Source organism: Tropicibacter sp. S64 (assembly GCF_049803835.1).
Taxonomy (GTDB): Bacteria; Pseudomonadota; Alphaproteobacteria; order Rhodobacterales; family Rhodobacteraceae; genus Pacificoceanicola.
Genome location: NZ_JBNAGK010000001.1, coordinates 625,879 through 682,484 on the forward strand (window position 1 = coordinate 625,879; position 56,606 = coordinate 682,484).

43 protein-coding genes and 1 tRNA gene are annotated in these 56,606 nt (G+C 64.4%); 24 read left to right on the plus strand and 20 right to left on the minus strand.

Going from position 1 to position 56,606, the window contains the following annotated elements; translation table 11 throughout:
* Positions 1-204: 204 nt before the first annotated feature.
* On the plus strand, positions 205-486 hold the full coding sequence (locus ACP159_RS02995) for a YrhK family protein (RefSeq protein WP_425098135.1): 282 nt from the start codon (positions 205-207) through the stop codon (positions 484-486).
* A 3-nt stretch (positions 487-489) separates the two neighbouring features.
* On the opposite strand, the gene ACP159_RS03000 is transcribed toward ACP159_RS02995, so the two are convergent.
* Positions 490-2,103 carry a tryptophan halogenase family protein gene (locus ACP159_RS03000; RefSeq protein WP_425098136.1) on the minus strand — a complete coding sequence of 538 codons (1,614 nt, stop codon included), beginning with the start codon at positions 2,101-2,103 and terminating at the stop codon, positions 490-492.
* Positions 2,104-2,251: 148 nt separating this feature from the next.
* On the opposite strand from ACP159_RS03000, the gene pheT reads away from it, so the two are divergent.
* On the plus strand, positions 2,252-4,654 hold the full coding sequence (gene pheT / locus ACP159_RS03005; protein WP_425098138.1) for a phenylalanine--tRNA ligase subunit beta: 2,403 nt from the start codon (positions 2,252-2,254) through the stop codon (positions 4,652-4,654).
* 75 nt (positions 4,655-4,729) lie between these two features.
* Here pheT and ACP159_RS03010 read toward each other — a convergent pair whose 3' ends face one another.
* Positions 4,730-5,203, minus strand: coding sequence for an EF-hand domain-containing protein (locus ACP159_RS03010; protein ID WP_425098139.1), 474 nt, complete (start codon positions 5,201-5,203; stop codon positions 4,730-4,732).
* A 107-nt stretch (positions 5,204-5,310) separates the two neighbouring features.
* A complete protein-coding gene (locus ACP159_RS03015; protein ID WP_425098140.1) occupies positions 5,311-5,652 on the minus strand; it encodes a carboxymuconolactone decarboxylase family protein in 342 nt (113 codons plus the stop codon).
* 298 nt (positions 5,653-5,950) lie between these two features.
* Here ACP159_RS03015 and ACP159_RS03020 point away from each other — a divergent pair, with 298 nt between their 5' ends.
* A complete protein-coding gene (locus ACP159_RS03020; RefSeq protein WP_425098142.1) occupies positions 5,951-7,054 on the plus strand; it encodes a hypothetical protein in 1,104 nt (367 codons plus the stop codon).
* Positions 7,055-7,084: 30 nt separating this feature from the next.
* On the opposite strand, the gene ACP159_RS03025 is transcribed toward ACP159_RS03020, so the two are convergent.
* Together ACP159_RS03025 and ACP159_RS03030 are read right to left on the minus strand one after the other, a co-directional pair.
* The gene (locus ACP159_RS03025; protein ID WP_425098143.1) at positions 7,085-8,200 is read right to left on the minus strand and encodes an AAA family ATPase; all 1,116 of its coding nucleotides are present in this window, start codon (positions 8,198-8,200) and stop codon (positions 7,085-7,087) included.
* 187 nt (positions 8,201-8,387) lie between these two features.
* Positions 8,388-10,073, minus strand: coding sequence for an acyl-CoA dehydrogenase family protein (locus tag ACP159_RS03030; RefSeq protein WP_425098144.1), 1,686 nt, complete (start codon positions 10,071-10,073; stop codon positions 8,388-8,390).
* A gap of 149 nt (positions 10,074-10,222) precedes the next feature.
* Here ACP159_RS03030 and ACP159_RS03035 point away from each other — a divergent pair, with 149 nt between their 5' ends.
* The 4 genes from ACP159_RS03035 to ACP159_RS03050 all read left to right on the plus strand — a co-directional run bounded on the left by ACP159_RS03035 (position 10,223) and on the right by ACP159_RS03050 (position 15,905).
* The gene (locus tag ACP159_RS03035) at positions 10,223-10,990 is read left to right on the plus strand and encodes a sulfite exporter TauE/SafE family protein (RefSeq protein WP_425098145.1); all 768 of its coding nucleotides are present in this window, start codon (positions 10,223-10,225) and stop codon (positions 10,988-10,990) included.
* 90 nt (positions 10,991-11,080) lie between these two features.
* Positions 11,081-11,533 (plus strand): GbsR/MarR family transcriptional regulator, encoded by a 453-nt coding sequence (locus ACP159_RS03040; RefSeq protein WP_425098146.1) that lies wholly within the window; start codon positions 11,081-11,083, stop codon positions 11,531-11,533.
* 131 nt (positions 11,534-11,664) lie between these two features.
* Entirely contained in the window at positions 11,665-12,858 is a 1,194-nt protein-coding gene (locus tag ACP159_RS03045; protein ID WP_425098147.1) for an efflux RND transporter periplasmic adaptor subunit, read from the plus strand.
* Positions 12,855-15,905 (plus strand): efflux RND transporter permease subunit, encoded by a 3,051-nt coding sequence (locus tag ACP159_RS03050; RefSeq protein ID WP_425098148.1) that lies wholly within the window; start codon positions 12,855-12,857, stop codon positions 15,903-15,905. Before ACP159_RS03045 ends, ACP159_RS03050 begins: the two co-directional genes overlap by 4 nt.
* A 15-nt stretch (positions 15,906-15,920) precedes the next feature.
* On the opposite strand, the gene ACP159_RS03055 is transcribed toward ACP159_RS03050, so the two are convergent.
* The 6 genes from ACP159_RS03055 to ACP159_RS03080 all read right to left on the minus strand — a co-directional run bounded on the left by ACP159_RS03055 (position 15,921) and on the right by ACP159_RS03080 (position 23,703).
* Positions 15,921-17,126: a hypothetical protein gene (locus ACP159_RS03055; protein WP_425098149.1), complete on the minus strand. Its 1,206-nt coding sequence runs from the start codon at positions 17,124-17,126 to the stop codon at positions 15,921-15,923.
* 41 nt (positions 17,127-17,167) lie between these two features.
* Positions 17,168-18,391, minus strand: a complete 1,224-nt coding sequence (locus tag ACP159_RS03060) for a hypothetical protein (protein ID WP_425098150.1) — start codon at positions 18,389-18,391, stop codon at positions 17,168-17,170.
* Positions 18,392-18,460: 69 nt separating this feature from the next.
* On the minus strand, positions 18,461-19,708 hold the full coding sequence (locus tag ACP159_RS03065; RefSeq protein ID WP_425098151.1) for a hypothetical protein: 1,248 nt from the start codon (positions 19,706-19,708) through the stop codon (positions 18,461-18,463).
* 135 nt (positions 19,709-19,843) lie between these two features.
* Entirely contained in the window at positions 19,844-21,019 is a 1,176-nt protein-coding gene (locus ACP159_RS03070; RefSeq protein WP_425098152.1) for a hypothetical protein, read from the minus strand.
* Positions 21,020-21,118: 99 nt separating this feature from the next.
* Positions 21,119-22,393: a hypothetical protein gene (locus ACP159_RS03075; protein WP_425098153.1), complete on the minus strand. Its 1,275-nt coding sequence runs from the start codon at positions 22,391-22,393 to the stop codon at positions 21,119-21,121.
* An 86-nt stretch (positions 22,394-22,479) separates the two neighbouring features.
* On the minus strand, positions 22,480-23,703 hold the full coding sequence (locus ACP159_RS03080) for a hypothetical protein (RefSeq protein WP_425098154.1): 1,224 nt from the start codon (positions 23,701-23,703) through the stop codon (positions 22,480-22,482).
* Positions 23,704-24,207: 504 nt separating this feature from the next.
* Between ACP159_RS03080 and ACP159_RS03085 the strand changes: the two genes are divergently transcribed.
* Positions 24,208-25,944 carry an autotransporter assembly complex protein TamA gene (locus tag ACP159_RS03085; RefSeq protein ID WP_425098155.1) on the plus strand — a complete coding sequence of 579 codons (1,737 nt, stop codon included), beginning with the start codon at positions 24,208-24,210 and terminating at the stop codon, positions 25,942-25,944.
* Positions 25,944-30,659, plus strand: a complete 4,716-nt coding sequence (locus tag ACP159_RS03090) for a translocation/assembly module TamB domain-containing protein (protein WP_425098156.1) — start codon at positions 25,944-25,946, stop codon at positions 30,657-30,659. Before ACP159_RS03085 ends, ACP159_RS03090 begins: the two co-directional genes overlap by 1 nt.
* A 4-nt stretch (positions 30,660-30,663) precedes the next feature.
* Here the strand turns inward: ACP159_RS03090 and ACP159_RS03095 are convergent, their stop codons facing one another.
* On the minus strand, positions 30,664-33,213 hold the full coding sequence (locus ACP159_RS03095) for a putative bifunctional diguanylate cyclase/phosphodiesterase (RefSeq protein WP_425098157.1): 2,550 nt from the start codon (positions 33,211-33,213) through the stop codon (positions 30,664-30,666).
* A 178-nt stretch (positions 33,214-33,391) separates the two neighbouring features.
* On the opposite strand from ACP159_RS03095, the gene ACP159_RS03100 reads away from it, so the two are divergent.
* The 9 genes from ACP159_RS03100 to ACP159_RS03140 all read left to right on the plus strand — a co-directional run bounded on the left by ACP159_RS03100 (position 33,392) and on the right by ACP159_RS03140 (position 43,013).
* Positions 33,392-34,300, plus strand: coding sequence for a 2-dehydro-3-deoxygalactonokinase (locus ACP159_RS03100; protein WP_425098158.1), 909 nt, complete (start codon positions 33,392-33,394; stop codon positions 34,298-34,300).
* Positions 34,297-34,899, plus strand: coding sequence for a 2-dehydro-3-deoxy-6-phosphogalactonate aldolase (locus ACP159_RS03105; RefSeq protein ID WP_425098159.1), 603 nt, complete (start codon positions 34,297-34,299; stop codon positions 34,897-34,899). The genes ACP159_RS03100 and ACP159_RS03105 overlap by 4 nt, the downstream gene beginning before the upstream one ends.
* A 111-nt stretch (positions 34,900-35,010) precedes the next feature.
* The gene (locus ACP159_RS03110; protein ID WP_425098160.1) at positions 35,011-35,514 is read left to right on the plus strand and encodes a sulfopyruvate decarboxylase subunit alpha; all 504 of its coding nucleotides are present in this window, start codon (positions 35,011-35,013) and stop codon (positions 35,512-35,514) included.
* A complete protein-coding gene (gene comE / locus ACP159_RS03115) occupies positions 35,511-36,065 on the plus strand; it encodes a sulfopyruvate decarboxylase subunit beta (protein WP_425098161.1) in 555 nt (184 codons plus the stop codon). The genes ACP159_RS03110 and comE overlap by 4 nt, the downstream gene beginning before the upstream one ends.
* Before the next feature lie 44 nt (positions 36,066-36,109).
* Entirely contained in the window at positions 36,110-36,901 is a 792-nt protein-coding gene (locus tag ACP159_RS03120; RefSeq protein ID WP_425098162.1) for a uracil-DNA glycosylase, read from the plus strand.
* A complete protein-coding gene (locus ACP159_RS03125; protein WP_425098163.1) occupies positions 36,898-37,506 on the plus strand; it encodes a LysE family translocator in 609 nt (202 codons plus the stop codon). Before ACP159_RS03120 ends, ACP159_RS03125 begins: the two co-directional genes overlap by 4 nt.
* Positions 37,507-37,516: 10 nt before the next feature.
* Positions 37,517-38,059 carry a molybdenum cofactor biosynthesis protein B gene (moaB, locus tag ACP159_RS03130; RefSeq protein ID WP_425098164.1) on the plus strand — a complete coding sequence of 181 codons (543 nt, stop codon included), beginning with the start codon at positions 37,517-37,519 and terminating at the stop codon, positions 38,057-38,059.
* A 99-nt stretch (positions 38,060-38,158) separates the two neighbouring features.
* Positions 38,159-39,619, plus strand: a complete 1,461-nt coding sequence (locus tag ACP159_RS03135; protein ID WP_425098165.1) for an efflux RND transporter periplasmic adaptor subunit — start codon at positions 38,159-38,161, stop codon at positions 39,617-39,619.
* 1 nt (position 39,620) lies between these two features.
* Positions 39,621-43,013: an efflux RND transporter permease subunit gene (locus ACP159_RS03140; RefSeq protein ID WP_425098166.1), complete on the plus strand. Its 3,393-nt coding sequence runs from the start codon at positions 39,621-39,623 to the stop codon at positions 43,011-43,013.
* A gap of 95 nt (positions 43,014-43,108) precedes the next feature.
* Here ACP159_RS03140 and ACP159_RS03145 read toward each other — a convergent pair whose 3' ends face one another.
* The gene (locus tag ACP159_RS03145; RefSeq protein ID WP_425098168.1) at positions 43,109-43,909 is read right to left on the minus strand and encodes a protein-disulfide reductase DsbD domain-containing protein; all 801 of its coding nucleotides are present in this window, start codon (positions 43,907-43,909) and stop codon (positions 43,109-43,111) included.
* A 147-nt stretch (positions 43,910-44,056) separates the two neighbouring features.
* Here ACP159_RS03145 and ACP159_RS03150 point away from each other — a divergent pair, with 147 nt between their 5' ends.
* Both ACP159_RS03150 and ACP159_RS03155 read left to right on the plus strand, forming a co-directional pair.
* Entirely contained in the window at positions 44,057-44,638 is a 582-nt protein-coding gene (locus tag ACP159_RS03150; RefSeq protein ID WP_425098169.1) for a YqgE/AlgH family protein, read from the plus strand.
* A complete protein-coding gene (locus ACP159_RS03155) occupies positions 44,635-44,970 on the plus strand; it encodes a hypothetical protein (RefSeq protein ID WP_425098170.1) in 336 nt (111 codons plus the stop codon). Before ACP159_RS03150 ends, ACP159_RS03155 begins: the two co-directional genes overlap by 4 nt.
* Here the strand turns inward: ACP159_RS03155 and ACP159_RS03160 are convergent, their stop codons facing one another.
* Positions 44,971-45,918 (minus strand): L-threonylcarbamoyladenylate synthase, encoded by a 948-nt coding sequence (locus tag ACP159_RS03160; protein WP_425098171.1) that lies wholly within the window; start codon positions 45,916-45,918, stop codon positions 44,971-44,973. It abuts the gene before it with no gap.
* 125 nt (positions 45,919-46,043) lie between these two features.
* Between ACP159_RS03160 and ACP159_RS03165 the strand changes: the two genes are divergently transcribed.
* Together ACP159_RS03165 and ACP159_RS03170 are read left to right on the plus strand one after the other, a co-directional pair.
* Positions 46,044-47,744 carry an acyl-CoA dehydrogenase gene (locus ACP159_RS03165; protein ID WP_425098172.1) on the plus strand — a complete coding sequence of 567 codons (1,701 nt, stop codon included), beginning with the start codon at positions 46,044-46,046 and terminating at the stop codon, positions 47,742-47,744.
* The gene (locus ACP159_RS03170; RefSeq protein WP_425098173.1) at positions 47,744-48,784 is read left to right on the plus strand and encodes an MBL fold metallo-hydrolase; all 1,041 of its coding nucleotides are present in this window, start codon (positions 47,744-47,746) and stop codon (positions 48,782-48,784) included. The genes ACP159_RS03165 and ACP159_RS03170 overlap by 1 nt, the downstream gene beginning before the upstream one ends.
* Positions 48,785-48,788: 4 nt before the next feature.
* On the opposite strand, the gene ACP159_RS03175 is transcribed toward ACP159_RS03170, so the two are convergent.
* From ACP159_RS03175 to dapF, 4 genes are all read right to left on the minus strand, one after another.
* Positions 48,789-49,484 (minus strand): CDP-alcohol phosphatidyltransferase family protein, encoded by a 696-nt coding sequence (locus ACP159_RS03175; protein WP_425098174.1) that lies wholly within the window; start codon positions 49,482-49,484, stop codon positions 48,789-48,791.
* 94 nt (positions 49,485-49,578) lie between these two features.
* Positions 49,579-50,211 (minus strand): FMN-binding negative transcriptional regulator, encoded by a 633-nt coding sequence (locus tag ACP159_RS03180; RefSeq protein ID WP_425098175.1) that lies wholly within the window; start codon positions 50,209-50,211, stop codon positions 49,579-49,581.
* A 56-nt stretch (positions 50,212-50,267) separates the two neighbouring features.
* Positions 50,268-51,524 (minus strand): tRNA (N(6)-L-threonylcarbamoyladenosine(37)-C(2))-methylthiotransferase MtaB, encoded by a 1,257-nt coding sequence (mtaB, locus tag ACP159_RS03185; protein ID WP_425098176.1) that lies wholly within the window; start codon positions 51,522-51,524, stop codon positions 50,268-50,270.
* On the minus strand, positions 51,521-52,363 hold the full coding sequence (gene dapF, locus ACP159_RS03190; protein ID WP_425098177.1) for a diaminopimelate epimerase: 843 nt from the start codon (positions 52,361-52,363) through the stop codon (positions 51,521-51,523). The genes mtaB and dapF overlap by 4 nt, the downstream gene beginning before the upstream one ends.
* Before the next feature lie 176 nt (positions 52,364-52,539).
* Here dapF and ACP159_RS03195 point away from each other — a divergent pair.
* Together ACP159_RS03195 and ACP159_RS03200 are read left to right on the plus strand one after the other, a co-directional pair.
* Positions 52,540-52,615 (plus strand) — tRNA-Lys (locus ACP159_RS03195).
* A gap of 562 nt (positions 52,616-53,177) precedes the next feature.
* Complete coding sequence (locus tag ACP159_RS03200; protein WP_425098178.1) at positions 53,178-54,695, plus strand: hypothetical protein; 1,518 nt, start codon at positions 53,178-53,180, stop codon at positions 54,693-54,695.
* A gap of 34 nt (positions 54,696-54,729) precedes the next feature.
* Here the strand turns inward: ACP159_RS03200 and ACP159_RS03205 are convergent, their stop codons facing one another.
* Both ACP159_RS03205 and ACP159_RS03210 read right to left on the minus strand, forming a co-directional pair.
* Entirely contained in the window at positions 54,730-55,212 is a 483-nt protein-coding gene (locus ACP159_RS03205; protein WP_425098179.1) for a hypothetical protein, read from the minus strand.
* 132 nt (positions 55,213-55,344) lie between these two features.
* Positions 55,345-56,525, minus strand: a protein-coding gene (locus ACP159_RS03210; RefSeq protein WP_425098180.1) for an IS3 family transposase whose coding sequence is annotated in 2 segments (ribosomal slippage) — positions 55,345-56,228 and positions 56,228-56,525 — 1,182 coding nt in all. Because the reading frame shifts where the segments join, the coding sequence is not laid out codon by codon here.
* Positions 56,526-56,606: the final 81 nt, after the last annotated feature.

Below are 56,606 nucleotides of genomic sequence, written 5' to 3' on the forward strand. Positions count from 1 at the left end.
CGCGCTCCCACCAGCCGTGGTTTTTGGCGGTGGTGGCGCCGGCCGCCCGGCGCGCCGCCTGCGGCGGCGCGTCAAAATTCTTTGGAAGAATTTTGGACGGGGGCTTTGCCCCCGTTGTTCAGGTATTTGAAGACCAAAGAAGCCAGGCGTTGTCCTCTACTCCAGGCGGGCTAGCTTTGCGGCAGACGTGCAGGAGGATCGCCGATGTCGTTGTTCAGCCATGAGAATCGTCAGAAGACCACAGAGACACGGCGACTCTTCGCGGCATTCGAGATTGCGCACACCATCGTGGATTTCCTTGCCGCGTTCTGTTTCCTGATTGGCTCCATCCTGTTCTTCTGGCCTGTCTACGAGACACCGGCGATTTGGCTGTTTGTCATTGGTTCGTTCTTCTTTGCCATGAAGCCGACGCTCAAGCTGATCCGGGAGGTCAAGCTTGCGGCGATGGGCGATGCGGACGATCTGGCGCAGCGGTATGAACCGTGAGGCTCAGAACAGCATCGGCTCGCCTGCCATGTCTTCTTTGCCAGGAGCAACCCCCGGCAACGTCGCGGCCTTCTGCCCGGGTTTGAGCTCGCCGCGCAGGGCGAGGAGCATCATGCGGTGGTCGGCCTTGTGTTTGACCGTGGCGAGGTTGCGGGCGGCGGTTTGCTTGAGGAACTCTTTCCACGGCTTTTCGGACAGGCCCTGCGGCGGGAAGAATTCCGGCGCACCGAAGCCCTGTTCGTAGACGCGCTTGCCGAGCAGGACGGCGGTAAAGGTCTGGTGCCCGAAGAGGTGCACGGTTTGCAGGTCCAGCGGTCCGGGCAAGCGGCGTTTCCAGATGTCGAGGTTTTCCGCGAGGCGGTCCGGCACCTTGAGTTGGGTTCGGGCGTCGATCCAGTAGGGATCGTCCGTGCGATTGCCCATCAGGTAATGCAGGCAGATGAAATCGCGCACCTCGTTGAACATGCTGTCCGAGACGGCGTTATAGCGGCGGATCGTGGCCTCGTCGTAGTCGCTGTCGGGGAAGTAACTCAGGAGCCAGCGCAGGCCCATGTCGATCATGTGGATGGCGGTGGATTCCAGCGGTTCGATGAACCCGCCGGACAGGCCGAGCGCGATGCAGTTCTTCACCCAGGCGCGGCGGGAGCGACCGACGCGGATCGGGATGACGCGGGGTTCTGCATCCTCCGGCGCACGGGGACCAAGGTGGGCGAGGAATTCGTCGCGGGCCTGATCGTCGGTGCGGTGGGCGGAGGAGAAGACGTAGCCGGTGCCGACGCGGTTGAACAGCGGCACGTTCCAGACCCAGCCCGCGCCGAGGGCGGTGGAAGAGGTGGCGGCGGGGAGTTTCATCGGGTCCTGATGGGGGATCGGCAGGGCCATGGCGCGGTCGTTGGCGAGGTAGTCGGAGTAGTCCTCGAACGGCTCACCGAGCGCCCCCCGGATGACCAGCCCCTTGAAGCCGGTGCAGTCGATCACGAGGTCGACGGGATGCCGTCCGTGGTCGTGCAGGTGCAGCGCCGCGACAAACCCGCGCTCGTCCAGTTCGACGTCATCGACATCGGCGAGGATGTGCTCCACGCCCCGCGCCCGCCCGGTTTCGGCCAGAAGCCCGGCGAACTTGCCCGCGTCGAGGTGGTAGGCGTAGCCCGCCTTCGGCATGGGATCGTCCTTGCCGTTGAAGGCGATGGGGCATTTGCAGGCGTCCAGGAGGTCGATAAGAGGCGAGAAGGACTGGATGTAATCCCGTTTGCCCGCGCCATAGGCCCGGAAGTGGTAGCCGATGTCGAGGCCGTTCAACTGCGGCGCGGTGGCGAAGGGGTTCATGTAGTCGATGGGGCGGCCCTTGTGGTCGACGTTCCAGCCCCGGAACATCACGCCCATCTTGAAGGAGGCGTTGCAGCGGCGGAAGAATTCCTGCTCGTCGATGCCCATGTCCCGGACCGTCACCGGCATGTGCGGCACCGTCGCCTCGCCCACGCCGACGGTGGGCACATTGGGGCTTTCGATCAGCGTGATCTTCACCCGGCTGCCGACCTTGCTGCGCAGGAGCGTGGCGGCGAGCCAGCCTGCCGTGCCGCCGCCGACGATGGTGATGGATGTGATCGGTCTTGCCATGGTCTCCGCGCCCCCTGTGTTTCCCCTGCGTCAAGCCTACGGGCAGGCCCCGCGTTTTCCAACCCTTGCAGGCGTGGCTTGGTCTTTTCCTTGGGTCGCGGTTCCGGTATGGACTGCGCCAAACCATACGAACCTCGGGATTTTTGGCATGAAGTTCACCCTGTCCTGGCTGAAAGAGCACCTCGACACCACCGCCTCGGTCGACGCCATCGCCGAGGCGCTGACCGACCTTGGCCTTGAGGTCGAAGGTGTTGAAAATCCGGGGGAAAAGCTGAAGGCCTTCACGCTGGCCAAGGTTGTCCATGCGGAGCAGCATCCGGATGCGGACCGGCTGCGCGTTTGCCGCGTGATGACCGACGAGGGCGAGAAGCAGATCGTCTGCGGTGCGCCGAACGCGCGGGCCGGGATCACGGTTGTGCTGGCCAAGCCCGGGGACTACGTGCCCGGCATCGACGTGACGCTGTCCGTGGGCAACATCCGAGGCGTGGAGTCGCACGGGATGATGGCGTCCGAGCGCGAGCTTGAACTGTCCGATGAGCATACCGGCATCATCGAATTGCCCTCCGGCGAGGTGGGCGAGCGGTTCATCGACTGGCTGGCAGCGCACGACCCGGCGAAGGTCGATCCGGTGATCGAGATCGCCATCACGCCGAACCGGCCCGATGCGCTCGGTGTGCATGGCGTGGCGCGGGATCTGGCGGCGCGCGGGCTCGGCACGCTCAAGCCCTTGAAGGTCGAGGCGATTTCCGGCGCGTTTCCCTGTCCGGTCAGCGTCACGATCGACGCGGATACGGCGGGCGAGGGCGGCTGTCATGTCTTTGCCGGGCGGCTGATCCGGGGTGTGCAGAACGGTCCGAGCCCGAAGTGGCTGCAGGATCGGCTGCGGGCGATCGGCCTTCGTCCGATTTCCAAGCTGGTCGACGTGACGAACTTCTTCACCTACGACCGCAACCGCCCGTTGCATGTGTTCGATGCGCAGAAAGTGCAGGGTGGCCTGCGCATCCACCGGGCCGCGGATGGCGAGACACTGGTTGGTCTCGATGAGAAGACCTACACCTTCAGCGCCGGGCAGGTGGTGATTTCCGACGACAAGGGTATTGAATCCATTGGCGGAATCATGGGCGGGCTTGAGACCGGCTGCACCGAGGACACGGTTGACGTGTTCCTTGAGGCGGCATTCTGGGACAACATCCAGATTGCAACGACGGGGCGGGCGCTCAAGATCAACTCCGATGCGCGGTATCGCAACGAGCGTGGGATCGACCCGGCCTACAACTGCCAGGCGCTGGACGATGCGACGCGGATGATCCTCGATCTGTGCGGCGGGGAGCCGTCGGAGGCTGTCGTCGCGGGGCAGGTGCCGGACGTGAGCCGCGCCTATCGGCTTGATGCCAAGCGGGTTATCTCCCTCGTGGGGATGGAAATTCCCGAGAGCGAGCAGCGACAGACGCTGACCGCGCTGGGTTTCCGCATGGATGGCACCATGGCGCATGTGCCGAGCTGGCGCCCGGACGTGATGGGTGAGGCGGACCTTGTGGAGGAGGTGGCGCGGATCGCGTCGCTGACGAAGCTGAAGGGCAAGCCCTTGCCGCGCGTGACTTCCGGCGTGCCGCGCCCGATCCTGTCGCCGCTTCAGAAGCGCGAACAAGTGGCGCGGCGGACCAGTGCCGCTCTGGGATACAACGAATGCGTGACCTATTCGTTCATCGACCGGGCAGCCGCCACGCTGTTCGGCGGTGGCGAGGATGCGGCGATGCTGGCCAACCCGATCAGCAGCGAGATGAGCCATCTGCGCCCGTCGCTGCTGCCGGGGCTGTTGCAGGCGGCTGCAAGGAACCAGGCACGGGGCTTCCATGACCTCGCGCTGTTCGAAGTCGGTGCAGCGTTTTCCGGCGGGGAACCCGGGGAGCAGGCGCTGCAAGTGGCTGGACTCCTTGTTGGAAACACGGGTCCGAAGGACGTGCATGGCGCGTCGCGGCCAGTCGATCTCTTCGATGCAAAGGCGGATGCGGAGGCGGTGCTGTCGGCCATGGGTGCGCCGGCGAAGATGCAGGTGATGCGCAACGGCCCGGCGTGGTGGCACCCGGGGCGGCACGGGGTGATGTGCCTCGGGCCAAAGAAAGTGCTGGGAATCTATGGGGAAATCCACCCCAAGGTGCTGAATGAACTGGACGTGAAAGGGCCTGCCGTGGGTTTTGTCCTGTTCCCGGCGGAGATCCCGCTGCCGCGCAGGACCGGCGCGACGCGCGGGGCGCTGGTGATCAGCGACCTGCAGCCGGTGGAAAGGGATTTCGCTTTCGTTGTGGGCACTTCGGTTCAGGCGCTGGACCTTGTGAATGCGGCGGCAGGGGCGGACAAAGGGCTGATCGAGAGCGTTCGTGTGTTCGACGAATTCGTGGGCGGCAGCTTGGGCGAGGGCAAGAAGTCGCTGGCCATCACCGTACGCCTGCAGCCAACCGACAAGACCTTGAACGAAAAGGACATCGAGGCGGTTGGCGCGAAGATCGTCGAGAAGGTCTCGAAGGCCACGGGCGGCACGCTGCGCGGCTGAGAGTTGCCGGTTCTGATGTGAAACGGGCGCGTTGTGGACCAGCGCGCCCGTCTTGTTTCCGGCTTCGGAGCGGGCTCAGTTGCTCTGCTTCTTGCCCTGACCCATGCCCATGCCGCCACCGCGCCGCATGGCGAAGTCCTCGGTGGTGATGACGCCGTCGCCGTTCAGGTCCATGGTTCCGATCCAGACAGCCGCTTGGGAGACGAATTCGTCGCGGCTCACCGTCCCGTCCTTGTCCAGATCGTTGAGCGCCATTTCCATGCCCTCGGCGGCATTTTGCATGTTGCCCTGACCGTGGCCGCTTTGACCGGCCATGTCATTCGCCCGCGCCTCGTCGAAGAGGGTGTATTCCTCTGCGTCAAGGAAGCCATCCTCGTTGGCGTCAAAGGTCAGGAAGACGTCGCCGCGGCGCTCCGTCGCCTCTTCAACCGACACGGCACCATCGCCGTTCAGGTCCCAGTTTTCCACGAAGTGCAGTCCGGGCACGCCCTGCGCCAAGGCAAGCACGGGCGTAGCGGCGAGAAAGGCGGCAAGAGCGAGGGTTTTCATCGAGGTGTCTCCTTATATAACGTATTCGATATACGTTATACCTTTGGTGCGAGCAGGTCCGTCGTGCCAGACTGTCGCAGGGTCATTGGCCCGTAACCCTTTACGCATCAGGCATTTTCCGAGAATTCGTCGAAGGCGGCCAATGCCTTGCCCGCATACATCAGACCCGGCCCGCCGGACATCTGTATGGCGGTTCCCAGCGCCTCGGCCACTTCGTCGCGCGTGCTGCCCGCCTTGATGCAGGCTTGCACATGGCTTGTGATGCAGTCTTCGCAGCGCAGGGCTACGGCGATGGCCAGCGCGATCAACTCCTTTTGCTTGTGCGACAACGCCCCGTCGGGACTGGCGGCCTGCTCCATGGCGACAAATCCGCCGAAGGTGTCCGGGATCGCCTTGCGCAGGTTGCGGAGGTTGTTGCGGGTTTCGCCGAATTTTTCCTTGTAGGACATATTGCGCTCCTGTGATGTGTTTCACGCCTTCCTGATCACGGAAGCGGCGGGGCGGCCTTGAGATGGATCAAGGGTGGCGGGGAGGAGCGTTAACGAATTTTGTGGTCGAAACCGGAATGTGTGGCATGATTTCTTGTCACCCGTCCGGGCGACTGCGCCATGGACATATTTGAGTGGAGGATTTCGGAAGATGCATAAGAAAAGCGAGGGATTCCGGGTCTTGTTGCCCGGAGCGGTTGGAAGTCTGATTCTGGCTTTGCAGGCGTTGCCTGCTGCGGCTCAGGTCAAGGAATTGTCCGTGGATGACTCCTACATCAGTGACGAATTGTGCGTCGGGACCAGTTGCGATGGCAGCGAGAACTACGGCGGCGATACGCTGACACTCAAGGCTACGGGTATCAAGATTTTCCTGAATGACACGTCGACCGCGTCCTTGCCGGACCGGGACTGGTCCATCCGGACCAATGTTTCGGCATTGGAAGAGTTCGTCATAAAGGACGATACGGCGAACAGGACGCCTTTCCAGATCGCCGGCGGCACCCCGGATTCCGCATTCTATATCGCTGCCAGCGGGAACCTCGGGTTTGGAACGATTTTTCCACAGACTGCGCTTCATGTGATGGACCAGACCGGATTCAACGCGGCTCTGCGCCTGCAGACGAGCATGGGCAACGCCTCGACAGACCGTGCCATCGACCTCCGGGTCGCGGGTACGGAGTTTCTGGTCCAAAACGTTACACAGGGGAAAAACCCGTTCCGCATCCGGGTCGACGCACCGAGCAATTCATTTTCGTTGGCAGCCAACGGGTCTGTCGGGATCGGGACGACTTCCCCGGCGACGCCGCTGCATGTGCTGCGCACCGACGGCACTGCCGGTATCACCGTCGAGAACACCGCGGACAGCGGCCAAGCGCCGCGCGAGATGTTCCGGATGGTCAATTTTGGCGGGAGCTACTTCACGCTGGCCAATTCTCAGAGCAACAAGGATTGGTACTTCGTGCATGAGAACAACGCCTCGGGGCGGTTCTTCATCAACCATTCGGACGGCGGGCGGCAGATGGCGCTGACCCCGGCAGGGGATATGACGCTGGAGGGGCAATTGTTCACGGTCGGGTCCTGCGCCGCAGGTTGTGACCGGGTGTTCGACGAGGATTACCCGTTGCCGACGATTGCCGAGCAGGGCGAGATGATGCGGGCGTTGAAGCACCTGCCGAATGTCGGGCCGACGCCGGAGGACGGGCCTTTCAACATCACGCAGATGACCGGCGGGATGCTCAATGAGCTGGAAAAGGCGCATCTCTATATCGGGCAGTTGAGTGCGCTGAACGCGGCGCTGGAGGCGAAAAACGCCGAGATGGAAGCGCGGCTGGCGGCACTGGAGGCGGTGATCCTCGGGAAGTGATGATTATGGTTTGCGCCATAATCGACCATATCAGCGGGCGAAGTCCGCCTCCGGCCGGGCCAGAATCCAGTCGCGGAAGACGGGATCGGCGATGTCGCGGTCCTGCTCCCAGGCGAGGGCAAGGTTGCGTCCGGAGAGCTTGTTGAGCGCGGTTTGCAGGCTGGAAGAGCCGGGCACGGTGGACGCGCCCAGCGCGGTCATGCGCGATGCGGCAGCCTCGCTGTAGATCTCGTCCAGCCCTTCGGCGATCAGGCGCAACACGAGGCGGTCGGTGTCGTTGAGGTCGAGCCAGGTTTGTTCGAAGTCGAGTTCCTCGTGCAGGTCCGCTTCGATCAGCCGGATCACATCCGCATGCGGCAGGTCGGGGGTGACTGCCCGCATCCGCATCCAGCGCTGGAAATATTCGGGGTTGTCGCCAAAGTGGCGGAAGACCATGCGCGCATCATCAAGGGTGATCGTCGGGGCCTGTTTCGGGTAGAAGCCAAGTTGGTGGCGCAGGAAATCCTCGCCCAGATCGGGCAGGGTGAGCGGCGAGGCGAAACGGTAGAACGGCGCCTTGCGGCTGGAGAACACCCGTTTTAGCGCGTCGGGCGAAGAGCCGGTGAAGACCACGGCGAGGCCCGCGCCGTAGCGGTTCATCGAGGCCCGGAGCGCGGCGAAGAGGGCAGGGCCACCCTTCGATTTTCCGATCTCCTGAAATTCGTCGAAGAAGAGGAAGGCGGGACGCGGGCCGGAGGCAAGCGCATTCAGGTATTGGTCGAGCAGGAGAACCTGATCCTCCGGCAGAGCCTTGGGCTTTTGCGTCAGGTCGATCTCGACCTCCTGCCCGAGGGCAGAGAGTTTGACGCGCGGGGCCAGTTGACCGGCGCGCGAGAGCACCGTGCCGACGGCTGACTTGCGCTGCAATGCCTTGTCCAGTTCGTAGAGCAGCAGGGCGAGCGGGGCGGGGCCGCGTTCCCAGAAGTCGACGTAGACGGTGCGGTGGCCATAGTCGATGGCCTTGGGGCCGAGATCGTGCAGCAGCCACCAGGTCTTGCCGATGCGGCGCGGGCCGAAGAGGCTGCGGTGCGGGGCAAAACCGCTGGCCATTTCGGTGTAGGTATCGTGGGTAAAGGGTTTGCGCGGGAAGAAAAGCGGCGGGATCATGGGATATGGCCCTTTATGCTGCCTGCCATAAATTATGGTCTAGAGCATAAAGGGCCATAAGAGAAGGTGTCAAAGACAAGTTCAGGTTGTGCGATGCCGTCAGCCGAGCAAGCGTCTTGCAATCATCTGCGCCTGAGTCGCACCGTGCAGGCGAGGGAAACCGTCCATTGGACGGTTTCCGCCCGGTTCAGCCAAGGAGCCTGCGTGCGATGACCTGCGCCTGGATCTCGCCTGCACCCTCGAAGATGTTGAGGATGCGGGCGTCGCAGAGGATGCGGCTCACGGTGTATTCCAGCGCAAAGCCGTTACCGCCGTGGATCTGCAGCGCGTTGTCCGCCGCCGCCCAGGCGACGCGGGCGCCGAGCAGCTTGGCCATACCCGCTTCGAGGTCGCAGCGCACGCCGTGGTCCTTCTCCCAGGCGGAGAAATAGGTCAGCTGGCGGGCGATCATGATCTCCACCGCCATCATGGCGAGCTTGCCCGACACACGCGGGAAAGCGATCAGCGATTTGCCGAACTGCTTGCGGTCCTGCGCGTACTTCATGCCGACGTCCAATGCGGCCTGCGCCACGCCGATGGCGCGGGCGGCGGTCTGGATGCGGGCGGATTCGAAGGTCTCCATGAGTTGCTTGAAGCCCTTGCCTTCCTCGCCGCCGAGCAGGTTCTCGCCCTTGACGTGGAAGCCGTCGAAGCCGAGTTCGTACTCCTTCATGCCGCGATAGCCGAGCACCTCGATCTCGCCGCCGGTCATGCCTTCGGTCGGAAAGGGGTGTTCATCCGTCCCGGGGGTCTTCTCCGCAAGGAACATGCTGAGGCCCTTGTAATCCGAGGTGTTCGGATCGGTCCGGGCGAGAAGGGTCATGACATGGGCGCGGGCGGCGTGGGTGATCCAGGTCTTGTTGCCGGTGATGGTGTAATCGCCGTTCTCGTCCTTGACGGCGCGGGTGCGCAGCGAGCCGAGGTCGGAGCCGGTGTTCGGTTCGGTGAACACGGCGGTCGGGAGTTTCTCGCCGGAGGCGAAGGCAGGCAGCCACTTCTGTTTCTGCTCCTCCGTACCGCCCGCGAGGATCAGCTCGGCGGCGATCTCCGAGCGGGTGCCGAGTGAGCCGACGCCGATGTAACCCCGCGAGAGTTCCTCGGAGACAACGCACATGGAGGCCTTCGACAGGCCGAGGCCGCCATATTCCTCCGGGATGGTCAGGCCAAAGACACCCATTTCGGACAGCTCTTCGATGATCTCCATCGGGATCAGCTGGTCCTTCAGGTGCCATTCATGGGCGAAGGGCTCGACCTTTTCCACGGCATAGCGGCGGAATTGCTCGCGGATCATCTCCAGCTCTTCGTCGAGGCCGGTCTTGCCCACGGTGATCTCGGCGGATTGCTCTTCCATCAGCTCCACGAGCCGGGTGCGGGCCGGGATCGAGTTCGCCTCATACATCAGCGTGCTGATTTCGGGGGTGTTCATCACCGCAATTTCGCTCTCGGTGAGGCCAAGATCGCGCAGGCGGATGAATTCGCCCTGGTTCATCGGGATGCCGCCACGGATCTGCGCGAGGTATTCGCCAAAGCCGATCTGCAGGATCAATTGCTCGATTTCACCAAACGCGCCGTTTGCGGTCTGCCGCTCCGCCCATTTCTGCATTTGCCGCAGGGCTTCGAGGTAGGTGGCGAGCCAGGCGAGGCCGTGGGCGACGGTCTGGTTCGCCTCCAGCAGACTGCCGGAGACGCGGCCATCGAGGCTGACCAGATCGCGCACATGGGCGCGGGCGCTTTCGAACACCTGTTCGACCGGGGCAATTGCCGCGCCGGTCAGGGTCAGCAGGTCGGGAAGAAGGGCGCCCGCCCGAGGCGGGGTCTGTCCATCATGTGCCATGAATCACGTCCTCTTTTATCGGTTCGGGGTTGCTTAGCCAGTTTGCAGTTGCAGCGCAACAAAAATACCCATGAATGCGGTTTATTGTTCAAAAGTTGCGCGTGCGATTTTTGCGGTGCAGCGGAAACCGCCGTGTTATGGGGCGTGGCATGAACGCGCTTCTTCCGGAACTCACCCCCGGCCTGTGGCTCGCGGCCATAGGCATCGCCTTTGTTGCAGGCATTGTCAAAGGCATGGTCGGTTTTGCCATGCCGATGATTCTCGTCTCCGGCCTCTCCTCCTTCCTGCCGCCGCAGCTGGCGCTGGCCGGGCTGATCCTGCCGACTGTGGTGACCAACGGCATGCAGGCGCTGCGGCAGGGCCCGAAGGCGGCGGTGCAGTCGGTGAAACGCTTCCGGCGGTTCCTGCTGGTCGGGCTGGTGTTCCTGCTGGCGTCGTCGATGCTGGTCTCGGTGCTGCCAACGCGGGTGTTCCTGCTGGCGATCGGGGTGCCGGTGGTGGGTTTCGTGATCCTGCAACTCTCCGGCTGGACGCCGAAACTGGCGGCGGAGAACCCGCGGCTGGAGATGGGCATCGGCGCCTTTGCGGGGTTCATCGGCGGCGTGTCGGGGGTCTGGGGGCCGCCGACGGTGGCCTACCTGACCGCGCTGGGCACCGAAAAACGCGAACAGATGCGCGTACAGGGCGTGATCTACGGCCTTGGTGCGGTGGCGCTGTTCGTGGCGCATATCGGCTCCGGCATCCTGAACACGCGCACGGTCTGGCTGTCTCTGGCGCTTCTGCCGCCTGCGGTGATCGGCATGTGGCTGGGCGGGATGGTGCAGGACCGGATTGACCAGAAAGCCTTCCGCAAGGCGACCCTCGTGGTGCTGCTGGTGGCAGGGCTGAACCTGCTGCGGCGCGCGATGATGGGCTGAAAAAGATTCAGCCTGGACCGAACGGATTGAACAAACCCGTGACTTCCGCGATTCCGGGGCCATATTGGGCCGGGAAACCGGAGGATTGGCATGGCGGATCAGGCGCGGGTCAGGGCAGAGTTCATCGAGAAGGTCGGGTTGATCGTGCAGAACGACAAGCTGCCGCGCATCGCGGGGCGGGTGCTCGGGCTGTTGATTCACGACGGCGGGCCGGTGTCTTTCGGTGCGCTGGCGGAGGAGTTGCAGGTCAGCCGGGGCAGCGTGAGCACCGCGACTCGGGCGCTGGAGGAGCGCGGTCTGATCCGGCGGGTCGGCGTGCCCGGCGAGCGGCAGGATTTCTTCCAGCTTTCGGACAGCCCTTACGTGAACCTGATGCGCCATGTGCATACGACTTTGGCGCGCAATTGCGCCGAAGTGCGCGGGACTTTGACGGAGCTCGACGACGGACCGGCGCGGGAGCGGGTACAGGCCTTTGCCGAGTTTTACCAGACATTGAGCACCTGGGCGGCGGAGTGCGTCGACCGGCTCGAATCCCGGAAATGATCCGGTCCGGCGGCCATTGTGCGGTTTTGCTGCCACAATTGTTCATTTTGTACTGAACAAAATGGTTGAAACGCTGCCTGCGCAGCGTATCTAAGCCCGAGACCCGCCATTCCCAGTCCGAGACTCGCCCAATGACCCAGACCCGCCTTGCCGCGCTTGCCGCGTTGATCTTCTCGCTTGCAGTGCCCGCAGTCGCCCAGGAGGACGCAGTGCCCCTGCCGCATGTCACGGTCGCGCGGGCGGTGTCCGCCGAGCTGGTCGACGCGGTGACTGTCTCGGGCAGCACGACGCCCCGGCAGGAGGTGCTGATCTTCCCGCGCATCAGCGGTTACGCCTATGTCAGCCTCGATGCCGAGGCCGGTGACGTGGTCAAGGCGGGCGATGTTCTGGCGCGGATGGAGACCCGGGTGCTGGAACAGCAGCTGGCTCAGGCGAAGGCCGAGGCGAGCAGCGCGGCGGCCTCCGTCCGGCAGGCGCAGAGCCAGATCGATTCATCGAACGCAACGCTGGTCAACGAAGAGGCCAAGCTGAAGCGGGCGCAGCAGCTCTCGCAGCGCGGCAACCTCGCCAACGCCGATCTCGACGCGGCACAGGCCAGCGCGGAGGCGGCGCGGGCTGCGGCGGCATCGGCGCAGGACGGGCTTGCGGCAGCGGAGGCCTCTGAGGAGCGGGCGCGGGCGGCGGTGGATATCGCGCAGTCGAACCTCGACAATGCGACCGTGACCGCGCCGGTGGACGGGCTGGTGCTCGCCCGGAGTGGCAATATCGGCATGATTGCCGGGACCGGGGGCGATCCGCTGTACCGCATGGCCGCCGATGGTGTGATCGAGGTCGAAGCCGAGGTGATCGAGACCGCGCTGGGCCGGATTGCCGTGGGTGATCCGGTCAAGTTGCAGATTGCCGGTGTCGGCCCGGCGGAGGGGCGCGTGCGCCTGATCTCGCCATCCGTGGACCGGGCAACGCGGCTGGGCGAGGTGCTGATCGAGGTACTGGACCTGGGCGCGATCCCCTCCGGTGCCTTTGCTAGCGGCGACGTCATCGTGGACCGGCACGACGGGCTGACCGTTCCGGCCTCCGCCGTGCTGAGCGACGGTGCGGAGACCTATGTTCTGCTTATCGGCGATGACGGAGTTGTCGCGCGGGTGCCCGTGCAGGCGGGTCTGCTGACCGGCGAAAGGCGCGAGGTGCTGAGCGGACTGGACGAGGGGGATGTCGTGATGCTGCGCGCCGGGACGTTCTTCGCCGATGGTGACAAGGTCGAGCCGGTGTTCCCGACAGACTCGGCGCAGGGCCAGACTGCCAAAGCCGGGGAGGCCGCGCAATGAACATGTCGACCTGGGCGATCCGCTCGCCGATCATGCCGGTTGCGCTCTTCCTCGTGCTCTGCGTCGCGGGGCTGTTCGGGTTCAAGTCCCTGCCGGTGACCGACATGCCGAACGTCGACATCCCGGTGGTGTCTGTGACGGTGACCCAGCCGGGGGCGGCGCCCTCGGAGATCGTCAACCAGATCATCAAGCCGATCGAGGATTCGATCCGGGACGTCAACGGCGTGGACGAGATCAACGCCACGGCCTCGGATTCTCTGGCGTCGATCACGGTGAACTTCGACCTCGGGATCGAGATCGCAACGGCGGTCGCCGACATCAAGGACGCGGTGGACAGCGTGCGCGGCGACCTGCCGGACGGCATCGACGAGCCGCAGGTGACGCGGGTGGACGTGATCGGCCAGCCAATCCTGTCCTACGCGGTCTCGGACCCGACTCGCAGCATAGAGGAACTGAGCTACTTCGTGGACGACGTGGTGTCGCGCGAGGTGGGCACCGCGACTGGCGTGGGCGAGGTGTCCCGAAAGGGCGGCGCGGACCGGGCCATCGAGGTGGAACTCGATCCGAACCGCCTGCTGGCGCTCGGCCTGACCGCGACCAGCGTGAACGACCAGGTGCGCGCGGCGAACGTCAACCTCGGCGGTGGCTCCGGCTCGCTCGCGGGGCAGGAATACGCCATCCGGGCGCTGGGCTCGGCGGATACGCTGGAGGCCCTGGCGGAGACGGCCATCCTGACGCCGGCGGGCTCGACGGTGAAACTTTCCGATCTCGGGCGGGTCAAGGACGGCTCGGAGGAGACCAAGAGCTTTGCCCTGCTCGACGGCAACCCGGTGGTCTCCATCGGTGTGTTCCGCGCCAGCGGCGCCAGCGACCTGATCGCGGGCGACGCGGCGAAGGAGAAGATCGCGGACCTGGCGAAGGCCTACCCGGACGTGACCTTCACCCTGATCGACGATGCGACGGTCTACACCGAAGGCAGCTACCACGCGGCCATGGACACGCTGTACGAGGGCGCGTTCCTCGCGGTGTTCGTGGTGTTCCTGTTCCTGCGCAACTGGCGGGCGACGCTGATTACCGCGCTGGCCCTGCCGCTGTCGATCATTCCGACCTTCATCGTGATGAACATGCTGGGGTTTTCGCTGAACACCGTCTCGCTGCTCGGGATCACGCTGGTGACCGGCATCCTCGTCGACGATGCCATCGTCGAGATCGAGAACATCGTGCGGCACATCCACATGGGCAAACCGGCCTATGAGGCGTCCGAGGAGGCGGCGGACGAGATCGGGATGACGGTGATCGCCATCAGCTTCACCATCGTTGCGGTCTTTGCCCCGGTCAGCTTCATGTCCGGGATCGGCGGTCAGTTCTTCGAGCAATTCGGCCTGACCGTAGCCGTCGCGGTGCTGTTTTCGCTCCTCGTGGCGCGGCTGATCACGCCGATGCTGGCGGCCTATTTCCTCAAGGATGGCGGCCCGGCGGAGGAGGAGAAAGACGGCTTCCTGATGCGCGCCTACATGCGGCTTCTCAACTGGACGCTGCACCACAGGCTCATCACGCTTGTCGCGGGTCTGGGGATCTTTGCCGGGTCGATCTATTCGGCGACGCTGCTGCCGTCGGAATTTGTCCCGGCCTCCGACACGGGTCGGAGCATCATCTCCGTCGAACTGCCTCCGGGCGTGAAGATCGGCGACATGCGCGAGACGGCGCTGGCGATCACCAGCCGGGTGGAGGACGTGCCGGAGGTGACCTCCGTCTACGTGAATGCGACCAGCGAGACTGACGCGCGGGTGACGGTAAACTTCGGGCAGAAGGATTCGCGGGACCGCGGGTTCCGGGAGATCGAGGCCGATATTTCCGCGGCGATTGCCGATGTGCCCGACGCAAGGGTGATCGTCTCCGAGACCGGGCAGCGGGACGTGCAGCTGAACATCCTCGGCGACAGCCAGGAGTCCGTGGCCGCGGCGGCGGGTGCCCTGGCCAAGCAGATCAACGCCCTGCCGGACCTGGTGGACGCGCAGACCGACGCGGCGCTGGTGCGGCCCGAGATCCGCATCACCCCGCGTCCCGAGCAGGCGGCGGAGCTGGGTGTCAGCGCCTCTGCCCTGGCCTCCACCATCCGTATCGCGACCCTGGGCGAGAGCGGGGCGAACGTGGCCAAATTCAACGCCGGTGATCGGCAGGTGCCCATCGTGGTGCGGATGAAGGAGGAGGTCCGCGACGACCTTTCGCAGATGCGCGGGCTGCGCGTGACGTCAAGCCTTGGCGGTCAGGTGCCTCTGGAAGCCGTCGCCGAGTTCTCGCTCTCGGCGGGGGCCAGCACCATCAGCCGCGTCGACGGGCGCTTCAGCACGACCGTGTCCGCGAACCTTGCCCCCGGCGCGGTGCTTGGACCGGCGACACAGGCGGTCTATGCGCTCCCTGCCGCCACGGACATGCCGGACGGCACGGAAATAGCCGCCTCCGGCGACGCCAAGGTCATGGCGGATATCTTCGGGCAGTTCGCGCTGGCCATGTTGGCGGGTATCCTGCTGGTCTATGTCGTCCTTGTCGTGCTGTTCGAGAGCTTCGTGACGCCGGTGACGATCCTGCTGTCGCTGCCGTTGGCCATCGGGGGGGCGATCTTTGCCCTGTACCTGACGGACAATGCCATCGGCCTGTCTGTGATCATCGGCTTCCTGATGCTCATGGGGATCGTGACGAAGAACGCCATCATGCTGGTGGAGTTCGCCCTCGACGCCATGGCGGAAGGGGTCGGCAAGGCGGAGGCCATGCTGGATGCCTGCCACAAGCGCGCCCGGCCGATCATCATGACGACGATTGCCATGACGGCGGGCATGGTGCCTTCGGCATTGGCCTTCGGCACCGGCGGCGAGTTCCGCTCGCCCATGGCCATCGCGGTGATCGGCGGCCTGCTGCTGTCGACGATGCTGAGCCTCGTGTTCGTGCCGTCTCTGTTCAGCCTGATCGACGGCGGACGCCGCCGGGGCACCGCGCTGCTGGTGCGCCTGCTCGGCATCAACGCGCCCGGCAAGGCGGAAGCGGCGTGATCGAACGCCGCCCGCCTACCGCGCCCTGATCAGCGCCTCCAGCGCGTCGAGGCGGGCATCCTGCTCGGCGAGACGCGCCCGGAGTGCGGCGTTCTCGTCCTTGCGGGCGCTCAGTTCGGCCTCCTGCTCCAGCGTGTAGAGCGTCAGTTCCTCGACCTTCTTGAGGAGTGTCAACTGCATGGTGGTCATGTCGAGCCCCTCCGCCCTGATCTGCGCCGCCGACGGCACCTCGGGCAGGTGGCTGTTGGCGGCGATGAAGTCTTTGACCTCCGACAGGGGCCGCAGGGCGTAATTCTCGCCGAAGACGTAATCCGGCACGTTCAGCAGTGTGCCCCCGACCGTAAACCCGCCCTGTACCGTCAGCAGACCCTCCGCCGTCAACGTCATCTCTGGCCCGTCTGCCACGCCATCGGTGATGATGAAGCGGTTGGGGGAGGCCTGTTCGTGGGAGAAAAACCAGGTGGTGCCGGCGTTGGTGTTGTCCAGCGTGAAGTAGGACCCACCATTGTTCGTCATCTTGAACATCTCGCGGACGGCGGGCGTTGTAGTCGAGTTCCTGACGTGAATACGGGCGTCGTCCAGGCGAACGACATTCAAGGCGGCATCCGGGGTGGATGTTCCCACGCCGACATCGCCGCTTTCCCCTATTGCCAACGCTGCGCTGGGCGCACCGGACCGCACTATGAACGGACTCCGGATGGATGGATGCTCTTGCAGCTTGAAGCCGAGCGAGTCGACGTTCAGCCCCCAGGAGAAATAAGCATTTCCCTGCTGAATCCGGATCGCAGGGGTGTCCGACACAACGTGCAGGGTCGCCTGTGGTATCAAGGTGCCAACTCCGACACTGCCGATGCGATTGACGACCAGGCTGTTCTCCGGCGCGGTTTCCAGAATGCGGAAGATCTGATTGCCGCTGTCCACGTCTCGAACGGCGAAATAGGAGTCCGAACCACTTGTTCTCCCATTGGTTTCGATCGCCCAGTCCCGGGTGGGAAAATCTATGCCGTCCGAGGTATCCTCGAACAACAGAACCGGGTTGGAATTCTTGATCTTCAGGTCGACGCCGTCCAGAAAGCTCTCGCTACCCGTGCAGGCGGTGCCGACGCAGAGGTTGCCATCGACGCTGTGGTCCCCGCTCAGAACCGTCTGGGCCAAGGATGGCATGGGCGCGAGGGCAATGGTAACGGACAAACTGGCAATCAGGGCGCGAGCGAACGTCATCGTGTCTACCTTCTTCAATACATGACGGGACGGCGCGTGGTTCATCTGGTCTCGACCGCCGCCAGCCGCGCCTCGATGCGCGCGAGTTGCTCCGACAGACTGGCGATGGTGGCGGTCTGGTCGTGGATCACCGCGGTCTGATCCGCGATCTGCGTCTCCTGCTCCAGCGTGTAGAGCGTCAGTTCCTCCACCTTCTTGAGGAGTGTCAGCTGCATGGTGGTCATGTCGAGCCCCTCCGCCCTGATCTGCGCCGCCGACGGCACCTCGGGCAGATGGCTGTTGGCGTCGATGAAGGCCTTGACCTCCGACAGGGGCCGCAGCGCGTAATCCTCGCCAAAGACGTAGTCCGGCACATTCAGCTGTGTGCCTCCGGCAGTGATCGTGCCAGGCACCGCGAGATCGCCCATCCGGGTGAGGGACAGCTGCAACCCGCCGTCGGAATGGTTGATGAAGAACCGCCCCTGCGCGTTGTTCTCGTGCACGAAGTACCAAGAGCGGCCGGTGTCGGTATTTGTCATGGTGAAATAGCTGCCGCCGTTGTTGCGCATCTCGATCATCTCGCGGGCGGCGGTGGTGGCGCTGGTCTCTTCGATCTTGATGCTTGCCGTGCCGTTGTCCCGCAGGATGTGCAGCGAGGCATCGACGCCGGACGTACCGTTGCCGATGTTGCCTTCGTGCGTGATCCGCAGGGAGTTGGTTGGGGCGTTCTTGAACACCGAAAAGGGCGTCGTATCGGTGTTGATGTCGCGCAGGAAGACGTTGCCATGGTTGGCCAGCAGGTCCCAGGTCTGCGCCGGCAGGCCGCCTGCGGAGGTCTGTTGAAACCGGATAGTCGGACTCGCGGTGTCGACGAGGTGCAGTTTGGTCTGCGGCAAAAGGGTGCCGAGGCCGATGTCGCCGTCGTCGTTGACGAAGATGCTGTTTGACCCGGCACCGCCCCGGATGGTGAACGGCCGGGCGCCCGTCGAGAGGTTTTCGATGGCAAAGAGGTTGGGGCCATTGATGTAGTCCTCGTTCGCGCGCAGCCGCCAGTTGTAGTAGGGATAGCTGCCTGTCGAGTTGGAGGTGTCGATGAATTCGATCCGCGGATAGACGTCCTTCAACCGGAAGACACCTTCTCCGGCATCGTAGCTCTCCGGATTGGTACAGCCGCCACCGACGCACAGGCTGTCCCGGACGATGCCGTTGTTCGTGGCAAGGATGGTGTCGGCAAGCGCCGGGGCGGCGCCAAGGGCTGCAACCGCGAGAATGGACCGAAAGCGCATTTGAATTCTCCTGTTTGAATAGTCAAAGGTTAACGTGCCGCCGCATGAATCCAGAAGAGAAAATGCTGATCAGGGTTGCACAATGTCGAGACGGGCGCGCAGGTCCGTGAGGGCCTGGCGCAGAGCGGCGACATCCGCCTCCTGGGCTTCGAGCCGGGCGAGACGGTCCGCCTGGTCGCGGATGATGCTCTCCTGCTCCAGCGTATACAGCGTCAGTTCCTCCACCTTTTTCAGGAGCGTCATCTGCATCCCGGTCATGTCGAGGCCGTTTTCCGCGATCTGCGCCGCCGATGGCACCTCCGGCAGGTGGCTGTTGGCCTCGATGAAGGCTTTCACCTCGGACAGCGGGCGCAGGGTGTACTCCGGACCAAAGACATAATCCGGCACATTGAGCGCCGTGCCCCCGACGGCAAAGCCGCCCTGTACGGTCAGCAGGCCGGCGGCGGTCAGGGTCATCTCCGGCCCGTCGGCCACGCCGTCAGCGATGATGAAACGGTTGGGGCTGTTGTTTTCGTGGGAGAAATACCACGTGGTGCCAGCGGCGGTGTTGTCCAGCGTGAAGTAGCTGCCGCCGTTGTTGGTCATGTTGAACATCTCGCGCACGCCGGGGGTGCTGAAAACCGTGTTTTCGACCTTGAGACCGGCAGCCCCGTTGAAGCTGTACAGGTGCAGCAACGTCTCCGGCAGGTCCGTTCCAATTCCGACTTTCCCGCCCGAGGACAGGACAAGTGTTTTCGACAAAGCGCCTCTTTGGATTGTGAAAATGTCACGTCCTGTGATGCTGGCGTCGCTGATGCGAAACCCTGCGGTATGTGCCGACATGAGCCAATGAGAGTCCGGCTGGCCAGCCGAAGTATCCCGGTGCAGACGGATTGCAGCAAAAAAGGGGTCCGACACGTGCAGTCTCGCTGTCGGTAGACCCGTCCCCACACCGACCGCGCCGTTGCCGAGAATGACAAGCGAGTCTTCCGGTGCCCCGGCTTCGGTGCGGAACACCTGGTTTCCGGTGGCGCGGTCGACGATGGCGAAGTATTCCGCGCCGTTCTCGAAGAAGTCGTTGGCCTGAAGCGCCCAGTCCCGTGACGGAAAGGTGCTGCCGGTCGATGTGTCCTCGAACAGCATCACCGGGCTGCTGTCCTTCATCATGATGTCGGAGTTGTAGACGAAGGACTCCGACGAGGCGCAGGCGAAGCCGACGCACAGGCGTCCCTGGATCGTGTGATCTCCGGAGAGCAGGGTCTGGGCCTGCGCCGTGGGTGAGAGAAGCGCAAGGCAGGATGCCAAGATCGGGGAAAAGCGGAACGGGAGCCGTCTCATGGAAATCTCCTGGGTGCAATGGCGACTCGGGCAAAGAGCCGCGGAGCACGCGGCACCCGGTCGGTTGAAAGGAAAGTGGCGCTGACCGGATAATGTTCCGGCCAGCGCCACTCTACCACAGGATGAGCGATTTGTTTAGCGGGTCTGTTCCGCCGGGGCCATGCGGGATTCGATCTGGCCAAGCCGCTTTTCCAGGGCCGCGATGGTCTCCTGCTGGTGGGCAATGAGGTCGTCCTGCTCCAGCGTGTAGAGCGTCAACTCCTCGACCTTCTTCAGAAGCGTCATCTGCATCTGCGTCATGTCGAGACCATCGGCCTTGATTTGGGCCGCGGAGGGCACCTCGGGCAGGTGGCTGTTCTCGTCGATGAAGGCTTTCACCTCCGAGAGTGGGCGAAGATCGTACCCAGGACCGAAGACATAGTCCGGCACGTTGAGTTGCGTGCCGCCGGAGCGGATGGTGCCGGGCACGGCCAGATCGCCCGTCCGAGTCAGGGACAGTTGCAGGCCGCCGTCCGAATGGTTGATGAAAAAGCGGCCCTCCGCGTTGTTTTCATGCACGAAATACCACTCGCGGCCAGTGCCGCTGTCGGCGAAGGTGAAATAGCTGCCGCCGTTGTTCGTCAGCTTGAACATCTCGCGGGCCGCGCGGGTGCCGGAGGTATCCTCGACGAGAAGCCGGGCGTCTCCAAGGCCGCGGACATGCAGTTTCGCGTCCGGAGCGCCGGTGAAGATCCCGACCCGATTGTCCGAACTGACATACAGCATGTTCGAGGCGGCACCGGGACGGATCTGGAGCGGGAGTGTATTCGGCAGCGGATCGTAGATGTAGAAGCCTGAACTGTTGCCGCGAATATCCCAAGTATAGGGGCTGACGTCCGTATCGTTCAGGCGAATGCCTGCCTCGCCGGGATGGGCCAGATGCAGCGGCTGGCCCGGAATCGTGGTGCCGCTGCCGATATAGCCGGAATTGTCGAAGAAGAGCGCATTGTTCGGCGCGTTCTCCATGATCTTCACCGGAAAGCGGTTCCCGGTTTCGTTCTTGATTGTGAAACCGTTGACGATCCCCGAGGCGGGATCGTCCACCGAAAGGGTCCAACTGCTGTCCCCGGTGGTCGTGTCGTTGAACTGGATCTCGGGCAGGAAGCTCTTTACCTTGATGTCGTTGTCACCAAAGCTTTCGTTGTTCACGCAATCGACCGCGCCGACACAGATGTTGCCGGTGACGATCAGGTCGTCGCCGATGACCTGATCGGCGATGGCCGCAGCGGGGAGAAGGGCGATTGTGGCACCTAGGGCGAGGCGTCGGATCATGGAAAGCTCCTGAGGATTGGATCGGGAAAAAGGGGAGCCGACCGGCAGAGCCGACTCCGGGTCTCGGGGTATCGGGTCCGGGGCGATGGGTTGTCGCGGTCAGTCCTCGCGTTTCTCGAGGCGTTCGAGCCGGTCGAGCAGCGCCGCGTTCAGGGCCTTCTGCTCGGCGTAGCGGGCGTCCTGCTGCGCGATGCGGGCTTCCTGTTCCAGCGTATAAAGCGTCAGTTCCTCGACCTTTTTCAGCAGCGTCATCTGCATCTCCGTCACGTCGAGCCCCTCGGCTCTGATCTGCGCCGCCGATGGCACCTCCGGCAGGTGGCTGTTGGCGTCGATGAAAGCCTGCACCTCCGTCAGGGGGCGCAGGGGGTAGTCCGGACCGAAGACGTAATCCGGCACGTTGAGCTGTGTCGCGCCGGAGATGAACTTGCCCGGAACCGTCAGGTCGCCGTCATGGGTCAGGGTGAACTCCGGTCCATCCGCCACCTGGTCGGAGATGATGAAGCGGTTGGCCGTGGCATGTTCGTGCACGAAGTACCATTCGGACCCGGTGACCGTGTTGGCCAGCGTGAAGTAGGAGCCGCCGTTGTTGCGCATGGAGAACATCTCGCGCGAGGCGGAGGGGCTGGGCGCGATATTCTCGACGCGGATCTGCGCGTCGCCGTTGTTGCGCAGGACATGCAATGCGGTACTGGCGGGGCTGGCCCCAACGCCGAGATTGCCATTGGGGAAGAGCGTCAACGCGGCACTGGGCACGCCGGGCAATACGGTGAGGAAATTGTTTCCGGTATTGCCATCCTGCATGAAGAAACCGCCTTCACTGCCGAACATGGACCATTTCTGGTCTCCGAACGCGCCGGACTGTTCGAGCAGCAGCGAAGGGCTGTCATTCGTGACCACATGCAGGTCCGCCTGCGGCAGGCTGGTGCCGATGCCGACCTGCCCGGTGCTGTCGAGCCAGAGCGTGTTCGTCGGGGCGCCGCCCATGATACTGAACGGGATCTTGGGGGTCGAGTTCAGGTCGTTGGCCGCGTCGTATACGCTGAAGGTCTCGATGGCAGGGTTGCCGCCCGGACCCATGACCCAGTCCCGATCCGCGAAGGTGCTGGTGCTTGTGTCCTCGAAGGCAATGCGCGGGTCGTTGCCCTTGAGTTTGAGCGGGATGTTCCCGAAGGCAGTATCGGCTTGCGTGCAGGCATTGCCGGCGCAGACCATGCCGTTGAAGGCATTGACGTTGCCATTGAAGAAGTTCGTTCCGGAACCGGATTGGGTGATCACCCCTGTCAGGGAGAGATTGTCGCCTGAGATATTCTGGGCCAGGACTGGCGCCGACAGCAACAGGAATACGGGCAAAGCCGTGCGCATGAGGGGAAGCATTCGGGAAAACTCCATGAAAATCCCGGTGATGCTACCCCGCCTTTTTCGCTTTGCCTATAGACCAGTTAACGCCTGTCCGGCATCGCTCAGCGGTCGGCCAGCACGGCCTGCAACTGCTCAACGGTCGCCAGCATCTGCACGAGGTCCCGGCGGAGCGCCGCGGTCTCCGCGGCTTGCCTTTCGGTCAGCGCGGCGGCCTCCTTGAGCTGCGTCTCCTGCTTCAGCGTATACAGCGTCAGTTCTTCGACCTTCTTCAGGAGCGTCATCTGCATCTCCGTCATGTCGAGCCCCTCCGCCTCGATCTCCGCTGCCGAAGGTACCTCTGGCAGGTGTCTGTTGGCGTCGATGAAGGCTTTCACCTCGGACAGAGGGCGCAGGGTGTACTCCGGGCCGAAGACGTAATCGGGCACGTTCAAAGTCGTGCCGCCGACGGCAAAGCCGCCCTGCACGGTCAGCAGACCCTCGGCGCTGAGTGTCATTTCCGGCCCGTCGGCCACGCCGTCGGTGATGATGAAACGGTTGGGGCTGTTCTGTTCGTGGGTGAAATACCACGTTGTTCCGCTCGCGGTGTTGTCGAGCGTGAAGTAGGACCCACCGTTGTTGCTCATCTTGAACATTTCGCGGACGGCGGGGGTGAGCGAGGTGTCCTGAACATGAATGCGCGTGTTGCCGGAAGCGGATCTGACGTGAAGTTGCGAGTCCGGGCTGCCGGTCCCCACGCCCACATTGCCATCGGAGGCGATTTCGAAGGCGAAGTCGGGAGCACCGGGGCGGATCTGGAAAGGAATCTCGCCCGCATCAACGTCGTAGACGTAGAACCCGGCATTATTGCCCCGCAGGTCCCACGAATAGGATGTGCCGGCAGTGTCTTCCAGACGGATCGCGGCCTCCAGCAATGCGCCCTTGTCGACGACATGCAGGCTCGCCTGCGGAATGGTCGTCTGCAGGCCGATCATCCCGCTGTCGCTGATGAAGAGGGCCTTCGTCGGCGCGTCCTCCTCGATCACGACCGGATAGCGGAAGGTTGTCTCGTTCTTGATTGAAAAGCCGTTGAAGACACCCGAAGAGGTATCGTCGACGGAGACGGTCCAGGTGCTGTCGCCTGCGCTTGTGTCGTTGAACTGAAGTTCGGGGATGGTGCCCTTGATCTTGATGTCGGTCGCGCCGAAAGGCTCTCCGTCGATGCATTCGGCGCCACCCGCGCAGATGTTTCCGGTGGTGATGATGTCGTCCGTGAAAAGCTGGTCGGCTTGCGCCGTCGCGGAAAGGGTCAGGGCAAAGGTGGTGCCGGTGACAAGATGTCGGATCATCGCGAACTCCTTCGGGAAATGTACTTGATGGACGTGGCACGGCGCCTGTGCGCGGCGGCAGGTCCGGAAAATGGCTTTGGCCCCGAGGTCCATCGGGGCGACGAACAGGGCGTACGCCCGCACTGTATCGCGCAGGGTCAACAACCCTGCGGCAAAGGTTAACGACTTGAGACTGTGTGTCAATTCCTGTGGTCGTGACGCCTTCCCGAAGACTGAAGAGCCGGGCCAGTGGTGTCCTGCCTTGCGAAATGGATGGGCGGGTTGTCGGAAGGGTCGTTGGCGACGGTGCATGTGGTCCCTGAAACGGTGAACTGGCGCGACGTCTTGAAAAGAACCGGGACTTATCCCCTTGTCCTTTTCGCAGGGTGCATCAGTATGTACCCGAACCGAAAACAATGGCTGCGAGCGCGGATCAACCGGGCCCGGCCCGTTCGAGCTGGATAGATGACACCAAAACGCGGCGCCGGAACACTTGCAAACCTGTTGGCAATATTCACCTTTTCGGTGACGGGTTTTCCGGCGGGAGCGTTTGACGCCAAGCTGAAGGTTGCCGGCGGGGATGACACGATCGAGGGGTTCCTGACCCAGGCCTCGCTTGTGATCGCTGCCGAAACCGACGGCCAGACCAACCCGCAAGATATTCTGGCCGCAGCACAGGCGGATTATGGCCGATTGGTCGGCGCATTGTATGACGCCGGGTACTTTGGTCCGGTGGTGCGCATCCTGATCGACGGGCAGGAGGCGGCGACGCTACCGCCGCTCACCCGGCTGCCCTCCGTCCGGCAGGTGCGGATCGAGGTCGATCCGGGCCGCCGCTTCGAATTCGGCCGCGCCGAAGTCGCGCCGCTGGCACCGGGCACCGAACTTCCGGAGCAATTCGCCCGGGGCAAGGCGGCGGGCACGGCGACCATCCGCGAGGCCGCTGCGGCGGGTGTGGATGGCTGGCGCGGCGTCGGCCATGCCAAGGCGGAGGTGACCCGGCAGGAGATCACCGCCCGCCACGAGGTTGCCAAGCTCGACGTGCTGCTCGGCATCACGCCGGGGCCGCTGGTCCGGTTCGGGCGCACGGTGGTCAGCGGCGAGTCCGCGGTGGACGAGGGCCGAATCCGCGAGATCGCGGGCATCCCGAAGAACGAGGTTTTCGACCAGGAGATCCTGGAAGACGCCGCGACCCGTCTGCGTCGGACCGGGACGTTTTCGTCGGTGACGCTGCGCGAGGGCGAGCTGAACCCGGACAACTCCATGGACATCGCGCTGGCCGTGGTCGACGCCAAACCGCGCCGCTTCGGCTTCGGGGCGGAGGTCGAATCCACCGACGGGCTGACGCTTTCCGCCTTCTGGCTGCACCGCAACTTCCTCGGCGGTGCGGAGCGGTTCCGCGTCGATGGCGAGATTTCCGGCATCAGCGGCAGCACTGACACGCTCGACTACAAGTTCTCCGTCAGTCTCACGCGCCCGGCGACGCTCACGCCGGAGACGGACATGATCCTGCGGGCCAATGTCGAGCAATTGTCCGAGCCGACCTATTTCTCGCAGCAGGCCAGCGTCTCGCTCGGCTTCACCCGGCAGGTATCGCGCCAGCTGACCACCGAGGTGGCGCTAGGGTACCGCTATTCGGACGTGGAGGACGACCTCGGCAAGCGGACATTCCAGCATCTGACCCTGCCACTCGGCCTGACCTGGGATCGGCGCAGCGACACGCTCAATCCGAAGGACGGAACCTACCTGCGGTTCGAGGCGATGCCCTACGCCGGTCTCGGCGGCAGCGCCTCGGGCGGGCGCGTCTACGCCGATGCCCGGGCCTACCGGGCGTTCGGCGAGGAGGAAGGCGTCGTGCTCGCGGGCCGCATGCAGATCGGCTCGGTCATGGGCTCATCCATCGCCGAAACCCCGCCGGACCTGCTGTTCTACTCCGGCGGCAGCGGCACGGTCCGCGGGCACAGCTACCAGTCGCTCGGCATCACGTCCGGCGGCAACGAGACTGGCGGGCGGTCGTTCCTCGGTCTCTCCACCGAAGTGCGCGTGGACTTCACGGACAGCCTCGGCGGTGTGGTGTTCTACGACATGGGATACATCGGGGCGAACAGCTTCATGGACGACACCGGCGGCTGGCACAGCGGCGCTGGGCTTGGCCTGCGCTATCAGACCGGGCTCGGTCCGATCCGTCTCGACGTGGCCACGCCGGTGAGCGGGAGTGGCAACGGGGTGCAACTCTATCTCGGAATTGGACAGGCCTTCTGATGCGCTGGTTACTCGCCGCATTCCTCATTTTCCTTTCGACCCTCGCTGCCGTCGCGCAGGAGGAAGACAAGGATCGCCTGACCCGCTTCCTCGAAGACACGCTTTCGGGGGCGGGGCGGCAGGTCACCGTCGAAGGCTTCCGCGGCGCGTTGAGCAGCCGCGCCACGATGGACCGGCTGGCGATTTCCGACGACCAGGGTGTCTGGCTGGAACTGACGGACGCGGTGCTGGACTGGAACCGGGCCGCCATTCTCGCAGGCCGCATCGAGATCAATGAACTCTCCGCCGGGGTCATCCGCCTTCCGCGCCTGCCCGCGTCAGAGGCAGCGCCCGCCAGTCCTGAAGCCACGCCCTTTGCGCTGCCGGACCTGCCGGTGAGCGTGAACATCGAGAAGATCGAGGCCGGGCGGGTCGAGCTTGGGGCACCTGTGGCCGGGGTTGCGCTGACGGCCTCTCTCGAAGGCAATATGCGGCTGAACGACGGGGAGGGCGAGGCCAACCTCGACATAACCCGGCTCGACGGGCCGCGCGGGGAATTCGACATCGCTGCGCGCTATTCCAACGGCTCCGGAGTCCTGTCGGTGGATGTCACCATTGCCGAAGAAAAAGGCGGCATCGTCGCCACGCAGCTTGGCCTGCCAGGCGCACCGGCGCTCGACCTCACCGCCAAGGGCGAAGGCCCCATCGACGATTTCACTGCCGATGTGGCCCTGAAAAGCGACGGCGAGGACCGGCTGACTGGACAGGTCGCCACCGTCGCGGGGGGTGAGGGGGAGGCGCGGGTGATCCGCGTCGATCTCACCGGCGACCTCGCGCCACTGTTCATCCCGCAATACCGCGATTTCTTCGGGCCCGAAGTCGGCCTGAAAAGCCGGGTCAGCCTGTTCCCCGATGGCCGCGTCGAGATGGACGAACTCAGCGCCACCGCCGCCGCGTTGAACCTGAACGGCACGTTCGCCATCGGCGCGGATGGCTTGCCAGAACGGTTCCGTCTGGACGCGGTGCTGCGGGATCCCTCCGGTGCGCCGGTCCTGCTGCCGATCGCCGGGACGGAAACGCGGGTGCAGATGGCCCTGCTCAACGCCAGTTTCGACGCCGCCAGCGGCCGGCGGTGGACGCTTCAGGGCGACCTGAACGGGCTGCTGCGGGACGGCTTGACGCTGGAAACGGCCAGGCTGACCGGTGGCGGCGAGATCGTGGCGGGGGCCACGCCGCGTGTCACGGCGAGGCTCGACGCGGAGGCGGATGGCATCGCGCTGGACGACCCGGCGCTGCAACAGGCCCTTGGCGAGAGCGCGCAGTTCGGTGCCGACATCCAATGGCAAAGCGGCGCGCCGGTGTTGTTCGACAATCTCGCCCTGACCGCCGAGGGGCTCTCGCTCACCGGCTCCGGCGTGCTCGATTCTTCCGGCGACGAGCCAGTCATAGACGGCGGGTTGATGGCGAAGATCGCCGACACCGGGCGGCTGTCGCTGCTTGCCGGGCAGGACCTTGGCGGTGCCATCGACGCGCAGGTGGACGGTCAGGCGATGCCGCTGAGCGGCGGGTTCGATCTCGACCTGACGGTAACCGCCACGGATCTGTCGGCGGGCATGGACGGAATCGACAACCTCCTGCGCGGTCAGAGCACCATCCAGCTGTCGGCTGTCCGCGATACCTCGGGCCTGACGATCCGGCAGGCGGACATCAGCGCCAACGGGGCGTCCCTGACTGCGAATGGCACGTTGAAATCGCTGGAGGAAACGCAGGTCTTCGATGGTCTTGCCTCCCTCTCGTTCCAGGACTTGTCGCGGCTGTCGGAACTGGTCGGGCGCGATCTTGCCGGGGATGTGAACGCCGATCTGAACGGCACTGCCCGCTTCGACGCCTCGCGGTTCGATGCGGAACTCGCGGTGATCGGGCAGGGCCTGGCGGTGGGGATCGACGGGGTGGACGACATCCTGTCGGAGGCCTCGACCCTCGATATTTCGGCCCTGCGCGATGACGAGGGCATCCGCATCCGCCGTGCCGAATTGACCGGCAAGGGGGCGAAGGCGACGATCACCGGCCTCTATACGCCTTACGCCGACAGTCCGGGTTTCGACGGGATCATCGAGGCGCAACTCGATGACCTCGGCGTGCTTTCTGGCCTTGCCGGGCGCGATCTTGGCGGCAGCCTCGACGCCCGGCTGAACGGATTTGCCCTGTTGAACGGCCAGCAGTTCGACCTCGATCTCCTGGCCAATGGCCAGAACCTGAGGACCGGCCTTGCCGATGCGGACCGGCTGCTGACCGGCCCGTCGCGCGTGGTGCTCTCCGCGGCGAGGGACGGAGAGACGATTACTCTCAAACAGGCGCAGCTTACCGCCACGGGCGCAAACCTCGACGCCTCCGGGACCGTCATCCCCACGGGTGAGAACGCCGGGTTCGACGGGTCGATAAAGGCGCGCCTGGACGATCTGGGGGCGCTGTCGGAGCTGGCGAAGCGGGACCTGGGTGGCAGTCTGAACGCGTCCCTGACGGGTCAGGCGAGATTCGACGGCTCGGCCTTCGATCTGTCCGTGACCGGCGAGGGGCAGGACATCCGGACCGGGATGCCGGATGTGGACGGGCTGCTTCGCGGGGCGTCCCGACTGAATTTGTCGGCGCTGCGCGAGGACGAGACCATCACCATTCGTCAAGCGACACTGACGGCGACCGGCGCCAGCCTCGATGCCGCAGGCACCGTGGTCCCGACCGGGCCGGAGGCGGGGTTCAACGGCGCCGCCAATGCCCGGCTCGACGATCTGGGCGCCCTGTCGACCCTCGCCGGACGCGACCTTGGCGGCAGCCTGAACGCGGCGGTCAACGGACAGGTCCTCTTCGATGCCTCCCGGTTCGATGTGACCCTGTCCGGGGAGGGGCGCAACATTCGTGTCGGCATTCCCGACGTCGACGCGCTGTTCACCGGGACCTCTACCCTGGACCTTTCGGCCAAGCGCGAAGATGGCACCATCACCCTGCGGCAGGGCAACCTGACCGCGACCGGCCTCACCGCCAGCGGAAATGGCGAATTGCGCGACACCGACGGCACGCTGACCTTCGACGCCCGCCTCGCCGACCTTGGCCGTTTCGTCCCCGATCTGGCGGGCCCGGCAACGGTCCGCGGTCGCGCGGTCAAGACCGCCAGCGGGCTGACCGTCAGCCTCGACGGCGAAGCCCCTCGCGCCATCCGCCTCAACGCGGATGTGAGCCTGCCGGACGGCGGCGCACCAAGCGCGCGGTTCGATGCATCCATCGGCTCGCTGGCGTGGATCGCACCGGAACTGGCGGGACCCGCCAGCATCCGGGGTACCGCCCGGCAGAACGGCGACCAATGGGTCATCGACACCAACGCCAGCGGTGCCGGAGGGGTGACGGCCAATGTCGCGGGCAGCGTCGTCGCCGATGCAAGCCGCGCCAACATCGACGCGACCGGCACGCTGCCGCTCGGGCTGATCAATGCGCGGCTCAGCCCGAATTCGATCCAGGGCCTCGCGCGGTTCGATCTCGCCCTGAACGGGCCGCTGGCGCTGTCGTCGGTCAGCGGCACGATCACCACCGCGGACACCCGTCTCGCCATCCCGAGCCTGCGCAACGCGCTGACCGGGATCACGGCGACGGTCAATCTGTCAGGCGGCAACGCGACCTTCGAGACGCGGGGTACCCTCGAAACCGGCGGTGGAGTCGGCGTGCAGGGCCGGGTCCGGCTGGAGGCCCCGATGGTGACCGAGGCAGTGGTTTCGCTGAACGACCTGCGCATCACCGATCCACAGCTCTACGAGACCCGCGCCAATGGCCAGCTGCGGCTGAGCGGGACCGCGCCGTCGAGCCTGGCGCTGACCGGCCAGCTGGACCTCGGGCAGACCGAGTTGCGCGTGCCGAACACCGGCATCGGCTCCTTCGGTGAAATCCCGGACATCACGCACATCAACGAGACCGCCGCGCAGCGCCGCACGCGCAGCTACGCGGGTCTGCTGGACGTGACCGGGGCGGGGAATGGCGGAGGCGGTGGCGGCACGGCGATTGCGCTCGACGTGCAGATCAACGCGCTGAACCAGATCTTCGTACGCGGACGCGGGCTTGATGCGGAGCTTGGCGGCTCGTTGCGGGTAACCGGAACCACGGCCGATGTGATCCCGCAAGGCCGGTTCGACCTGATCCGCGGCAGGCTCGACGTTCTGGGCAAGCGGCTGACGCTGGAGGAGGGATCGGCCCGGTTGCAAGGCGACCTCGTCCCCATGCTGCGCCTCGTGGCCAAGACTACCGCCGAAGACACGACAGTGTTCGTCACCATCGAAGGACCGGCGGACAGCCCGGAAATCAAGTTCACCTCCGATCCGAGCCTGCCCGAGGACGAGGTGCTGGCACGGCTGCTGTTCGGCAAGGACATCAGCTCGATCTCGGCGCTTCAGGCGGTGCAACTGGCCTCTGCCGTCGCGACGTTGGCCGGGAAGGGCGGTGTCGGCATCATCGAAAAGCTGCGGCAAAACACCGGGTTCGACGATCTCGATGTGACATCCGACGGCAATGGCGGCGCGACGGTGCGGGCCGGCAAGTACATATCCGAGAATGCCTATACAAACGTGGAAATCGACAGCAGCGGCCAGACGTCGATCAACCTCAACCTCGACCTGACGCCGAGCACCACCGTGCGCGGGCGCGTCGGGTCGGACGGCAGCACCGGAATCGGCCTGTTCTTCGAGCGCGATTATTGAGGGATCACGCGCTGGCGCTGCGGTCCGGCATCTGCCTGCGCAGGTAGTCGACAATCCCGTCCGCGGTCAGCGGGCGGGCGAAATAGTAGCCCTGAAGGACATCGCATCCCAGGTCATTCAGCAGCGCCGCCTGCGCGGCGTTTTCCACGCCCTCCGCGACGGTGCGGATGCCGAAACTTTCCGCGATTTCGACGATGGCCCGGATCAGCCTGCGATTGCGGGTCCTGTCATCCAGCGGCATCACCAGTCGCCGGTCGATTTTCAGCGCGTCGGGCGAAATGGCCAAGAGAGCGATGATGGATGCATGACCGGAGCCGAAATCGTCGATTTCGATCTCCACGCCGGATTCCCGCAGGGAGTCGAGGTTGAAGCGGAAGACGTCGTCCTCCTCTTCCATCAGAATGGTTTCCAGCAATTCGAACGCAACCCGTGTCCCGTCGCCGAGGATGCCGTCCGCGGCGTGCAGGATGGAGGGGTCGCGCATGCGTCCGGAGCTGACGTTGAAGCTGATTTTCGGCACTTGTACCCCGGCGTCGCGCCAGTCCCGCAGGACGGCGCGGGATTTCCCGATCATCGCGGCGTCCAGATCCGGCACGATGCGCAATTGCTCGGCCACCTTGAGAAAGCGGTCCGGTGTCAGAAGGCCGCGATCCGGGTGCTGCCAGCGCAGCAGCGTCTCGACGCCGTGGACCTTGCCGGTCCGCGCACAGATCTGCGGTTGGAAGACCGGGATGAATTCGTCGCGGGCAAGGGCGTTCTGAAGCTCGGAGGCGATCTGACGGTCCTGCACGATCGCCTCGCGAAGCGCAGGTGTGAAGAGCTCCGTACGGTTGCGTCCGAGGGCCTTCGCCCGGAAGAGCGCGGCGTCGGCGTAACAGAGGATGTCGCCGCCCTCCGCGGCGAGGTCATCCAGGTGCGCGATTCCGTGGCTGGCCTCAATCTGGCAGCGGCGGCCGTTGTGTGTGAACGGCTCCGCCAGTGCGATGCGCACCCGGGCGCAGACCGCGCTGGCGGTGGCCTCCGTCGCGCCCGGGGCCAGCAAGACGGTGAACTCGTCGCCGCCGATCCGGGCGGCGAGGTCGTCCGGGCCGATTTCCCGCAACAGGACCTGCCCGATCCGGCGCAGGACGGCATCGCCGGTTTCGTGCCCCAGCGTGTCATTGACATGCTTGAACCGATCACCGTCGATCCGGATCAGGGTGCAGGGTCGCGGCGTGTCCGCCCGGCGTGCCTCGTCCACGCGCTGTCCGAGCATCCTGTCGAAGAATCGTCGGTTCGCGAGTCCGGTCAGCGGATCGTGGAACGCCTGCCATTCGCTGCGCGCACGCATTGCCTCCGCCAGGCGATTGGCGCGGCGCAGATCCTCCTCGCGCTCGGCGTCGGGGGTAACGTCATGGATCGTTCCGACCCAGACGGCGGAACCGTCTGCCTCCCGGTGCGGCGTGGCGGATCCGGATAGCCAGAGGATGCCGCGATTCGGGTGCTTGTAGCAGAACCGATGGCTCCACTGGGTTTCATCGACGCGCGAGCGTTCCATGGAAGCATGCAACTCGGCAAAGTCGCGGGGGCGCATGTGTGCGCGAAGCCGCAGGAAGAAACCCTGCGGTGCACTGTCCTCGAAGCCAAGCAGCGCCATCATGCGCGCGCTGCAATATCGCAGCGACCCGTTTCCCTGCGGATCGCGGTACAGCTCGAAGATGCCGGCCGGGGCATTGTCCGCGATCGTCGTCAGGCGCCGATGTGCCGCGGCCAGAGCGGCGGTGGCCTCCTGCGCGGCCAGGCGCGTCTTCACCCGTTCGGTGACGTCGATCAGGTTGCCGAACCAGGTCACGGAGCCGTCCGCTTCCGGTGCCGGGATGGCCGAGCACATCAGCCAGCGTTCGCCATGCTGTGGATGCAGGATCCGGAGCTGGCGGTTGACGTCGAGCAGGTCGCGCATCGATTCCGCGAGGGTTGCAGCGAAGTCTTTGGCGTCTTCGGGCAGGAGGGTATCGAGGACCGCCGAGCCGTCCCGGCGCAGGGCGCTGGCGTCGACGCCGAGGATCAGGGGCAGCTTCGCGCTGAAATACGGCAGGCTGCACGCGCCGTCGCGGCCCTGCCGGAACTCGAACAGCGCTCCGGGCGCATTGTCCACCAGTTGCCGAAGCCGAGCATGGGCCCGGCGGTTGTCCCCGGCGTTCGTCGGGGCATCGCGCGGCACCGGCGCGGCGCTGCGCTTCTGTTCCTGGCCCAGCAGGACCGGGCAATCATCGCCATGCTGGACAAGGCGGATGGTGTAATTGGACAGGCATGTGCCGAAGGTGAGGACCGCCGAAGTCCCGTCCGCTTCGCCCGTCGTGAGGTCCCGCCCGATGCGGGCAAGCGTTGCCTGCTCGGCCCCGGTTACCAGGGTGCCGGCGTCGTGCACGGCCAGGGGCGGCTGATCCAGACCGTGGCGCCACGCAAACGCGGCGTTGAAGGCCATGGACTCGCCGTCGGTGCAGGCAATCCAGGCGGATGCATCCGTTTCCGCGAAAAATCTCCTGAACGCCTCGAGGGCGCCTTTGTCCAGCATGTCGCAGCTCATTCCATGTCTTGTTCGGGGTCTACCGTCAAAGTCTGAAGGACCTGCTAAGATACGCGTCCGGTCGGGTCCGCTCCGGCGGGCGCATTGACCGCAAATGCCCAGGGTGCCATGACTGGCAGGCGCCGAAGCGGCGCAGCAGCGCTTTAGACGACGGGAAGACCGTGCCATGCCAATCTCCACCCTTGCCTGGATCGCCGCCGACTGGGGCACGACTCACCTGCGGCTTTGGCTGATGGATGCGGCGGGCACCGTGCTGGATCGTCGCATGTCGGACAAGGGCATGGGCCGCCTCGCGCCGCATCAGTACGAGGCTGTCCTGCTGGACTTGCTCGGCGAGGACCTCCCGGGGCAACCGACGCCGGTGGTGATTTGCGGGATGGCCGGGGCGCGGCAGGGCTGGATCGAGGCGCCCTATGCCGCCGTGCCATGCACAGTGCCGGGCATCGACCGGGCGACGCGGGCGCCAACGTCGGACCCGCGGCTCGCCGTGTACATCCTGCCGGGTCTCTCGCAGGCGCAGCCCGCCGACGTGATGCGCGGCGAGGAGACGCAGATCGGCGGTTTCCTGGCCGGGGAACCGTCTTTCGACGGTGTGCTGTGCCTGCCCGGAACCCATTGCAAATGGGCGCATATTTCCGCCTCGGAGGTGGTGTCCTTCCGGACCTTCATGACCGGCGAGCTGTTTTCGCTGCTTGGGCAGCAGTCCGTCCTGCGCCATTCCATCGGCACCGGCTGGGACGAGGCGGCCTTTGCCGACGCGGTCACGGACACGCTTTCGCGTCCCGCCGGGCTCGGGGCGGAGCTGTTCTCGATCCGCGCCGCGCAGCTGTTGCACGGGCAGTCGACCGATGTTGCCCGCGCACGGCTGTCCGGCTTGCTGATCGGTCTCGAAATGGCGGCGGCCCGGCCTTACTGGCTGGGGCAGGAGGTGGTCATCCTCGGAGAGGACGGGCTTGCGAAGGCCTATGAGACCGCCATGAAGACCCAATCCGCATGGTGCCGCCGTGTGCCCGCCGAAGACACGACCCTGCAGGGGCTCAAGGCCGCCTTTGCCCAATTGAAAGCCACTCAATGACCCGAGAACTCATCGCCATCCTGCGCGGGATCACCCCGCTTGAGGCCGCCCCCATGGCCGCCGCCCTGATCGACGGGGGCATCACGAAGATCGAAGTGCCGCTGAACTCGCCCTCGCCGTTCGACAGCATCAAGGCCATGCTTGATGTGGCCGGCGGGCAAGCTGAGATCGGCGCGGGCACGGTGCTTGACCCGGCGGACGTGCTGCGGCTGGCGCAGATGGGCGCGCATCTGGTGGTCTCGCCGGACTGCAACCCGCGCGTGATCGTGGCGACGAAACAGGCGGGGCTGAAGTCCTTCCCCGGCGTCTTCACCGCGACGGAAGCCTTCACGGCGCTTCGCAATGGCGCGGATGGCTTGAAGTTCTTCCCGGCCTTCAAGCTCGGGACCGACGGCGTTGCGGCGCTGAAGGCGGTTCTGCCGACGGAGGCGAGGACCTACGCGGTGGGCGGTGTCGGGCCGGAGAACTTCGCCGACTGGCTGAGTGTCGGGATCACCGGCTTCGGCATCGGCTCGAACCTGTACAAGCCGGGCCGCACCGTCGAGGATGTGGCAAGCCGGGCGCGGGACATGGTCGCGGCCTACGACGCCGCGCTCTGACCCTTTCCACCTCCCGAAAACCGGGCTTCGGTTTTTCCGAAAGCCGCCGAAAGCCCTTGCAAGCCTCCGCCGCTCTGCCCCTGATGGCCGGGACCAAGGGGAGGGCAAGGCTTGGACATCGACAAGAGGATCGTGGACGATCTGATCGCCAACGATATCCGGTTCATCACGACGGTGCCGTGCAAGCAACTGGCAGGCGTGATTGCCGAGATCGAGACGCGGGACGCCATCCGGCATGTGCCGTCCAACAAGGAGGACGAGGGCATGGGGCTTTGCGCCGGGGCATACCTTGGCGGGATGCGCAGCGCGATCATCATGCAGAACACGGCGATCGGCGTGACGATAAACGCGCTTGCAACCTTGATCCAGTTCTACCGGATGCCCCTGCCGATGCTGATTTCCTATCGCGGCGAGGTGGGCGAGCCGGTGGCCTGCCAGGTGGAGATGGCGGTGCACACCAAGGCCTTGCTCGCGCAATTGCATATCCCGACGTATCACTTCCACCGCCGGTCGGACGTCGCGGAACTGGACGGTATCCTCAAGCACACGTTCATGGCGTCAAAGCCCGTGGCGATCCTGATGGATGCGACCTTCTGGAAGGGAGATCTGCAATGATCCGCGCCGAGATCCTGCGCGACATCGCGCCCCTGATCCGCGACCATCTGGTGGTCTGCAACATCGGCATTCCAAGCCAGGAACTGCACGCCATCGACGACCAGCCGACGAATTTCTACATGCTGGGGACCATGGGGCTGGCATCGTCCATCGGGCTTGGGCTGGCCCTCGTGCAACCGAAGCCGGTGATCGCCATCGACGGCGACGGCTCGGTGCTCACCAACCTCGGCACCCTGCCGACCATCGGCAACAACCAAGGCGGGCACCTGATCCTGCTGATCATCGACAACGGCAGTTACGGCTCCACCGGCGATCAGCCGACCTATACCGGCAAACGCACGTCCCTGGCTGGAATGGCGCGGGCGGCGGGCTGTGAGCGGGTGGTCGAGATCGACGGTAGGGATGCGAAGGCGGCGTTGAAGGACGCGCTCGGGACCAAAGCCACCACGGTCATCGTCTGCAAATGCGACAGCGGCAACGAGAAGATGCCGGTGATCACCATGGACCCGGTGACGATCCGGGACCGCTTCATGGCGGCGGTGCGCGGCTGACAGGACGCATTTCCATTGCCCGCAGGCGCAAGTAGTCTGCGGCCATGGAATCGGCTTTGGACTGGCATACGGCCCACGCGCTTCTGGCGTGGCAGATGGAACTGGGCGTGGACGAGGCAATCTCGGACCGGCCCGTGGACCGTTTTGCCGTGGAACAGGCCGCGAAGGAGCAGGCGGAGGCGAAAAAGGCGCAGGTTGCCGTGGCGCGCGCTGCACCCGCTCCACCGCCTGAGCCGCAAATCGACGCCGTGGCGGAGGCAGAGAAGGCAGCGCGGGGCGCGGCCTCGCTCGATGCCTTGCAGGCGGCGATGGGGGCTTTCGAGCATTGCGAGTTGAAGCGCGGGGCACGGAGCCTCGTGTTCTGTGACGGCGTGCCGGGGGCGAAGGTGATGATCGTCGGCGAAGCACCGGGGCGCGATGAGGACCGGCAAGGCAAGCCGTTTGTCGGCAAGGCCGGGCAACTGCTCGACAAGATGCTTGCCGCCATCGGGCTCAGCCGTGCGGAGAGCGTCTACATCACCAATGTCGTGCCCTGGCGGCCACCGCAGAACCGCGATCCGCGGCCCGAGGAAATCGCCACGATGCTGCCGTTCCTGCGCAAGCACATCGCGCTGGCGAAACCGGAGATGCTCATCGTCATGGGCAACATCAGCTGCCAGGCGCTGCTGGGCAAACGCGGGATCACCCGGCTGCGGGGCACCTGGACCAAGGCCGAAGACCGGCCCGCGATGCCGATGGTGCACCCGGCCTACCTTCTGCGCACCCCTGCCGCCAAGCGCGAGGCCTGGGCGGATCTTCTGGCCGTGAAGGCCCGTCTGGAGTCCCTGACATCATGATCGTCGATCCCATCGTCCTTCTGGGGTTCGTCCCCGCCGCGCTGGCGCTGAATGTCACGCCGGGGCCAGACATGCTGTTCTGCATGGCGCAGGGACTGCGCGGCGGGCCGCGCTCCGGCTGGGCGGCCTCGGCGGGAATCACGGCGAGCGGCATGCTGCACGCGCTGCTTGCCGGGCTCGGGCTCAGCGCGCTGCTGGCCGCGGTGCCGGGGGCCTTCGATGCCATCCGCTGGGCGGGGGTCTGCTACCTGCTTTACATCGCGGTCAAGACGCTGCGGACGCCCTTCGGCGGGCGGGACGCTCCGGCGATCAGCCCGAAACGGGCGATGCGCGAGGGGTTCATCGTCAACCTGACCAACCCGAAGTTCATCCTGTTCATCCTCGCCTTCGTCCCGCAATTCGTCGACCCGTCCAGGCCTGTCCTGCCGCAGTTCCTGATTTTCGGAACGGTCATCGGCATCGGCGGCTTCTTCGTCAACGGCATGGTCGGCCAGTTCGCCGGGAAGCTGAAGCGGCACCTCGGGCAAGGCAGCGGCACGGAGCGGGTGATGCGCTGGCTGACGGCGACGCTGTTCGGTGGGCTGGCGGTGCGATTGGCCATTTGAGGGAGCAGGCATGAGCCGGATAGACGAGAGCAAGGATTTCATCCCCGTCCGTATTGCCATTCTGACGGTGAGCGACACGCGGGGCCTGTCCGAGGATCGCAGCGGCGATACGCTGGTGCAGCGGCTGACAGAGGCCGGGCACACGCTCGCGGATCGCCGGATCATCCGCGACGAGCGGGCGGAGATTGCAGAGCAACTGCGCGCATGGATCGCCAATCCGGAGGTCGACGTGGTGATTTCCACCGGCGGCACCGGCCTGACGGGGCGTGACGTGACGGTGGAGGCGCACCGCGATGTCTATGAAAAGGAAATCGACGCTTTCGGCACCGTCTTCACCATGGTCAGCTTTCAGAAAATCGGCACCAGCGCCGTCCAGAGCCGTGCAACCGGAGGTGTTGCCGGGGGGACGTACCTCTTCGCGCTGCCGGGCAGCACCGGCGCCTGCAAGGACGCCTGGGATGAAATTCTGCGCTGGCAGCTCGATTTCCGGCACCGTCCTTGTAACTTTGTCGAGATTTTCCCGCGACTGGACGAACATTTGCGACGGAAGTGATCCGGCTTGCCGTATAACAGCGTAAAGTTTGGTAAGCGCGGCAGGCTGTTTTTGGTCGAGAGTTGATATGTCTGCGTCCGCCGCAATGGAGACCCCTTGATGCGCTTTCTACGCAAGAGCCTGACCGGGCTGTTCCTGATGGCCGTGACGCTGGCGCTTCTGGTCTATGCCGGGGCGACCGTGCGCGATGCCGTGCAGGCGCGCCTTGCCGAGGAGCCGAGGGTGCCGCAGGCCCGCGAGCGGGTGTTCGCCGTCAACGTCGTGCCGATCACCTTCGAGACAGTGGTGCCGGTCCTGAGCGCCTTTGGCGAGGTGCAATCGCAGCGGACACTTGAATTGCGGACGGCGGTCGGCGGTGCGCTGATCGACCTTGATCCGGCGTTTGTCGAAGGGGGCCGCGTCGAGACCGGGCAGCTTCTGGCCCGGGTCGATCCGGCCGAGGCGCAGGCGGCGCTGGAGCGGGCGGAAAGCGACCTGCTCGATGCGCAGGCCGAGCACCGCGAAGCCGAGCGTGCCATCGTGCTGGCGAAGGACGAGCTGACCGCGGCGCAAGACCAGGTGGCCCTGCGCGAGAAGGCGCTGAAACGGCAGATGGACCTGGTGGACCGCAACGTCGGCACGGCGGCGGCGGTGGAGACGGCGGAACTGGCGCTGTCCTCCGCCAAACAGGCAGTTCTGTCCCAGCGGCAGGCGGTGGCCACGGCGGAGGCGCGGATCGACTCCGCCGCAACGCAGGTCAAACGCGCCGAGATTGCCCTTGCGGAGGCACAGCGCGGGCTGCGCGACACGGAAATCCGCGCCGAATTTGCCGGCACCCTGTCGGAGGTGACGGTTGTGGCCGGGCGTCTGGTCTCCGGCAACGAAAAGCTCGCCATGATCGTCGATCCCGACGCGCTGGAAGTGGTCTTCCGCGTCTCGACGCAGGAATATGCCCGTCTGCTCGACGACGCGGGCCAGCTGCGCCACGCGGACGTGACCGTGACGCTCGATGTCTTCGGCACCAACATCCAGGCGCAGGGCCGGATCAGCCGGGAGAGCGCGGCGGTGGGCGATGGCCAGACCGGGCGACGCCTGTTTGCCACGCTCGATGCGCCGCGCGGCTTCAAGCCGGGGGATTTCGTCACTGTCTCCGTTCTGGAGGCACCGCTGGAGCGCGTGGCGCGGGTGCCGGCCACCGCCGTCAGCGCCGGTAACGAGGTCCTTGTGATCGGCGACGAGAACCGCCTGTCCGTGGAGCAGGTCAGCCTGTTGCGCCGTCAGGGAGACGACGTGCTGATCCGGGCCAACGCGCTGGAGGGCCGGGACATCGTCGCCGAACGCACGCCTCTGCTGGGTGCCGGAATCCGGGTCAATCCCCTGCGCGGCGGTGCCGCCCCAGAGGCCCCCGCCGAGCCGGAAATGCTGGAGCTGAGCGCGGAGCGCCGCGAGAAGATCCGCGCCTTTGTCGAGGCCAATACCCGGATGCCTGCGGAGGCCAAGACCCGCATCCTTGCCCAGCTGGACCAGGAAAAGGTGCCGGCTGACATGGTGGCGCGGATCGAAGCGCGGATGGGAGGCTGAGATGGCCCGTGCGCTGCCGCAGAAGGCCGGGGGCTTCTTCTCCTATTTCACGCGCCACCCGACGCTGGCGAACCTTATCCTTGTCATCCTGCTGGCGGCAGGGCTGTTCGCGGTCCCCAACATGCGGGCGCAGTTCTTTCCGGATGTGATCATCGACGAGGTCAATGTCACAGTGCGTTGGGACGGCGCCGGGGCGGAGGACGTGGATTCCGCCATCGTGCAGGTTCTGGAGCCGACCCTGCTCGCCGTCGAAGGCGTGGAAAGCTCCGAAGCCACATCGCGCGAGGGCAGCGCCAGCATCCAGCTCGAGTTCGAGCCCGGCTGGGACATGGCCCGCGCCGCCAACGACGTACAGAGCGCGGTCGACAGCGTCAGCAACTTGCCGGAGGAAGCCGAGGAGCCAAGGGTCGAGCGGCGCTACTGGCGTGACCGGGTGACCGATCTGGTCATCACCGGCCCCGTCGGCAAGGATCAGCTGGCGCGGTTTGCCGACGAGCTTGTGGTGCGGCTGTTCGCCGAAGGCGTCACGCGCACCACGATCCAGGGCATCGCCGCGCCGCAGACCATCGTCGAGGTGCCGACGCAGAACCTGATCGCCTATGACGTGACCATGGCCGAGATCGCCACCGCCATCGGCGCCGAGGTCAGCGCCGATCCTGCCGGTGATGTGGGCGGGGCCGGGGCTCGCGTCCGGACCGGGGTGGAGAAACGCTCGGCGGAGGACATCGCGTCCATCGTGCTGCGCTCCAGCGACGACAATTCAAAGCTGACGGTCGGGGATGTCGCGACGATCCGTGTCGAGGGCGTAGACCGCAACCGCAGTTTCTTCGTGGGACCGAATTCCGCCATCGCGGTCCGCGTCGACCGCAGCGACCGGGGAGACGCCATCGGCATCCAGCGCACGGTCGAGGAGGTCGCGCAGCAGTTCGAGGCGGGCCTGCCCGCCGGGGTCAGCGTCGACCTGATCCGCACCCGCGCCGAAGCCATCACCGGGCGCCTGAACATCCTCTTGGACAATGCGACGCAAGGACTCGCCTTCGTCGTTGCGCTGCTGTTCCTGTTCCTCAATGCCCGCACGGCGCTCTGGGTCGCGGCGGGCATCCCCGTATCCATGTTGACCGCGATCGCGCTGATGTACATGGGCGGGCTGACGATCAACATGATCTCGCTCTTTGCCCTGATCATCACGCTCGGCATCGTGGTCGATGACGCCATCGTGGTCGGCGAACACGCGGATCACCTGTCCCGGCGCGGCTACGACCCCTACCAGGCCTCGGAGACCGCAGCCCGGCGCATGGCGCTGCCGGTCTTCTCCGCCACGCTGACCACCATCATCGCCTTCTTCGGCCTCGTCGCCATCGGGGGACGCTTCGGCGACATGATCGCCGACATTCCCTTCACCGTGATCGCGGTCTTGCTGGCCAGTCTTCTGGAATGTTTCCTCATCCTGCCCAACCACATGGCCCACGCGCTCCGGCACAGCGCCAAGGAGCACTGGTACGACCTGCCCTCGCGCCTGGTGAACCGGGGCTTCCGCTGGGTCCGCGAGACGATCTTCCGCCGTTTCATCGCCGGGGTAATCGCGGCCCGCTACGTGGTGCTTGCCGGGGCCGTGGTGATCCTTTCCCTGCAGGCTGCGCTGTTCATCCGGGGCGAAGTCCAGTGGCGTTTCTTCAATTCGCCTGAGCAACCTTCGGTGACGGGCAACTTCGCCATGGCGCCGGGCGCGGCGCGCGAGGACACGCTGGCCCAGATGAGGATGATCCAGGAGAGCACGGAGGCCCTCGGCAAGGAGTACGAGGAGCGCTACGGTCTCAATCCGCTGTCCTACGTGATGGCCGAAGTCGGCGGAAATGCAGGACGCGGTCTCGCCGGGGCGGAGAGCAAGGACGCGGACCAGCTCGGCGGGATCTCCATCGAGCTGATCGAGGCGGACCTGCGGCCTTATTCCAGCTTCGCCTTCGTCGGTGAATTGCAGGACCGCATTACCCGGCATCCCCTGGTCGAGACGATTTCCTTCCGCGGCTGGCGCTCGGGCCCCGGCGGCGATGCGCTGGATGTTCAGTTCTACGGCGCCAGCGCGGAGGTGCTCAAACGTGCCTCCGAGGACCTGAAACGGGCCGTGACCCGCTTTCCGGAAGTGTCGGCGGTGGAGGACAATCTTGCCTACGACAAGGAGGAGCTGATCCTGGAGCTGACCCCGCAGGGTCGGGCGCTCGGCTTCGATATCGACGGTCTGGGCCGCGTGCTGCGCAACCGTCTCGGCGGGATCGAGGCGGCGACCTATCCGGTCGGCCCGCGCAGCGCTGCGATCCGGGTGGAATTGCCGGAAGGCGAGCTGACCGCCGATTTCCTCGAACGCACCCATATGCGCACGGACGCGGGAGAATACGTGCCGCTGGCCGATCTCGTCAGCGTCGAGCGGCGCACCGGGTTTTCGACGGTGCTTCGCGAGAACGGCATCCGGTTGATTTCCGTCACCGGGGACATCTCCGAGGACGATCCGGCCCGCGCGACCGAGATCGTCAAGGCATTGGAGGAGGAAATCCTGCCGGGCATCGCCGCCGCGCGGCAGGTCGACTATCGCATCGCGGGCTTGTCGGAGCAGGAAGGCGAATTCCTCTCCGACGCGCTTTTTGGCCTGACCATGGTGCTGCTGGGAATATACCTGACCCTCGCCTGGGTCTTCGCCAGCTGGACAAGGCCGCTGGTGGTCATGTCGGTGATCCCCTTCGGGCTGGTCGGCGCGATCTACGGCCACGCGGCCTGGGAGGTGCCGATGAGCATGTTCACCGTGGTCGGCATCCTTGGCATGACGGGCATCATCATCAACGATTCCATCGTTCTGGTCACCCAGATCGACGAATACGCCGCCGAGCGCGGCATCATCCCCTCGATCATCGACGGCGCGGCGGACCGCCTGCGTCCGGTGTTCCTGACCACCGCCACGACGGTGCTCGGCCTCGCGCCGCTGCTCTACGAACGCTCCGCCGACGCGCAGTTCCTGAAACCGACGGTGATCACGCTGGTCTATGGCCTCAGCTTCGGCATGGTGCTGGTGCTGATGGTGGTCCCGGCGCTGATCGCGGTGCAGGACGACATGGGGCGCATGACCACAGCCCTGCGCCGTGGCCTGCGCTTCCGTGCGCGTGGCATCCGGGCGGTGGTCAGTGTCGGTGCGCTGGCGCTCATCGCCTGGCTGGCCGCGACCATGGGGCCGGTGGTCTGGGACGGCAGCCTGCTTCCGGTGCTGGATTTCGGGCTGCCGGTGCCGCCGTTGCTGGCCTCGCTGGGGCTCTTCCTTGCCGGCGCGGCGGCAGGCATCCTGCTTCTCTACGTGGCAACCGTTCTGTGGATCGCCGTCAGCCGGATGCGGCGCGCAAGACCAGCCTGAAACGCCCGATCTTCTTTGGTCGAGAAGTACCACGGGGAGTCGCCGAAGGCGGCAGAGCCCAGGCAAAATTTTTTCCCGGCAAGAACTTCACCCGCTCAGCGGGAACAGCCCTCGATGTCGACGGCAACCTGTCCGGTCAGCACGGTGATGCGCAGTTCGGAGCGGTCGAGCGCAAACGGTTGGCCAGAGGCATGGGTCACATGGGTCTCGGAAATCAGCCGGTTGCCGTCCCAGCGGCTCGCGGGATCGGAGACCCAGAGGTCCGGGTCGGCGGTTTCGATCACGGTTTCCGCCTCGCCGCCTTTGCGCGGCATGGCAATTTCGGTCCGCAAGGTCACCCCGCCCGCGTCCAGCCCGACGTCGCAGCTGACCGAGCGTACTCCTGCTTCGGACGCCGAGAACGGCACGTCCGCCAGCGCCGCCACGATCTGCGGATCGGGTTTGCCATCCGAAGCGGGCAGCACCGCCTCGACATGCACCCGGTGAGGCAGGCAGATGTCCTTGCAGATGCCGAGGTCGATCGTGCCGCTCAGCCGTGCATCGCGACCCTTGCCCTTGACCGAGACCCTCAGTGGCAGGATCACCTCGCCCTTGTAGCCGACGGAGCGCATACCGGACTGGTAGAACACATGCGGCGCCGGCCATTCCACCGTGACGCCCTTGGGGCCCGCGCCGCGCCAGTCGAACATCGGCGGCACGCCGGCCTCGCCCGGGCTGCGCCAGTAGGTCTTCCACCCGGGCGCGAGGCTCAGGTGCAGCGCCGCCATGTGATCGCCGTTCGGCAGCCGCCAGCCAGGCCGAAGCTCGGCGCGGATAACGTCGTCATAATTGTCCGCCAGGGCCATGGCAGGCAGGCACAGGAGGGCAAGCAGGGCTGAGGGAAGAACGGCTTTCATTCCCTCCAAATGGCTTGGAAAGCCTGAAATATGAAGTCACGTTTGAGCGAGACCCGCGAACCTGTGGCCACGCCCACACGCCGCTTGCCCTTGCGCCAACGTCGGGGCAGGGTCATGGTAGGACCGTGCAAGCAGGAAAACGTGTGTATGTCGCCTCAGACAGCCAATGGCACAACGGATTTGACCGGCAAGATGCTGATCGCCATGCCCGGCATGGGGGATCCCCGGTTCGAGCACAGCGTCGTGTTCATGTGCGACCATTCCGACGAGGGTGCCATGGGACTGATCGTCAACAAGCCGAGCCACGATGTGGACATCCAGACCCTGTTGACCCAGCTGGACATCGACATGGTGCCGCAACTGAGTGGCCGTGCGGTGCATTTCGGCGGACCGGTGGAGATGGGGCGCGGGTTCGTGTTGCATTCCCCCGACTACAGCTCCGCCATGACGACTCTGCGGGTTCAGGATGACATCTGCATGACCGCGACGCTGGACGTGCTCGAGGAACTCGGGCGCGGTCAGGGTCCGGCGCAATGGCTGATGGCGTTGGGATATGCCGGCTGGGGCGCCGGGCAACTCGAGGGCGAGCTTGCGGCGAACGGCTGGCTCGTCTGCGAAAGTTCGGCGCGGCTGCTGTTCGACCTGCCTGACGTCGAAAAGTGGGAGGCGGCGCTGGAAACGCTTGGAGTCGCGGCACTGGCCTTGTCCTCCGAAGGGGGCACGGCGTGAACGAGACATCGGACGTGCTACCTGCGGTCTGGGCGGGTATCGAGATCAAGTGGACTCCGGACTGGGCGCCGGAGCCCGCCGCGATCAAGACCGCCACCCGTCTGCTCGGAGCCATCGACGGCAAGATGCCCAAGCCGGCCAGTGCCGCCCGCGGCTACTGGCCGAACGTGCTCTTCGCCTGGTCAACGCGGGAGGTGGAGGTGGAAGTCTTTGCCAGCCATTGCGAGCTGTACCTGTTCAAGGACGGCAACCTCGCGGCGACCGACATCCCGAGTTTCAAGGCCACGCGGGTCGGCATCGCGCCTTTGCTGGAGGCCTTCGGGGTCCGTTAGTCACCGCTCCGCCGCGGCGCGGCTGAGGCGGTCGTTGATGGCGACGCCGAGGCCAAGATGCGGGATCGGCGAGACGGCGATGGTTTGCGCGCCTGTGGCATCGAGCCGATGCAGGTATTCGAAGAGGTTGGCGGCGGCCTCGGTCAGGTTCCCGGTTTCCGAAAGATTGAGGTCGCAGGACACATCGCCAAAGCCGAGCCTTGCCTCGCTCGCCTGCCAGTCCACTGCGTTCAGCCGCACCTGCGCGCGCGGCGCATAATGGGAGCGGATCTGTCCGGGGGCGGAAATGGCCTCGCCGTCCTTCCTTTCGGAGACCGGCTTGCCCAGCACGCCGGCGATGTCCTCCAGCGTCACACCGCCCGGGCGAAGCAGGGTCGGGGTGCCGGCAAGGCCGAGGATGGTCGATTCGAGGCCGACAGGGCAGGCGCCGCCGTCCATCACGGCTTCGATCCTGCCCGAAAGGCCATTCACGACATGCGCGGCGCGGGTCGGGCTGATCTGGCCCGAGCGGTTGGCGGAGGGCGCGGCGACGGGGCCGTCGAAGGTTCGCAACAGGTCGCGGGCGACCTTGGACGCGGGCATCCTGACGGCCAGCGTGTCCAGCCCTGCGGTGACGAGCTTCGAAATGCCGGACCCGGGCTTCAGCGGAAGCACCAGCGTCAGCGGGCCTGGCCAGAAGGCGTCCGCCACCTTCTGCGCGTCTACGCTCCAGTCCACCACGGCCTTGACTGCGTCCAGAGTGGCGAAATGCACGATCAGGGGATTGAAGCTCGGCCGCCCCTTCGCCTCGTAGATCCGGGCAACCGCGTGATCCTGCCGCGCATCGGCGCCGAGGCCGTAGACGGTTTCGGTCGGGAAGGCGACGAGCTTGCCCTTGCCAAGCAGGCGGGCGGCCTCGCTCATGCCACCATCGTCGGGCTGGAGCGTGAGGGTGGAAATCTGGTCCATGCGATCCCGGGCCGCGATCCGTGACGCGGCGTTTCAGTTGAAGGCAAGAGGCGTGCGGGTAGGCTTGCCGCGCGAGGGCCTTGCTACTAGAGCATCCGGCGCTTGCCAAGTGATGAGGAGACACCATGCCATACCGCGCGCCTTTGGACGATTACCGTTTGATCCTCAACGATGTCGTGGGCTTCGACCGCGTCAGCGCGACGGAGAAATTCGCGGAGGCGACGCCGGAGATGGTCGAGGCGATTCTCGGCGAGGCCGGGAAGATGTGCGAGCAGGTGCTGGCGCCGTTGAACCGCAACGGCGATCTGGACCCGGCCCGGCTGGAGAATGGTGTCGTGCGGACGTCCAAAGGCTTCTCCGAGGGCTACAAGGCGATTGCCGAGGGTGGCTGGATCGGGATTTCGGCGGACCCGGAGCACGGCGGCATGGGTCTGCCGATGGCGGTGACCACCGCGGTGAACGAAATGATGGCGGCGGCCTGCCTGTCCTTGCAACTCAACCCGCTGATGAGCCAGGGCCAGATCGAAGCGTTGGAGCACCATGCGTCCGAGGAGCTGCGGGCGCTTTATCTGCCGAAGCTGATTTCCGGTGAATGGGCCGGTACGATGAACCTGACGGAGCCGCAGGCGGGATCGGATGTGGGGGCCCTGTCCACCAAGGCAGAGCCGAACGGCGACGGAACCTATGCCATCTCCGGGCAGAAGATCTATATCACATGGGGCGACAACGATTTCACCGGCAACGTCTGTCACCTCGTGCTGGCGCGGCTGCCCGATGGCGTGCCGGGGACGAAGGGGATCTCGCTTTTCCTCGTGCCGAAGCTGATCCCGGACGAAAACGGCAATCCGGGCGTCGCGAACACGCTCAAGGTCGTCAGCCTCGAGCACAAGCTCGGCCTGCACGGCTCCCCGACCTGCGTCATGCAGTATGACGGCGCGAAGGGCTGGCTCGTGGGCGAGCCGCATGACGGGATGCGGGCGATGTTCACCATGATGAACAACGCGCGGCTCGGCGTCGGCGGGCAGGGCATCGGCGTGGCGGAAGGTGCCTATCAGCACGCGCTGGCCTATGCCAACGAACGCAAGCAGGGCAGGACGCCGGAAGGCACGATCATCGGCCATGCGGACGTGCGGCGGATGCTGGCGACGATGAAGGCGGAAGTCTTCACCGCAAGGGCGATTGCGCTGGATTGCGCGGTGTCGCTCGACATGGGCCGGGCGACGGGGGATGCGGAATGGACCGCGCGGGCCGCGCTGCTGACGCCGATCGCCAAAGCCTTCGGCACCGATACCGGCATCGACATGGCTTCGGTCGGGGTTCAGGTGCATGGCGGCATGGGCTTCATCGAGGAGACCGGCGCGGCGCAATACCTGCGCGACGTGCGGGTGACGTCGATCTATGAAGGCACGAACGGCATTCAGGCGATGGACCTCGTCGGGCGCAAGCTGATGGACGGCGGCGAGGCGGCCTTCCGGCTGCTCGACGAGATGGAAGCGGCGGCGGAGAAGGCCCGCGAGACCATGCCGAAGCTGGCGGAGCCGGTCTGGCAGGCCTGCGAGACGCTGCGCGAGACGGTCGAGGCGCTGGTGGCCCTGCCGATGCAGGAACGCTTCGCCGGGGCGGTGCCCTTCCTGCGCGGCTTTGCCCGGGTGCTGGGCGGGCACTATCACCTCAAGGCCGCGATGGCGCAGCCGGACACCGCCCGGGAGCGGCTGGCTAAATTCTACATCACGCGGCTCTTGCCGGAGCACGCGGGGTTGTTCGTGCATGCAAAGGCCGGGGACGCAGGCCTGATGGCGATCACACCCGACGATCTGGCCGTCTGATGGACGGCGCGGGCGAGGTCATCCGTTACCCTTGGGAGACCGCGCCGGAGATCGGCGGAGCGGTGGAGGTTGCGGAAGGCGTGCTCTGGCTGCGGCTGCCGTTGCCGATGAAGCTCGACCATGTGAACGTCTATGCGCTCGATGACGGGATCGGCTGGACCGTCGTGGATACCGGGATGTCATCGAGGAAGTCGAAGGCGGTCTGGGAGCAAGCGCTCGCCGGACCCTTGAAGGGCAAGCCGGTGACCCGGGTGATCGTCACACACCACCACCCGGACCATGTGGGACTCGCGGGCTGGTTCCAGTCGGAGAAGGGCGCGGAACTGGTGACGACACGCACCGCCTGGCTTCTGGCGCGAATGCTGCAGCTCGACGTCGAGGAGACTCCGAGAGCGGAGACGGTGGCCTACTACAAGGGCTGCGGCATGGTACCGGAGGTGCTGGAGAAACGGCTCACGGAGCGGCCCTTCAACTTCGCGGACTGCGTTGCGCCGATGCCGGTTGGCTATACGCGTATCCAGCAGGGCGATGTGCTGAAGGCCGCGGGGCGGACCTGGGACGTGCATATCGGCAATGGCCATGCGCCGGAGCATGCGACGCTGTGGTCCCGCGACTGCGATCTGGTGATTGCCGGGGATCAGATTCTGCCGTCGATCTCGTCCAATCTCGGGGTCTACCCGACGGAGCCGGAAGCGGACCCGGTGGGCGAATGGCTGGAGGCCTGTGAGCGGCTGAGCGGGCTGGCGCGGGGTGGGCATCTGGTGCTCGGCGGGCACAAGCTGCCATTCACCGGCCTTCCGGCACGCATGCGGCAATTGATCGAGAACCACCATTCGGCACTGGACCGGCTCGCCGAGGATATCAAGGAGCCGAAAACGGCGGTGGATTGCTTCGATACGCTGTTCAAGCGGCGGATCGGCGAAGCGGAGTACGGTCTCGCCATGGTCGAGGCGATGGCGCATTGCCTGCACCTGTGGCACGCGGGCCGCGCCACGCGGGAGCGGCGCAAGGACGGTGCCTGGCTGTTCCGGTCGGTGTGACGATCTACGCGCCCCGGGAGGGCACCAATTGCATCACGATACCGACGCAGATCAGGTAGACCGAGGTCACGATCAATCCCCAATGCGCCCAGCTTTGCGGGTGAAAGTCGACCCAGGCCGCCCATCCGGCAAAGAAGGTCCAGGCCAACGCCATGGGCAGCGAAATGAACCGCCAGCGTTCGGTGCGTACCGGATGGATGAACTTGAGGGGCAGGAACATGGCGACGGCCAGCACCGCCACGAGAAAGAGGATCACCGGAATCCCGGGCTTTAGGGCGAAAAGCACGAGGATGAGCATGTTCCAGCAGCCGGGGAAGCCGTGAAAGCTGTTGTCCTTCGTCTTCATGTTGCCATCGGCGAAATACATCGCGCTGGCGAAGGTGATGACGATGATCGCGAACCAGCCGGTCCAGCCGGGCAGAAGGCCGGACTGGAAGAGGGCGAAAGCCGGGATGAAAACGTAGGTCAGATAGTCGATGATCAGGTCGAGCAGCACCCCGTCGAAGCGGGGGGCGTTGGTCTTGACGTCATACTTGCGGGCCAGCGGACCGTCGATGCCGTCGACGAGGAAGGCCACGACGAGCCAGAGGAACATGATCGACCACTTCTCCTGCGCCGCGGCCAGCAGGGCCAGCATGGCGAAGACCGCGCCGGTGGCGGTGAAGAGGTGGACGGAGAGGGCTTTGGATTGGTCGCGCATGGTAGGGTGATGGCCCAAATTTCGCCGGAGCGCAATTTGGCTGATGGCGGATGTGGGTATTTTTACCAAGAAGAAGCAGGGGCCGGGGTATCGCTCAGGTGTCGCGCATCATGTGGGCAAGCCGGGACAAGTCGGAGCCGAAGCCGGATTCGACCTCAGAGGCGGCGGCGCGGCGCACGTCGTCCGGTTTGTTCTGGCCGAGCTTGATCGTGCTTTGCACGTCTTCGATGTGCAGTCGGAAGGGCAGGATCATGCGCAGGAAACGCTGCATGGTGTCCTCGGACATCTTCTCCATGGTCCAGGCCGGTTTCGGCGCGAGGCGGGACTCGAAGAAGGCCGATTGCCGCGCGAGCATGTCACGCAGGATTTCCGGCGGCAGGGCTTCGAGCCTGCCGGTCAGGCGGACGGCGATGTAGTTCCAGGTCGGGACCTGATCTTCGATGCCATACCAGTCTGGCGAGATGTAGGCGTCGGGGCCGGTGACGGTCAGCACCGCGGGGCCGGTTAGCTTGCAGATCGGGTTGGAGCGGACGAGGTGCAGGTCTGCGATCCGCCCGTCTTCGGACAGCAGAAACGGGATATGAGCCGTGTGGGGCACGGGATCAGCATTGACCGCGAGGGTGCCGAAGGCGCGCGCCCCTGCGATGCTCAGCGCGTCGCTGGTCTCGGTCTGACGGAAGGCGGAATTGGGATGCATCGGATCGGTCTCGGGTTGTTTGCGCGGCACGCTACGGTGCCGTGCCGTCTCAGCCAACAGGCGTATTGTACCGATACGGGCGGGCGTCAGGCAGCGGTGAGCTGTGTGCCGGAGTAGCCGGTGATCGTTGCCGTGACGATCTCGCCCACGGGCTGCGGCTTTGCAAAGGACACTTCCGCGAACTGCTCCGTGCGGCCCATGTCGGAGGCTTCCATCAGGATCTGATGGGTGGTGCCGGCCTGCGCCGCGAGGTGTCGGGCGACCTGCGCTTCGCCGGCGGCGCGGAGGCGGGCGGCGCGGTCTTTGATCACGGTTCCGTTCACCTTGGACGGGATCTTTGCCGCCGGGGTGCCGGGGCGGGCGGAGTAGGGGAAGACGTGCAGCCAGGTCAGGTCGCAGTCCGTAACCAGCTTCAGTGAGTTCTCGAAATGTGCGTCCGTCTCTGTCGGGAAGCCCGCGATGATGTCCGCACCAAAGGTGATTTCGGGACGCAGGCGACGGGCCTCCTCGGTGAAGCGGATGGCATCGTCGCGCAGGTGGCGGCGCTTCATGCGCTTCAGGATCAGGTCGTCGCCATGCTGCAGCGAGAGGTGCAGATGCGGCATCAGACGCGGCTCGGTGGCGATGGCCAGCATGAGGTTCTCGTCCGCCTCGATGGAATCGATGGAGGAGATGCGCAAGCGCGGCACGTCCGTCAGGCGCAGGATGCGCATGACGAGATCGCCAAGGCGCGGCGTGCCGGGCAGGTCCGCGCCCCAGGAGGTCAGGTCGACGCCGGTCAGGACAACCTCGTTGTAGCCCTGCTGGACGAGGCGTTTGATCTGATCCACCACAACGCCAGCGGGAACGGAGCGGGAATTGCCGCGACCGTAGGGAATGATGCAAAAGGTGCAGCGGTGATCGCAGCCGTTCTGCACCTGCACATAGGCGCGGGAGCGTGAACCGAAGCCGTCGATCAGATGCCCGGCCGTCTCCGTCACGGACATGATGTCGTTGACCATCACGCTTTCGGTCTCGCCGATGAAATCGGGGCCGAGTCTGGACCAGGTTTCCGGGGCCATCTTCTCGGTGTTGCCGATGACCGCGTCGACCTCGTCCATGGCGGCGAAGCTGTCCGGGTCGATCTGGGCGGCGCATCCGGTGACGATCACCTTGGCATTCGGATTTTCGCGGCGCAGGCGGCGAATCTCCTTGCGGGCCTTGGAGACGGCTTCGTTGGTGACGGCGCAGGTGTTCACGATCACCGCATCCTTGACCCCGGCCTGTTCGGCCAGAGCTTTCATGGCTTCTGTCTCATAGGCGTTGAGACGGCAGCCAAGAGTGGTGAACTTGGGCGGAGTCATAGCGCGGCCAGCCAGTCGGCGGTCAGCATCCCGTCAAACACGTGCGCGGTGGCGCCGGTCATCCAGACGCCGTCCTCGGCCCAGTCGATCCAGAGCGTGCCGCCATCGAGGTCAATGCGGACCTTGCGCCCGGTCAGACCGCGCCGCGCGGCGGCGACTGCGGTGGCGCAGGAGGAAGAGCCGGAGGCCAGCGTCAGGCCGACACCGCGTTCCCAGACCCGCATCCGCAGATGATCGGGGCCGAGGAGGCTCGCCACCTGGACATTGGTGCGCTGCGGATACAGGGGCTGATTCTCATAGCGCGGGCCGAACTGCTCGAGCGGAACGGCCTCCGCGTCAGGCACGAAGAAGGTGCAATGCGGGTTGCCCATGCCGGTGGCGGTCGGGCCACCTTCGATGGGCAACTCCAGCGTGTCCATTTCCTCCGCCAGCGGGATCTCGTCCCAGGCCAGTTGCGGATGGCCCATGTTCACGGAGGTCAGCCTGTCGCCCGCGTCCTTCGCATAAAGGGTGCCACGCTCGGTGGTCAGCGTCAGCTGGCCCTTGCCCGTCTGATCCATCAGGTGCCGCGCAATGCAGCGCGTGGCATTGCCGCAGGCTCCGGCGGTGCTGCCGTCAGCATTGTAGAAGGTCAGATGGGCGTCGGCGTTCTCGGTTTCGGAGATGACAGCCATCTGGTCGAATCCCACGCCACGATGCCGATCCGCGACGGCAATGGCCAGCGCCGGCACAATCTCCACCGTGCGCCCGCGTGCGTCGATCACGACGAAGTCGTTCCCCAGCCCATGCATCTTCATGAAGGGCAATGCTGCTGTGCGTGTCTGGTCCATCCGGGGCATATACGCCTGCCTGCGCCCTGAATCCAGAGGCAGTGCGCGATGGTTCGCCGGGCGGGCAACGACGGCAATTTTTCCCGCTATGGGTGCGACTTGGGGCGGGCGGAAAAAACTTGCCGGAAAAATGCAAAGAGTGGGTTGACCCGGTCCCGGCTTCCACTTAGAGACGCCGCCACAGTGGGCCGTTAGCTCAGTTGGTAGAGCAACTGACTTTTAATCAGTGGGTCGCAGGTTCGAATCCTGCACGGCTCACCACTCATTCCAAGGGCTTAGCCAGCGATGGCTAGGCCCTTTGACTTTCTAGGACGTGCATAGGACGTGATTGGCTGTCGATAATGCGGCCATTCTTCCGTGCGTTAGCAAAGTACCTTGCGCACCACTTCGGTAGTGACCCAGAAGTTGCCAACAAACCGCAGAGGGACTAACGTACACTCGCGCCGATGGGGTCCAAACTCATTGGCGCGTAGCCGCATCCCTAGCCCGGCATGTAGTTACGTCGTCCGTTGTGTTCGGTATATCCGTCGCTGCGTTCAAAAAAGTCTGTAGTTAGCATCTTCTACCGCGACTTCAGATGCAAAGGATGCAAGTCACTGTAACCATAGAAAGGAGTACAAAACGTGCTTAAATCAATGGAACCAGTGTACGACAACGTCGTTCATAGACGATGTTGGCTATAGGGATCATGCTTTATGATACTCTATAGTATGGACGCCTGCTTCTAAGTAGGCGGGGGGCGGGCCGATTGGTCGGCTCGTCCCCACTTTATTTTTGGAAGGGTGGCTTCTATTCTTGAATGGTTGTTTGGGAGCCACCCGCCATGAAGACTATCGTGATTTTTCCGATTGCTGACCTGCGCCGTTTTGTTGGTGCCGAACAGATGTATTTAAATAGGCCCTCGTGGGCGCTTCCGGAACGAAATCGGGACTTCGTTAGAGCGCTGGGCGGTATCAAGGAAACACGAGAGTGCGGCGTTTCTCTGAAAGGACTGGATGGTTGGGTAGTTGAACCGTTTGTCTGCGATGCAAAACAAGGTCCAAAATTTCACGACATGCCCGCAATGGCCTGCAACGGGAAGTACGTGCAGTGGAAAGTGGACAAAAGACTACTCTTTTTTGACGGCATGTGTTCCGCTAGGGTTGAGTATCATTTCTCCTGCGATCTTTCAAAGTTTGATGCTGAAGTCGATTTCAATACCATAAACGACTATCTTTGCAATCTTCGTATCAAGTTGCGTCGACATGAAGGCGAAGAGTTGCACACATTTGATGAAGTTGACTTTGGCCGGTCGGGGCTTCTTCATGCCAAAGCTCTCGCCGCGCGTACGGTTCCGTCTGCTCGATTCGTCGACCTTCATACAATTCGCCGACACATCAAGTTTATGCGGCCAGCGATACTGCACGTAATTGACTGCGACGAGCCGCTGGAAACAGGTCCGGAGTTCACGAAAGTAAATAGCAGTATTACGCGATACCTCGAAGTACTTCACGACCGAGTTCGAGTTTTTAGCAATATAGATGTGCCAGTCTGGGTTGTTCGAAAAAAACCGAAGCACAATGAGAGGGATTTGCGAGACCTTTGTCTATATTTGCGTCGACTTCATTCGGAGTATGAGTGCATTAAGAAGCTTCTGCTGGAAGTTGAGAGAGGTGGCGTGGAGGTCATTGACGGGTTCCTGCCGCAAGGATTTGAGGAGTACCTCCGAGAGGTTTTGAAGCGAGTTCGCGCGGCAGAAAAACGGTTGACCAGAGAGGGAAAGTTCTCACCAGATCATAGCCATGACGGTGCAGGTATGGTAGAGTTGGCAAGCGTGTCGATTCATGACTTGGATCCCTCATTGCATGCACAACTCCGGATCGCACTTAGTAGAGCAAAATTTAGTTGGACGAGCAATGAGAAGCAGGTGAAAAGCTTTGCTGAGACATGGCAGGCTCGATCAGCAGTAACCAACTTTTACGTAAGGGAGTTGAACGTGGACAATAGGCAAAGCGTATCCAATTCAACCGGGGTAGTTCTGACGCAGGCTGGCCGGGACGCTCAAGTAAAAATAGACAAATCGTTCAATGGATTTCAGGAGAATACGTCTAATACTGAGTTGGTGCAGTCGATTGCCGATTTGAAAGAGTTGTTGGATCAGGCAATCGAGGCAGGTGAAGTTGAAAAGCCGGATGCCCTTTCTCGTGACTTTGGCGAGTTGGCGGATGAGGCCGCTTCCAGCGAGCCGAGAAAGGAAAAAATTGAATTCAGTGGAAAGATGATTCTTGGCGCGATAAAAGAGTCCTCTGGGCTAATCACGGCTGTGAGTAAGGCTATCGAAACTCTTAAGGGATTTTTCTAGTCGATTGTGCCATCGTTCTGTGATTTACTTTTGGTTACTTCTGTAGTTTTTCTGGGGCCAATGGGGTTTGGCAAGCGAGAAGTTGGCGTAGTTGCTCCAAGGGTAAACGGTATTGATTTGAAACTATGCAGACACGACTGCGGGGCTTGATTGGTTCCAGCAATCCTGATTTCTTTAGTCGATCCACTGTTTCTCGTAGGGGATCGTTGTTAAGTGGGGCAATTCTCCCAAACGCGACCAAAGCCGACACGACCATCTCAGCAAGGTGGTGATCGGGGCTTGCCCGCTGTATTTCTGAAATCAACTGCAAAGCTGTTGCCGTGGAAGGTGTAGGCGGGCCTTGATTGAGAATGGGTAGTACTTCGTTCAATTTAAGAGCTGCATGTGCACGTAAATCGCCAAGCTTTTGGGCAATCGATTGAAAACGGTTAGCGCCGCGGGCACCAGTAATTTTTTCAATGGCAGTGCTTTCGAGTAGGATTTCAAAACGCACGCGTCTGTCTGTTTTGGCGTACACTCTCAGCCACGTACCCTTGGCGAGCAAAACTTTTACGTTTGGGCTTTGCCCTCGTATCTTGATAAAGCCATCCTCGATTTCCCGACTGCCGACTGAGCTCCTCCCCATCTTTTGGCCAGTTTCCGGGGTGGTTTAAGCTACTCTCTGCCCCTGCTGGTCGGTTTCGATCTGGTTGAAGTAGACCACGGCGGGCGGCTGTCCGCCATGGGCGGCGTGAGGCCGCTGGTGGTTGTAGAAGGTGATCCATTGGCCAACCCCGGCCTTCGCCTGCGAGCCCGTCTCCCAGGCGTGCAGATAGACGCACTCATACTTCAGGGACCGCCAGAGGCGTTCGATGAAGATGTTGTCGAGACACCGGCCCTTGCCGTCCATCGAGATCCGGGTGCCGATCCGTTTCAGCCGGTCGGTCCAGGCGAAGGACGTGAACTGCGACCCCTGATCGGTATTCATGATCTCGGGCGGGCCGAAGCGGTGGACCGCCTCGTTCAGCGCCTCGACGCAGAAGTCGGCTTCGAGCGTGTTCGAGATGCGCCAAGTCAGCACCTTGCGGGTGAACCAGTCCATGATGGCAACCAGGTAGAGGAAGCCCCGCCGCATCGGAAGGTACGTGATGTCGGCGCACCAGACCTGGTTGGGCCGTTCCACCCGCAGGCCACCCAACAGGTAGGGGTAGGTTTTGTGCCCCTTGGCCGGTTTGCTGGTGTTCGGCTTCTGATAAATCGGCATCAAACGCATGAGCCGCATCAGCCGCCGGATACGCTTCACGTTCACAGCGTGGCCCTCGTTCTGCAGGTGCCAGGTCATTTGTTGGACGCCGTAGAACGGGGTTTCGAGGAACTGCCGGTCGATCAGTTGCATGAGCGCCAGGTTCACTGCGGTCTCGCCCAGCGGTGCGTAGTAGAACGACGACCGCGAGATCGACAGCAGGCGGCATTGCGCCCCGACCGACAGCGTGGGGTGAGAGCGTTCGATCATCCCGCGCCTCACTTGCCGGTCCAAGGCTTGAGCTTTCTGGACAAAAAATCGTTGGCGACGGCCAGTTCCCCGATCTTGGCGTGAAGCGACCGCACCGTCTCCTCGTCGACCTCGGCCTTCTTCTTCCCGCCGCGCTCGAAAATGTCAGATGCGCCTTCAAGCAGCGCGCTCGCCATTGTTCTTGAACCAATGGCGCACAATGGCTCGCTCCACTGATGGATCATGGTCGGATGCACGCCGTATTCCGCGGCCAGCTCCGACACCGTGCGCTCGCCCTTCAGGGCTTCCAGCGCCACGCGAGCCTTGAAGCCCGCGTCATGGTTCCTGCGTTTCGACATGTTCTGATCTCCTCGTTCTTAGAGACCAGCAGACGTCAGATAGTAGCTTCCGTCACTGTCCGATTTTCGGGGAGGAGCTCA

Coding starts and splice junctions, on each gene's coding strand:
- pheT (WP_425098138.1), top strand. CDS start 2,252: ATGAAGTTCACCCTGTCCTGGCTGAAAGAGCACCTCGACACCACCGCC.
- ACP159_RS03150 (WP_425098169.1), top strand. CDS start 44,057: ATGTCGCCTCAGACAGCCAATGGCACAACGGATTTGACCGGCAAGATG.
- dapF (WP_425098177.1), bottom strand. CDS start 52,363: ATGCCCCGGATGGACCAGACACGCACAGCAGCATTGCCCTTCATGAAG.
- ACP159_RS03165 (WP_425098172.1), top strand. CDS start 46,044: ATGCCATACCGCGCGCCTTTGGACGATTACCGTTTGATCCTCAACGAT.
- ACP159_RS03125 (WP_425098163.1), top strand. CDS start 36,898: ATGATCGTCGATCCCATCGTCCTTCTGGGGTTCGTCCCCGCCGCGCTG.
- ACP159_RS03000 (WP_425098136.1), bottom strand. CDS start 2,103: ATGGCAAGACCGATCACATCCATCACCATCGTCGGCGGCGGCACGGCA.
- ACP159_RS02995 (WP_425098135.1), top strand. CDS start 205: ATGTCGTTGTTCAGCCATGAGAATCGTCAGAAGACCACAGAGACACGG.
- ACP159_RS03080 (WP_425098154.1), bottom strand. CDS start 23,703: ATGATCCGACATCTTGTCACCGGCACCACCTTTGCCCTGACCCTTTCC.
- ACP159_RS03030 (WP_425098144.1), bottom strand. CDS start 10,073: ATGGCACATGATGGACAGACCCCGCCTCGGGCGGGCGCCCTTCTTCCC.
- moaB (WP_425098164.1), top strand. CDS start 37,517: ATGAGCCGGATAGACGAGAGCAAGGATTTCATCCCCGTCCGTATTGCC.
- ACP159_RS03140 (WP_425098166.1), top strand. CDS start 39,621: ATGGCCCGTGCGCTGCCGCAGAAGGCCGGGGGCTTCTTCTCCTATTTC.
- ACP159_RS03060 (WP_425098150.1), bottom strand. CDS start 18,391: ATGCGCTTTCGGTCCATTCTCGCGGTTGCAGCCCTTGGCGCCGCCCCG.
- ACP159_RS03095 (WP_425098157.1), bottom strand. CDS start 33,213: ATGCTGGACAAAGGCGCCCTCGAGGCGTTCAGGAGATTTTTCGCGGAA.
- ACP159_RS03135 (WP_425098165.1), top strand. CDS start 38,159: ATGCGCTTTCTACGCAAGAGCCTGACCGGGCTGTTCCTGATGGCCGTG.
- ACP159_RS03055 (WP_425098149.1), bottom strand. CDS start 17,126: ATGACGTTCGCTCGCGCCCTGATTGCCAGTTTGTCCGTTACCATTGCC.
- ACP159_RS03045 (WP_425098147.1), top strand. CDS start 11,665: ATGACCCAGACCCGCCTTGCCGCGCTTGCCGCGTTGATCTTCTCGCTT.
- ACP159_RS03075 (WP_425098153.1), bottom strand. CDS start 22,393: ATGCTTCCCCTCATGCGCACGGCTTTGCCCGTATTCCTGTTGCTGTCG.
- ACP159_RS03010 (WP_425098139.1), bottom strand. CDS start 5,203: ATGAAAACCCTCGCTCTTGCCGCCTTTCTCGCCGCTACGCCCGTGCTT.
- comE (WP_425098161.1), top strand. CDS start 35,511: ATGATCCGCGCCGAGATCCTGCGCGACATCGCGCCCCTGATCCGCGAC.
- ACP159_RS03050 (WP_425098148.1), top strand. CDS start 12,855: ATGAACATGTCGACCTGGGCGATCCGCTCGCCGATCATGCCGGTTGCG.
- ACP159_RS03145 (WP_425098168.1), bottom strand. CDS start 43,909: ATGAAAGCCGTTCTTCCCTCAGCCCTGCTTGCCCTCCTGTGCCTGCCT.
- ACP159_RS03065 (WP_425098151.1), bottom strand. CDS start 19,708: ATGAGACGGCTCCCGTTCCGCTTTTCCCCGATCTTGGCATCCTGCCTT.
- ACP159_RS03070 (WP_425098152.1), bottom strand. CDS start 21,019: ATGATCCGACGCCTCGCCCTAGGTGCCACAATCGCCCTTCTCCCCGCT.
- ACP159_RS03200 (WP_425098178.1), top strand. CDS start 53,178: ATGAAGACTATCGTGATTTTTCCGATTGCTGACCTGCGCCGTTTTGTT.
- ACP159_RS03035 (WP_425098145.1), top strand. CDS start 10,223: ATGAACGCGCTTCTTCCGGAACTCACCCCCGGCCTGTGGCTCGCGGCC.
- ACP159_RS03160 (WP_425098171.1), bottom strand. CDS start 45,918: ATGGACCAGATTTCCACCCTCACGCTCCAGCCCGACGATGGTGGCATG.
- ACP159_RS03015 (WP_425098140.1), bottom strand. CDS start 5,652: ATGTCCTACAAGGAAAAATTCGGCGAAACCCGCAACAACCTCCGCAAC.
- ACP159_RS03105 (WP_425098159.1), top strand. CDS start 34,297: ATGACCCGAGAACTCATCGCCATCCTGCGCGGGATCACCCCGCTTGAG.
- ACP159_RS03040 (WP_425098146.1), top strand. CDS start 11,081: ATGGCGGATCAGGCGCGGGTCAGGGCAGAGTTCATCGAGAAGGTCGGG.
- mtaB (WP_425098176.1), bottom strand. CDS start 51,524: ATGACTCCGCCCAAGTTCACCACTCTTGGCTGCCGTCTCAACGCCTAT.
- ACP159_RS03175 (WP_425098174.1), bottom strand. CDS start 49,484: ATGCGCGACCAATCCAAAGCCCTCTCCGTCCACCTCTTCACCGCCACC.
- ACP159_RS03025 (WP_425098143.1), bottom strand. CDS start 8,200: ATGATCCCGCCGCTTTTCTTCCCGCGCAAACCCTTTACCCACGATACC.
- ACP159_RS03120 (WP_425098162.1), top strand. CDS start 36,110: ATGGAATCGGCTTTGGACTGGCATACGGCCCACGCGCTTCTGGCGTGG.
- ACP159_RS03100 (WP_425098158.1), top strand. CDS start 33,392: ATGCCAATCTCCACCCTTGCCTGGATCGCCGCCGACTGGGGCACGACT.
- ACP159_RS03090 (WP_425098156.1), top strand. CDS start 25,944: ATGCGCTGGTTACTCGCCGCATTCCTCATTTTCCTTTCGACCCTCGCT.
- ACP159_RS03170 (WP_425098173.1), top strand. CDS start 47,744: ATGGACGGCGCGGGCGAGGTCATCCGTTACCCTTGGGAGACCGCGCCG.